The sequence below is a fragment of the Paenibacillus macerans genome (assembly GCF_900454495.1).
Taxonomy (GTDB): Bacteria; Bacillota; Bacilli; order Paenibacillales; family Paenibacillaceae; genus Fontibacillus; species Fontibacillus macerans.
The window spans coordinates 3690522-3748192 of record NZ_UGSI01000001.1 but is presented as its reverse complement, the minus strand read 5'-3'; the positions used below and the strand labels follow the sequence as shown (position 1 = coordinate 3748192).

General features: G+C 54.8%; 37 protein-coding genes and 1 pseudogene. 27 read left to right on the top strand and 11 right to left on the bottom strand.

The window, feature by feature from the left end; translation table 11 throughout:
- Positions 1-467 precede the first annotated feature (467 nt).
- A complete protein-coding gene (locus DYE26_RS16825) occupies positions 468-1664 on the top strand; it encodes an exonuclease SbcCD subunit D (RefSeq protein WP_036625638.1) in 1197 nt (398 codons plus the stop codon).
- Positions 1621-4713 carry an AAA family ATPase gene (locus DYE26_RS16820; protein ID WP_036625637.1) on the top strand — a complete coding sequence of 1031 codons (3093 nt, stop codon included), beginning with the start codon at positions 1621-1623 and terminating at the stop codon, positions 4711-4713. The genes DYE26_RS16825 and DYE26_RS16820 overlap by 44 nt, the downstream gene beginning before the upstream one ends.
- 162 nt (positions 4714-4875) lie before the next feature.
- On the opposite strand, the gene DYE26_RS16815 is transcribed toward DYE26_RS16820, so the two are convergent.
- The gene (locus DYE26_RS16815) at positions 4876-5124 is read right to left on the bottom strand and encodes a spore coat protein (RefSeq protein WP_036625634.1); all 249 of its coding nucleotides are present in this window, start codon (positions 5122-5124) and stop codon (positions 4876-4878) included.
- A 17-nt stretch (positions 5125-5141) separates the two neighbouring features.
- Positions 5142-5327, bottom strand: a complete 186-nt coding sequence (locus DYE26_RS16810) for a hypothetical protein (RefSeq protein ID WP_036625631.1) — start codon at positions 5325-5327, stop codon at positions 5142-5144.
- Between the two features lie 1009 nt (positions 5328-6336).
- On the opposite strand from DYE26_RS16810, the gene DYE26_RS16805 reads away from it, so the two are divergent.
- A complete protein-coding gene (locus DYE26_RS16805; RefSeq protein WP_240534180.1) occupies positions 6337-7914 on the top strand; it encodes a methyl-accepting chemotaxis protein in 1578 nt (525 codons plus the stop codon).
- A gap of 87 nt (positions 7915-8001) precedes the next feature.
- Entirely contained in the window at positions 8002-8421 is a 420-nt protein-coding gene (locus tag DYE26_RS16800) for an NUDIX domain-containing protein (RefSeq protein WP_036625627.1), read from the top strand.
- 112 nt (positions 8422-8533) lie between these two features.
- Here the strand turns inward: DYE26_RS16800 and DYE26_RS16795 are convergent, their stop codons facing one another.
- The gene (locus DYE26_RS16795) at positions 8534-9451 is read right to left on the bottom strand and encodes an aldo/keto reductase (protein ID WP_036625626.1); all 918 of its coding nucleotides are present in this window, start codon (positions 9449-9451) and stop codon (positions 8534-8536) included.
- A gap of 257 nt (positions 9452-9708) precedes the next feature.
- On the opposite strand from DYE26_RS16795, the gene DYE26_RS16790 reads away from it, so the two are divergent.
- On the top strand, positions 9709-10023 hold the full coding sequence (locus DYE26_RS16790; RefSeq protein ID WP_227872708.1) for a DUF1806 family protein: 315 nt from the start codon (positions 9709-9711) through the stop codon (positions 10021-10023).
- A complete protein-coding gene (locus tag DYE26_RS16785) occupies positions 10020-10760 on the top strand; it encodes a PIG-L family deacetylase (RefSeq protein ID WP_036625625.1) in 741 nt (246 codons plus the stop codon). The genes DYE26_RS16790 and DYE26_RS16785 overlap by 4 nt, the downstream gene beginning before the upstream one ends.
- A 385-nt stretch (positions 10761-11145) precedes the next feature.
- Here DYE26_RS16785 and DYE26_RS34555 read toward each other — a convergent pair whose 3' ends face one another.
- The gene (locus DYE26_RS34555; protein ID WP_036625624.1) at positions 11146-11967 is read right to left on the bottom strand and encodes a methyl-accepting chemotaxis protein; all 822 of its coding nucleotides are present in this window, start codon (positions 11965-11967) and stop codon (positions 11146-11148) included.
- Positions 11968-12547: 580 nt separating this feature from the next.
- Between DYE26_RS34555 and DYE26_RS16775 the strand changes: the two genes are divergently transcribed.
- The 7 genes from DYE26_RS16775 to DYE26_RS16745 all read left to right on the top strand — a co-directional run bounded on the left by DYE26_RS16775 (position 12548) and on the right by DYE26_RS16745 (position 21152).
- Positions 12548-17407 carry a S8 family serine peptidase gene (locus tag DYE26_RS16775; RefSeq protein ID WP_036625623.1) on the top strand — a complete coding sequence of 1620 codons (4860 nt, stop codon included), beginning with the start codon at positions 12548-12550 and terminating at the stop codon, positions 17405-17407.
- 55 nt (positions 17408-17462) lie between these two features.
- Positions 17463-17810: a hypothetical protein gene (locus DYE26_RS16770; RefSeq protein WP_036625621.1), complete on the top strand. Its 348-nt coding sequence runs from the start codon at positions 17463-17465 to the stop codon at positions 17808-17810.
- Between the two features lie 164 nt (positions 17811-17974).
- Positions 17975-18574 (top strand): TetR/AcrR family transcriptional regulator, encoded by a 600-nt coding sequence (locus DYE26_RS16765; RefSeq protein WP_036625620.1) that lies wholly within the window; start codon positions 17975-17977, stop codon positions 18572-18574.
- Positions 18575-18617: 43 nt separating this feature from the next.
- Positions 18618-18869, top strand: coding sequence for a zinc ribbon domain-containing protein (locus DYE26_RS16760; RefSeq protein ID WP_036625618.1), 252 nt, complete (start codon positions 18618-18620; stop codon positions 18867-18869).
- Positions 18870-18909: 40 nt separating this feature from the next.
- The gene (locus tag DYE26_RS16755; protein ID WP_036625617.1) at positions 18910-19263 is read left to right on the top strand and encodes a VOC family protein; all 354 of its coding nucleotides are present in this window, start codon (positions 18910-18912) and stop codon (positions 19261-19263) included.
- Positions 19264-19276: 13 nt separating this feature from the next.
- Positions 19277-20125, top strand: a complete 849-nt coding sequence (locus DYE26_RS16750; RefSeq protein WP_036625616.1) for a GNAT family N-acetyltransferase — start codon at positions 19277-19279, stop codon at positions 20123-20125.
- A gap of 91 nt (positions 20126-20216) precedes the next feature.
- The gene (locus tag DYE26_RS16745) at positions 20217-21152 is read left to right on the top strand and encodes a bifunctional helix-turn-helix transcriptional regulator/GNAT family N-acetyltransferase (protein WP_036625615.1); all 936 of its coding nucleotides are present in this window, start codon (positions 20217-20219) and stop codon (positions 21150-21152) included.
- 97 nt (positions 21153-21249) lie between these two features.
- Here the strand turns inward: DYE26_RS16745 and DYE26_RS16740 are convergent, their stop codons facing one another.
- From DYE26_RS16740 to DYE26_RS16730, 3 genes are all read right to left on the bottom strand, one after another.
- Positions 21250-22074 (bottom strand): methyltransferase domain-containing protein, encoded by an 825-nt coding sequence (locus DYE26_RS16740; protein WP_036625614.1) that lies wholly within the window; start codon positions 22072-22074, stop codon positions 21250-21252.
- Positions 22075-22657: 583 nt separating this feature from the next.
- Positions 22658-24385, bottom strand: coding sequence for a cellulase family glycosylhydrolase (locus DYE26_RS16735; RefSeq protein WP_036625612.1), 1728 nt, complete (start codon positions 24383-24385; stop codon positions 22658-22660).
- Between the two features lie 166 nt (positions 24386-24551).
- The gene (locus tag DYE26_RS16730) at positions 24552-25205 is read right to left on the bottom strand and encodes a YitT family protein (protein WP_240534179.1); all 654 of its coding nucleotides are present in this window, start codon (positions 25203-25205) and stop codon (positions 24552-24554) included.
- 208 nt (positions 25206-25413) lie between these two features.
- On the opposite strand from DYE26_RS16730, the gene DYE26_RS16725 reads away from it, so the two are divergent.
- The 6 genes and pseudogenes from DYE26_RS16725 to DYE26_RS16700 all read left to right on the top strand — a co-directional run bounded on the left by DYE26_RS16725 (position 25414) and on the right by DYE26_RS16700 (position 34418).
- Positions 25414-26700, top strand: a complete 1287-nt coding sequence (locus DYE26_RS16725) for a sensor histidine kinase (protein ID WP_036628733.1) — start codon at positions 25414-25416, stop codon at positions 26698-26700.
- 296 nt (positions 26701-26996) lie between these two features.
- The gene (locus DYE26_RS16720; RefSeq protein ID WP_036625610.1) at positions 26997-28202 is read left to right on the top strand and encodes a PstS family phosphate ABC transporter substrate-binding protein; all 1206 of its coding nucleotides are present in this window, start codon (positions 26997-26999) and stop codon (positions 28200-28202) included.
- Between the two features lie 85 nt (positions 28203-28287).
- Entirely contained in the window at positions 28288-30168 is a 1881-nt protein-coding gene (gene htpG, locus DYE26_RS16715) for a molecular chaperone HtpG (RefSeq protein WP_036625609.1), read from the top strand.
- A 110-nt stretch (positions 30169-30278) separates the two neighbouring features.
- Positions 30279-31751: an aminotransferase-like domain-containing protein gene (locus DYE26_RS16710; protein ID WP_036625607.1), complete on the top strand. Its 1473-nt coding sequence runs from the start codon at positions 30279-30281 to the stop codon at positions 31749-31751.
- 295 nt (positions 31752-32046) lie between these two features.
- Positions 32047-32979: pseudogene (locus DYE26_RS16705) on the top strand (D-alanine--D-alanine ligase); the annotation flags it as partial.
- Positions 32980-33233: 254 nt separating this feature from the next.
- On the top strand, positions 33234-34418 hold the full coding sequence (locus DYE26_RS16700) for a pyridoxal phosphate-dependent aminotransferase (RefSeq protein WP_371861050.1): 1185 nt from the start codon (positions 33234-33236) through the stop codon (positions 34416-34418).
- A gap of 1038 nt (positions 34419-35456) precedes the next feature.
- Here the strand turns inward: DYE26_RS16700 and ald are convergent.
- On the bottom strand, positions 35457-36590 hold the full coding sequence (gene ald / locus DYE26_RS16695) for an alanine dehydrogenase (RefSeq protein ID WP_036625604.1): 1134 nt from the start codon (positions 36588-36590) through the stop codon (positions 35457-35459).
- A gap of 172 nt (positions 36591-36762) precedes the next feature.
- Positions 36763-38007, bottom strand: a complete 1245-nt coding sequence (locus DYE26_RS16690) for a PucR family transcriptional regulator (RefSeq protein ID WP_051985677.1) — start codon at positions 38005-38007, stop codon at positions 36763-36765.
- Positions 38008-38114: 107 nt separating this feature from the next.
- On the opposite strand from DYE26_RS16690, the gene alr reads away from it, so the two are divergent.
- On the top strand, positions 38115-39266 hold the full coding sequence (gene alr, locus DYE26_RS16685) for an alanine racemase (RefSeq protein ID WP_036625602.1): 1152 nt from the start codon (positions 38115-38117) through the stop codon (positions 39264-39266).
- Positions 39267-39527: 261 nt separating this feature from the next.
- Here the strand turns inward: alr and DYE26_RS16680 are convergent, their stop codons facing one another.
- Complete coding sequence (locus tag DYE26_RS16680; protein WP_036625601.1) at positions 39528-40460, bottom strand: ArsR/SmtB family transcription factor; 933 nt, start codon at positions 40458-40460, stop codon at positions 39528-39530.
- A 176-nt stretch (positions 40461-40636) separates the two neighbouring features.
- Between DYE26_RS16680 and DYE26_RS16675 the strand changes: the two genes are divergently transcribed.
- The 7 genes from DYE26_RS16675 to DYE26_RS16645 all read left to right on the top strand — a co-directional run bounded on the left by DYE26_RS16675 (position 40637) and on the right by DYE26_RS16645 (position 56391).
- Complete coding sequence (locus DYE26_RS16675) at positions 40637-43396, top strand: glycoside hydrolase family 2 protein (RefSeq protein ID WP_240534178.1); 2760 nt, start codon at positions 40637-40639, stop codon at positions 43394-43396.
- 495 nt (positions 43397-43891) lie between these two features.
- On the top strand, positions 43892-44275 hold the full coding sequence (locus DYE26_RS16670; protein ID WP_063836327.1) for a BlaI/MecI/CopY family transcriptional regulator: 384 nt from the start codon (positions 43892-43894) through the stop codon (positions 44273-44275).
- The gene (locus DYE26_RS16665) at positions 44272-46698 is read left to right on the top strand and encodes a M56 family metallopeptidase (RefSeq protein WP_036625598.1); all 2427 of its coding nucleotides are present in this window, start codon (positions 44272-44274) and stop codon (positions 46696-46698) included. Before DYE26_RS16670 ends, DYE26_RS16665 begins: the two co-directional genes overlap by 4 nt.
- A gap of 136 nt (positions 46699-46834) precedes the next feature.
- On the top strand, positions 46835-48019 hold the full coding sequence (locus tag DYE26_RS16660; RefSeq protein WP_036628730.1) for an acyltransferase family protein: 1185 nt from the start codon (positions 46835-46837) through the stop codon (positions 48017-48019).
- A gap of 1095 nt (positions 48020-49114) precedes the next feature.
- Positions 49115-51265, top strand: coding sequence for a glycoside hydrolase family 6 protein (locus DYE26_RS16655; protein WP_036625597.1), 2151 nt, complete (start codon positions 49115-49117; stop codon positions 51263-51265).
- A gap of 284 nt (positions 51266-51549) precedes the next feature.
- A complete protein-coding gene (locus DYE26_RS16650; protein WP_082207917.1) occupies positions 51550-54447 on the top strand; it encodes a glycoside hydrolase family 9 protein in 2898 nt (965 codons plus the stop codon).
- Between the two features lie 66 nt (positions 54448-54513).
- Positions 54514-56391 carry a cellulase family glycosylhydrolase gene (locus DYE26_RS16645; protein WP_082207916.1) on the top strand — a complete coding sequence of 626 codons (1878 nt, stop codon included), beginning with the start codon at positions 54514-54516 and terminating at the stop codon, positions 56389-56391.
- Positions 56392-56531: 140 nt separating this feature from the next.
- Here the strand turns inward: DYE26_RS16645 and DYE26_RS16640 are convergent, their stop codons facing one another.
- A complete protein-coding gene (locus DYE26_RS16640) occupies positions 56532-57464 on the bottom strand; it encodes an S-layer homology domain-containing protein (protein ID WP_036625596.1) in 933 nt (310 codons plus the stop codon).
- Between the last annotated feature and the right edge of the window lie 207 nt (positions 57465-57671).

Genomic DNA, 57671 nt, shown 5'->3' with positions numbered 1-57671 from the left:
AGTCCATGGGAAATCCTTAGAAAGTCCGTGCTTAGCCGTAATTATATAACTAGTCTGAAGTATCCATTTCCTCACGTTACCCCGCAAGCGAACGAAGTGCAAAAGTGCAGTTCATTCGGCCCCAATCAAGCCATTTATACGGGTTCAAATGCAAAAGTGCAGGCGATTTTTGCCATTTTGATCAAACTTGTCTCCAAACCTCATTTTCAACTGCACTTTTGCATTTCACTGGGCAAATTTACCGATTTTAGCTTATTTCAACTGCACATTTGCATTTGGAGCGGCCGTGGCGTGGGAACCACTGGTATTTGGGGCGGCCGGGGAGCTGGAATCACGGGGCATTTGGAGCTTTTTGAGCTGAATCTTCTGATATAATAGAGTTGCTTAGACGAAAATAGAAACCGGCGAGGTATAAATACACTAGAATCGTGTTTTGGTCATAGAAGAGAAAGGATGGTCGGAAGCTGATGAAAATTTTTCACACGGCGGACTGGCATCTGGGGAAGCTGGTGCAGGGCGTATATATGACGGAGGATCAGCGGCACGTATTGCAGCAGTTTGTAAATGAGATTGAAGCGGAGCGGCCGGATGCGGTAATCATTGCGGGCGACTTGTACGACCGGGCGGTTCCGCCGACGGAGGCCGTGCAATTGCTGGACGATGTGCTGGAGAGCATCGTGCTGCGGCTCAAGGTGCCGGTGCTGGCAGTGGCCGGGAATCACGACAGCCCGACGCGGCTGGATTTCGGCCATCGCATCATGAGGGCGTCGGGATTACATATTGCGGGGGTGCTGTCCTCCCCGCTTGAACCGGTGGTGCTACGCGACGAGCATGGGGAGGTTCATTTCCATCTCGTCCCTTATACCGAACCCGGCAAAGTGCGGCAGACGTTCGGCGAGCAGGAGGTCCGCACCCATGATGACGCGATGCGGGTCATTACGGACGCGATCAAACGGACGATGGATCCGGGCGCGAGACATGTGTTGGTCGGACATGCCTTCGTGACGCCGCACGGGGAGCCGGAAGCGAACACCAGCGATTCGGAGCGGCCGCTGGCGATCGGTGGAGCCGAGCATGTGAGCGCCCGGCATTTTGCCGGATTTCATTATACGGCGCTGGGGCATTTGCATCAGGCGCATCATGTCGCTAATGAAACGGTCCGTTATGCCGGTTCGCCGCTAAAATATTCGATTTCCGAGGAGCATCACCGGAAAGGATATTTGATCGTCGAGCTGGACGGCGCGGGGCTGGCGCGGGTGGAGCGGCGGCCGCTTGTCCCAAGGCGCGATATGCGCACGGTGGAAGGGCTGATCGCCGATATCGAGCGCCATCCCGTCAACGAAGATTACGTGTTTGTGCGCCTGCTGGACGAGGCGCTGGTGCTGTCCCCGATGGAACGGGTGCGCTCGGTGTATCCGAACGCCATGCATGTGGAGCGGAAACAGGCGATCCGCGGCCTGACGGGAGATCTGCAGGAAACCCAGGGCCGCGCGCAAATGGACGGGTATTCTTTGTTCAGGGCTTTTTATCAGGAAGTTACGGGCGACGAGCCGTCCGCGGAAACGGAACGGCTGTTTGCCGAGACGCTGCAGGAAATCGTCTTGAAGGAAGGGGAACGGGATGAAGCCATTGAAGCTGACGATGACGGCGTTCGGGCCGTATAAAGATACGGAAGTCATCGATTTCTCCGAGCTGGAGGAACATCGCCTGTTTGTGGTTTCCGGGAATACCGGAGCGGGTAAAACCTCGATTTTCGACGCGATCTGTTTTGCCTTGTACGGCAGCGCCAGCGGCGAAGACCGGAATGACAGCAAGATGCTGCGCAGCCACTTCGCGGACGATCAGGTATACACCTCGGTGGACTTCGAATTCGAGCTAAAAGGGCACGTATACCGGGTGTTCCGGCAGCTTGCCCACGTTAAAGCGGGCAACAAGGTGGCGACGGGCGACCGGTACGAGCTGTATGAATTGGCGAATGGAGAAGAGATCCCTCTGACCGACCGTCAGATCGTTTCGCAAATCGACCAAAAAATCCGCGAGCTCATCGGCTTGACCAAAGAGCAGTTCATCCAGATCGTTATGCTGCCGCAGGGCGAATTCCGCAAGCTGCTGACGTCGGAGACGGAGAATAAAGAGGAGATTTTGCGGCGGATTTTCAAGACCGGACTGTACAAGCACGTCGCCGACCACCTCAACGAAAAGCGCAAGGAAATGCAGCAAATTTGCCACAGTCTGCAAAAGACGCGGGATTTGTACATAGAGCAGGCCAAAAGCGCTTTGGGCGGGCGCGAAGGCTCCGCGCTGCACACCGTTTTTCGGCAGGAATATTACAATACCCATCAGGTGCTCGAGGCGCTGGATCAGGAGATCGCCTATTTCGCCGGACAGACCAACGAGAAAAAGCAACAGCTCGAGCGGGAAGCGGCCGAGCATCAGCGGCAAACGGCGTTATATCATCAGGCCAAAAGCGTCAACGAGCAGTTTGATCTCCTCGAGCAGAAAGCTGCAGCCTGGCAGCAGCTGGCCGAGCAGGAGCCGGAATACCGGGAAAAAGCGGCGCGCCTTAAGCGGGCGGAGCAGGCCGTGCATTTGCAGGTGTATGAACGGCATGATGCGGAAGCGGCGGACGATTTGGCGCGAAAAGAAAAGCTGCTGGAAGCGGCCCAGGCCCAAAACGAGACGGCCAAGCGGCTGTTGGAGACGGCAGCGGCCCGGTATGCCGAGGAAGAAGGCAGGAAGGAAGATAGGGAGCAGGCTTTGCGCGAGCTTGACCGGCTGCAGGGCTTTCTGCCGACGGTCAAAGAGCTTGACGCCAAGCGGCAGCTTGTCGCCGCGCTCGCCGCGGCAGCCGAGAAGCTGTCCAAGCAGGCGGAGCAAGTTCAGCGCGAGTTAGAGCTGCTAAGGACGGAGCGGTCCGCCAAGGGGGGCCGGGTCAAAGAAATCGAAGAGCGGGTGGCCTTGTTGCCGGATAAATCCGCGAGATTGGCCGTTCTTAGGCAGCAGGCCCAGATCGTGCAGGAGTATTTGAAGCTGTCCGAAAAAGCGAAAAAAGAGCGGGAAACCGAGCAGGGGGCGAAGGCGGCTTACGAACATGCCAACGAGCTGTATACGGCGCTGGAGGAGCGTTGGATGGAAGGGCAGGCGGGTTTACTCGCCGCTCTTCTGCAGGACGGCGAAGCCTGCCCGGTGTGCGGCAGCGTTCATCATCCCCAGAAGGCGGCGGCTTCGGGAGATGCGCCGGACAAAGCAGCGCTCGACCGGCTGCGCCGCGACAAAGCGGATGCCGAAAAAGCCTACCTGCAAGCGCAGGCGGAACTCGCCGCAACGCGGCGGCAAATGGACGAGCGGCTGCAGGAGGTGCGGGAGCATGGATTTGATCCCGCCGACATCCGCCATGTTTATGACGAACTGGTGAAGGAAGGGAAAGCGCTGGCCGCCGAGGAAAAAGCGCTCAAGGAACAGCACGCCGGGCTGTTGGAGCTGCGCAAGGAACTGGAAGCTCTGGAGCAGCGGTTGGAGGAGCTGCGGTTGCGAAAAGAGCGGGCCGACCATGCCAGCCAGGAGCAGAAGACAAGTTATGCGCGGGAGAAGGCGCTGTTCGATCGGGAGCTGGCGGCCTTGCCCGAGGATGCTCGCAGCTTGAATCAGCTGGAAGAGCGGATTCGGCAGGCGGAGCAGCGGAAGACTTTACTGGAGGCGGCTTGGCATGAAGCGCAGCAGCGCTACCAGGAAGCGAACGGGCAGAGCATCAAAGCCGGGGAAAACCTGAGCCATGCGGAGAGCCAGCTTGCGGACGCCCGGGCTCAGCGGGAGAAGGCCCGGCAAAGTTATGCCCAAGCTTTAACCCAGGCCGGCTTCGCCGCGGAGGAAGAGTATAAAGCCGTGAAAATGGCGGATGCCGAACGCCAGGCGCTGAAGGAGCAAATCGAAGCCTACAACGCCGCCGTGGCCGCCAACCGGGCCCAGCTTGAGGAAATGAGGGCGCAATTGGCCGACAAGAAGCGGCAGGACCTGGCCTCCATGGAACTGCGGCTGCAAGAGCTGGAGCGGCAAGTGGAGACGTTGCGGAAGGAGTGTCTGCTGGCCGAAACCCAATGCAAAAAAGCGGAGGAAAGCAAGCAGGACATTGTGCGCGCGGAGCAAACGTGGCAGGAAGCCGAACGGGAGCATGGGCTGGTCAAAGGACTGTATGACGTCGTGCGCGGGGAAAACAGCAAAAAAATCTCGTTCGAGCGTTATTTGCAAATTGAATTTTTGGTCAAAATCATCCACCATGCCAACGAGCGGCTGGCCCGGATGTCCGGCGGCCAATTTTACCTCGTCCGCAGCGAACGGATGGAGAAACGCGGGAAACAAAGCGGCCTCGGACTCGACGTGTACGACAATTATACGGGCCAGCTTCGCGACGTCAAGACGTTGTCCGGCGGGGAAAAATTCAACGCCTCGCTGTGCCTCGCGCTCGGCTTGGCCGACGTGATTCAGGCCTACGAAGGCGGGATTTCGCTGGAAACGATGTTCATCGATGAAGGCTTCGGCTCGTTGGACGAAGAATCGCTCAACAAGGCGATCGAAACGCTGATCGACCTGCAGCAATCCGGGCGCATCATCGGCGTCATCTCGCATGTGCAGGAACTGAAGCAGGCGATCCCGGCCATTCTCGAGGTCAAGAAAACGAAAGAAGGCCACAGCCACACGCGTTTTGTGCTGACCTGATTTGCGGTTGACGGCCGCCTGTTTTTTTCGCTAATTTTGCATTATTGATCATAAGACATCATAAGTTGAGTCCCGATTCGTAATTTGATGAAAGACGTAAAGAAAAAGATGACTTCGGCGGTTACCGAGGCCATCTTCTTTGCGTTCGTAAATTCCCTGATATCAACTGCCCAACTGCGACTTCACCTGTTGAATTTCCTGGTTGTCGGCCATCATGGCCGGTTGGTAAAAGCCTTTGGATTGGGCGAGCTGAAACAGCTCGTATTGCGATGCTTCACAATTGTTTCTGATCTGCTGAATCGTGGCTCTCAGCTGGGGATTGGCGCATTCCGAGATCACGTTGGTATAGGTCGTCAAGCTGCTTTTGACCATGGAAAGCGCATCGTTGACCATTTCTTTGTCCTGCATCATGTTGACCTGCCTCCTCCCTATTTCAAAAATGACATCAGCTGCTGTTTGGTGTTTAACGCGGCCTGGGCCGATTTCTCAAAATAAGCTTTCACCTGCGGATCGGTGCATTGCTGCGCGTAGGTCAGCATCTTTTGGTTTTCCGTCTCGTGGGCGCCGATCAGATGCCGCAGGTTTTGCAGCTCCACTTGATTGATTTGGGCCATCCTCTCGCTCCTTTCATTGGAATTCACTGGTTATTGTCTTCCGATTGCGGACAAATATGCGGGCAGCCGCGTTTTCCCGCTCCAGGAAAGGGCGAATGATGAATGAATTGTGACGGCTCGCGTTCGAAACTATGGCATTGCCTATAAATTTCCGCGTCAGTTCCCGGTCAGTTCCCGGACTTGCCATCCCCAAATGCTGCTGTTCTAATCTCCAACATTTTGCTAACCCGTGTCCTAAGTCATAGATATTATGAAAATAGTCACTGTAATTTTAGAAGTAATTGTTAAAATTTAGTAGTCTCGCTTATAACTTTGGACTCAACTTTATAATCAATGCTTGACAGTCAAGCCGGCAACCAATCGTGGCAAGAAGTGCCGGAAGGGCGTTGAAGGCTTGAGGACAGGGAAGGCTGGTGGGGTGGTCGGCAGATCAACATCCGCTGTCCGGACGCTTTGCACGATTATCCCATTTGGTCAGGAAGCAGAGAAGAAGATAAATTCAAGAGAAGGAGGTATATTCGGGAGAAGAAGATCACCTGAACCGCCTCATTTTTTCCTTTTCTCATTTTTCTTTATCCCGTACACAAGCCCCCCTTGCCCCTGAACGAAAGGGATAATCGTGCAAGGCAACATGCAGGGACACCAGGACACGAACGCTATATAGACATATAGACAGCCACCTCAGTCCGGCATCCTGGAATCCATGGAGCCAAAGTCACAATATTCGTCAAGCACTGATCTCGGTTTTGAGCCTAACTTTGTTGTGTAAATCATCATAAAAAAGGTGGCGAACTTTATGATCGGGCCAGTCAAGCCAAGCGAAACAGCTAGGCCAAACAACCCAGACAATCCAAACAACCCAGACAACTTAAACAAGCCGTTGCGTTCCTCCGGACGGATCGGATTTTTTAGATCGTTAACCGGAAAAATACTTGCCGTCCTGCTATCGTTGATAGCGGTTTGCGCCGTGTCCTTTGCGCTGGTCTCGCACACGGAGATTCAAAGATCGATGACCAGCCAAATGAAAAGCGACGGGACGACTCTTGTGGCCAACATCAAGCGGGAAATCGTCAAGGATGAGCTGCTGAATTTGCAGGAATTGCAGCAGGTGTTCCAGACGATCCAACAGGACAGCGGCGGCAATATCGTCTACATTTCGCTTGCCGATGCCAAGGGGCAGGTGATCGTTTCGGACAGCAGCCTGCGCAAGGAGGGGGAAGGCGCTGTAGCGGATGCTGTCTCTTCGGCTTCGGCGGCCAACACCGGCAGCGATCTGTCGGCGGTCGTTGAGCGGCAGGAAACGCAGGGCCGCATTTTAGAAACGGCCGGCGGGGAGAAAGTGTACAATATTTCCACGGATTTTACGTACAGCCCGGAGCTTTCGGGAGCATTAAACGTGGGGATATCGCTGAAAAGCATGTACGGCCAAATCCGCGAGGCACAGCTTGAAACACTTGTGCTTTCGCTGCTCATATTCGTTTTGGCGGCGGGCATCGGGCTGGTCCTGGCGCGGAAAATGATCCGGCCGATCGCCATGATGTCGGAGCGGATCAAAAGCTTTGCCGAAGGGGATTTCACCGCCGAATTGACCCATCGCGGCAAAGATGAGATCGGGGCGATGGCCGGCGATCTGGCTCATATGCGGCAAACGCTGGGCGGAATGGTCGAAACGATTCAGAAGAACGCGGATCAGGTGTTCGCAAGTTCCCGGGAACTTGCCTCCATGATCGATGAAACCTCCCAAGCGAGCGGGGAAATCTCCAGAGCCGCGGATGAGCTGGCGGCCGGTTCCGGCGGCTTGGCGGCGAATTCACAGGCCGGGCTGGACCGGCTTAACCGGCTGGCGGCGGAAATCATGGCGCTGACCGAACGTGCGGGCCGGATGAAAGCGAGCATTGAACAGACGCGGGAAGCCAACCAGGCCAGCATGAACAGCATGGAGCAGCTGCAGCGGGCCATCCGCGAAAATGCGGAGGTCACCTTGAAAATCGAAGAACAGGTGAACGCGCTCAGCGTCAAATCGGAAGCGATTACGGAGGTTGCGGCGGTGATCAAAGCGGTGGCCGGACAAACGAATTTGCTCGCCTTGAACGCCATGATTGAAAGCGCCAGAGCGGGCGAACAAGGGCGCGGCTTTGCCGTCGTCGCCGAGCAGATCCGGGGTTTGTCGGAGCAGACGAGAGGGTCGGTTCAAGGGATCGAGGACATGGTCCGGGAAGTCGGCGCGGCCGTGGCCGACGCCAAAAGCTACATGCGGCAGGGAGCCGAAGCTATCAACCGGACGAACGCCGCGTCCTTGGAAACCGGGGAAGCTTTCAACATGATAGATCGCACGGTACAGCTGGTTACCGAGGAAATCGAAGTATTAATCAGCGGCATTGCCCAGGTTAACGAAGATAAAAACGAAGTGATCGGAACGATCGAAAGCATGGCGTCGATTGCCCAGGAGGCCACGGCGTCCACAGAGGAGATTTCCGCCTCCACGCAGCAGCAGCTCGCCAATATGGAGCAGGTATCGGCCTCCGCCAAAGGGCTGGAGTCCATCGCGGATCAACTCGGCAAATCGGTGGAACGATTCAAATTTTAATTGGAGCGTCCGTTCCCTAAGCTTTATAATTATGGACAAGTGTGTTTCATGTGTGTTTATTGAAAGGTGGGGAATAGGTTGAGTGTTATGCCGGAAGTTCCGAGATTGGGTGTGGGGGCCGTTATTTTAAACGAGCAGGGCGAAATTTTGCTGGTGCGGCGAAACCGGGAGCCGGAAAAAGATACATGGAGCATTCCCGGCGGAAAAGTGGACCTGTATGAGACGATGGAATCTTGCGTCGTCCGGGAAATTAAAGAGGAAGTCGACCTCGACGTGGAAGTGAAGGGCCTGCTTTGCACGGCGGAACTGATCGAACCGGAGAAGGGGAATCATTGGGTTTCGGCGTTGTATGAAGCGGCCGTGACGGGCGGAGAGCCGCGCAATATGGAGGAGGGCGGCGCCATCGGGGAAGTGCGCTGGTTTTCGCTGGACCGGCTTCCCGGCAATTTGGCCCGGTTTACCGTGCCGGCGATCGCTCAATTGCAAAAGCGGAGCGAGAAGCTCTGACCTTGCTTTGGCGGAAAAAACAAAAACGGATGCTTCCCTCTGCGGGGGCATCCGTTTTGCCGATTTGCTCTCAATATATCACCGGATCAGCCCTTGCCTATGGCGGCAAGTTTTACGGCAGCACGTTGCCCGCCGCGCGGTAAATTTCGTACCATTCCTCACGGGTCAGGCGAATGTCGGCCGCTTTGCAGCAGTCTTTGAGCCGTTCGATGTTCATCGTGCCGGTCACCGGCTGCATCCGCGCCGGATGGCGAAGCAGCCAGGCGATCGCGATGGTCGTGTTGGTTACGCCGTATTTGCCGGCGATTTCGTCGATTTTTTGATTGAGCTCGGGGAATTTATCGCTTCCCAGGAACACGCCTTCGAAAAATCCGTATTGGAACGGCGACCACGGCTGAATCGTAATGTCGTGCAGCCGGCAGAAATCCAGCACGCTGCCGTCGCGGTTCACGGCCGCATCGTTTTCCATGTTGACGTTGATGCCGCTAGAAATCATCGTGGCGTTGGTGATGCTGAGCTGCAGCTGGTTGGCCACGAGCGGTTGTTTGACGTGTTTTTTCAGCAGCTGGATCTGCATCGGGTTCTGGTTGGAAACGCCGAAATGGCGCACCTTGCCGGAGCTTTCGAGCAGATCGAACGCCGCGGCGACATCTTCGGGTTCAACCAGCGCATCGGGGCGGTGCAGCAGCAGCACGTCGAGATAATCGGTTTTCAGCCGCTTCAGGCTGCCGTCGACGGAGGCCAAAATATGCTCCTTGGAAAAGTCGAAGCTTCCTTGGCGAATGCCGCATTTCGACTGCAGGATGATCTTTTCCCGGACATCGCTCGTCATATGGATGGCTTCGGCGAAAATTTCTTCGCAGGCTCCGCCGCCGTAAATATCGGCGTGGTCGAAAAAGTTGGCCCCTTCCTCCAGCGCGGTTTGCACAAAACGTTCTGCCGCGGGTTTGTCCAAAGAATTTATGCGCATGCAGCCGACGGCCACGACCGGCACTTCCAGCGAGCTTGTTCCAAGCTTGATCGTTCTCATTCGTTCGTGATTCCTCCTTAAGCGGATTAGGTGCTGGGCTGCCCGGTTTTGATTATATGTAAGCGATACCATGATATCGTGCCAAACAAGCCCGGCCCTCCATTATTTTGGCACAGGGAACCTGCGGTTTTCAAGGCCGGCCGCAAATTTAACTTATTGTGAATCCGGACAAGGCTAGTATAATGGTACTGTGAAAAAGAAAGCAGGGTTGGTTGTGCAGGCGCACGAAAAAAATACGCAGTAAAGGAATGCAAGTGATGATGAAACCAATCGACAGGGAGAAAGTGGCGAAGGAACTCCGGGCTTTTGCGGGCGCGGAAGCGTATGTGCATAGCGAGGCGACTTCCTATATGTTCGCACGCAATTTCAAAGTGAGCGTCACGGAAGCTTTTATCGCCGGGGAAGGTCCTTACCGGGCCGCACTGCGGTTTGACGGGCACGGCTGGCTGCGCATGGAGGAGCTCACCCATTATGAAGCGGACGAGCAGGGGCGCCTTTTGCTGGCGGGCTATGACGAGCGGGGGCGGATGAACGTAGCCCTGCATCTTGGAAAGGAGCCGTTTCCGGAATGAACAAAACGAATGTGACAGAACAGCGGACGCGCAAACTGTTGGCCGTCTTCGCCCACCCGGACGACGAGAGCTTTATTTGCGGAGCGACCTTGGCCAAATACGCCCATGAGGGCGTGGAGATCACATTGGTCAGCGCCACGCGGGGCGAAATGGGACGGCGCATGGGCAATCCTCCGTATTTGAACCGGGAGACGATGGGGGCGGCCCGGGAGCAAGAGCTGCGGAACGCGTGCGCCAGCCTTGGTATCCGCGATTTGCGGTTTTTGGATATTCGCGACAAAACGGTCGAGTTTATCGACGAGGAGCTGTTGATCGGCCGCATCGCCGGATTGATGGAGGAGATTGAGCCGGACGTCGTGCTTACTTTTCACGAGCGCCTCGGCGGCCATCCCGACCACTGCGCCATCGGCAAGGCAACGACGGCGGCCTTCCGGCGGTTCGGCGAGCGGGGGGCGCTGTATTTCATTTCTTTCGGCGACGCCATGGAGCGGCCGGAGGTTTTTGGCTACACCCGCGGCGATATCGTAAAAGTCGACGTGCAAAACCATCTGCCGGCCAAGCTGGCCGCGTTCCGGGACCATCGGTGCCAGTCGGAAATCGAGGCTTGGGTTTGGCAGCCGGACAAAGAGGCGCTTAAACGGTTGGGGCGGTATGAATATTTTATCAGAGGGAACCGCCGGGGGGCGTCCGGGAGCGCGGCGGAAACGGCGAAGGCGGACGATTTGTTCGTTTCCTGATCTGATCGGACACACAAAAACGCATTGTCCAGGGCCGCGACAGTGCGTTTTTTGTGTTTTTTTAGTCCTATTTTAGTGGCTGGTCAAGGCCGGAAACATAAGGGCAAAAAATGTCTTTATGCCAGCGGTATCCGTCCATTTGAGAGAAATAGAGGCCATTTATGCCGCTATTTTGCCCCGTCGCCAGGAAATGCCGGCGTTCCGGGGCATACATCGGAAAACAAGTGCAAAAAATGCCGTTAATGGGAACGGACAGGCTCGGCTCCGGATAATAAGTACATAAAGTGCCGCTATTTTGACGGCAGACGGTTCCTCATTCCGGCAACTGGCCGTCAAGCGCTGATTTTTTACGTCCGGGTGGCCCCGTTTTCGCTTCCCGTCAAAACTACCTCGTGAACGACTGGATAAACACGGCCATTTCCTTGCTGGCCTGGTTCAGGCGGTCGATCACTTCGCTGAATTCATTGACGAGCTCCGCCTGAACATTGGAGGAAGCGGCGATCGCTTGAATTTCCCTTTCCATCTGTTCGATGGAGCGCTGTACGGTGACCAGCGATTTCTCGATGTTCTGCGTCGCTTCTTTGGAATGAACGGACAGCTTGCGGACTTCGTTTGCCACCACGCCGAAGCCGGCTCCGAGCTCTCCCACGCGAGCGGCCTCGATGGCGGCGTTCAGGCCCAGCAGATTCGTTTGGTCGGAGATTTCGCGGATAAAACCGGCCACCTTGCCTACCTGTTCCGAATCTTCTACCGTCTTGCGGGTGTTCTCGAGAATTTGCTCGGTCGTCGCGGACAGTTCCTCCGAATGGGCCGCCACGTTCTGAACCATATCGACCAAGTGGCCGGTGATCCCGTTCACTTCCTCCATCAACGCCTCCAGCTTTTGTTCGTTTTCCAGCGTGTATGCGATGGCAAAGGCCCCGACGACTTCTTGATCCGGACCGTAAACGGGCACGCCCGCCGAAATGACCGGGTTGCCGTAAATTTCCGCGGGAAGCCGGTTGATCGTTCTTTGCCCGGCCAAGGCATTCTTCAAAGTGGGATCTTCGGGAGGAACGGGGCTTCCTTTAACCAAACCGAAATCCAGCGTCCGGCTGGGAGCGTAATAGTGAAAAATCTCCCGGTCCGTAATGCCGATCATAATATCCTGGGAATGAATTTGCTTGAAATAGGGTGCAGCTTGTACCAGTGCAGTAATAATATCCATGTATGTCCTCGTCCTCCCCTTAATAAATGCGTATAAGAAAATATCGGCAGTTGATGATTTTTTTTAAGATGATAGAATTTAAAATTTTATGATAGTAAGAATCGTAGGTGCCGATGTATATAAACCGTGCGGAAAGTCTGGAATTTACGCAATAACAGCGAGTTCCAGGCTTTTTTAGGGGCTCAACCCAGAAATCGGCGCTTGCAGCCGGCGACTGGAACGACGAAGAACCGTAGGCCTTCAAAATAGCGGAACTTAGTGTTCTTATTTTCCGAAGCCAAGCATGTTTATCCCCATTAGCGGATTTTTTTGTTCTTATTTTCCATTGAAGGGTTAGAATACGGGCATTTCCTTGTGATTCGAGAAAATAGCGACATATCTGGCCTCTATTTCTCGCAAACGGATGGGTATCGCCGGAATAGCGACATTTTTTGCCCTTATGTTTTTCGCGGGGCTGTTATTGCAAATGACTTTTTTCCCTGAAATAAAATGGGAATTTATTATAATTTCCAAAATAAATATTATATGTCAACTTGTTTCAGCTTCTAGAAAACTACATATAGAGAGGGAGAGTGAGAGTTTGAGCAAGAGAGTTGCCGCAGGGCTATTAAGCTTCCTGCTGGCGTTTTCGCTGCTGCCGCCGCTGGCGGGGGCTGAAGGAGACGCCCGGCAGGGGGCGGAAGAAGGGAGGGCCGCTGTTTCCAAGCTGAATCCTGCCGCCCCCGCAGCGCTCGATGCGGTCAAGGCGAAGGAGCTTCGGCTGCAGAGCAAGAAAGGGCCGGCCGGCGCGAAGCCGGCAAAAACCCCGCTGCTCGGCGCTGGATTGCAGTTGGAGCGGCAGGACGCCGCCCCGGATTCCGCCGCGGTGGAACCGCAAAGCTTTGTGCCTCTATCGGATGGCACGGAGCGGATTTCCGTGATCGTAGAATTGCGGGAAGCTCCGGTCAAAGTGTTCGAAGCGGCCGGAAGCAAGCTGCGCAGCAGCAAGTCGTTGTCCACGCATAAGCAAACGGTGAATTTGGAGCAGCAAACGTTCAAAAAGCAGGCGATCAGCAAATTGAACGCAAAATTCAAGCGCTCTTATTCAGGAATTTTCAACGGTTTTTCTTTAACGATCGCCGCCAATCAGGTGGAAAATTTGCTTAAGCTTCCCGGGGTCAAAGCGGTGTACCCGAACAACGAGGTGTACGCCACCGCCGAAGAAGAGACCCCGTCCGCTCCTTTGGGCAGCGTTCCGTTTATCGGCAGCGAAGTTTTTTGGGAGCAAGGGATCAAAGGCCAGGGGATCAAGGTTGGGGTCATCGACACCGGCGTGGCCAAGGATCATCCCGATCTGGCGGCCGCCGTCCCGGACGGCGATTGGGGATATGACTTCGTAAACGAGGATAACGAGCCGTACGAAACGACCAAGGAAGATTACGAGAAAGCGCGGGAAAATGATCCGGCGCTTCCGGAGGTAAACGAGGACGGCAAACCGTATTGGACCTCGCACGGAACCCACGTGTCCGGGATCGTGGCCGGGCGCGGCGCGGGCGCGGATGGCCAAGCGGGGATCGAAGGCGTCGCGCCGGAAGCGGAAATCCATGCGTACAAGGTGCTGGGGCCGTATGGAAGCGGTACGACGGAGAACGTGATCGCCGGGATCGAGCGGGCGGTGGCGGATGGGATGGACGTCATCAACCTGTCGCTCGGCTCGGATTCCAACAACGAGCAGTCGGCGGATTCCGTAGCCGTCAACAATGCGATGAAGGCGGGCGTCATCGCGGTCGTATCCAGCGGCAACTCCGGTCCCGAAGAGGCCACGGTAGGGGACCCGGGCAGCGCGGAACTGGCGATTACGGTCGGCGCTTCCAAACCCCCGCTGGATACGCCGGTTATGGAAATTGCCGGGCTGGAAGGCGATCCGTTTTATATGGACACGTTCGATAAATCGGCAGGCCTGGAAAACCTGACCGAGTCCTATCCGCTCGGCGATGCCGGGTTAGGCAAACCAGGCGATTTCGAGGGCAAGGATTGGAGCGGAAAAGTCGCTTTTATTAAACGCGGGGAGATTCCTTTTGCGGAAAAAGCGTTGAACGCTCAAGCCTCTGGAGCCCTTGCCGCGATTATCTACAACAACCTGCCGGAAGCGCTGGAAAGCGGCACTCTGGGTGACGCCAACGTGACGATCCCGGTATACGCGTTGTCCGGGGCGGACGGTGAGCGAATCAAAGCTGCGCTGGATCGGCAGGAGCTTGCGGCTAAATTTGGCTCAACGGTCGAACAGGACATTATGGCCGCTTTCAGCTCGCGGGGGCCGTCCAAACCTTCTTATGACATCAAGCCGGATATTTCCGCGCCGGGGATCGGCATCCGTTCCAGCGTGCCGGATTATGAAGGCTGGTATGAGGCGCAAAACGGCACGAGCATGGCCGCCCCGCATATCGCGGGAGCCGCGGCGCTGCTTAAGCAGCATTATCCCAAGCTTGGGCCTTATGAAATCAAAGCGCTGCTGATGAATAATGCGCTTAAGTTGTCCGACCGCAGTGGCAGCCGCTACTCGCATATGGATCAGGGGGCCGGGCGTGTCAGCCTGGATCAAGTTGTCGAAGCGAAGGCGGTGGCGCTGGTCGGGGACACGACCGATTCCGTCGACGGCAACGAGCCTACGCCGTATTTTACGGGCAGCCTTTCGTTCGGTTATGTCGGATACGGATCAGCGGTGCAGCGTGAGGTCATCGTTAAAGATATCGCCGGGGAAGCGTCGGACTATTCTATTGAATCCGTTTGGTATGGCGGCGATTCTCCCGTAACTTTGACCTTGTCCGAAACCCGGGCCAAGGTTGCGGCGGGCGGGGAAACCTCGTTCACCGTAGCGGTGGAAGCGCCGGAGGAAGCCGCTAGCCAGCGTTATGAAGGCGAGCTGATCCTGACGGAATCTTCGAGCGGCCACGTTATCCATATACCGGTTTCGGTTTATGTCGGTGAAGCCCCGCAAGCGGATGCCGTCACGGATCTCGCATTAACTCCGAATCCGTTCTCGCCGAACGGGGACGGCAGGTTCGATACGACGGACATCACGTTTACGGTCAATGAATATACCGAGTATTTTTCCCTGGATGTTTTCGCCTTGGACGGCAGTTGGCTCGGTTCGTTGATTGAAGTTGAAGACGGTGTTTCTCCGGACAGCTACGCTCTTCGCGGCTGGGACGGCGTGGATCTCCCGGATGGCGGTTACCTGTTGGAGCCTTGGGTCGGCACCAGCCTGGCGGATGCCGTGCCTTTAGAGAATCAGTTCGAGGTGTTTATCGTGGACAGAAAGGCTCCGGTATCGCAGTTAAGCGACCCTGCCATTAAGGTAGACGCGGCCAGCCTTCGAGGGACGATCTCCGGTCAGGTCACGGAAGATCTGCTGATCGATTTGCTGGTTTCCGAGGCCGGGGCGGCGGTAAGCGATGTGATTGGCGTGGCCGCCTTGTTTGACGGCAACGGGGACGGCGAGCGGGAACAGATGGATGGGACCATTGACGACACGGGCCATTTCACCATTGAGGTCCCGATTGCACCAGGGGACAATACGTATGAAATTTACGTATACGACTTGGCGGGTAACGGTTTGGTAACTCCGGCCCACGTGGTTAATTATACGCTTTCGGGTTACGTCACTCCTTTTGTCGAGCCTTCCCGGGTACAGCGGAATGACCCGTTTAAGCTGGATGTGCTGTTTTCGGTTACGGAGGCCGTATACGCCGCCAAATTCGATTTGTTGTACAGCAGTGAGTTGGAACAGGTCAGCGTTGCGCCAAGCCCTGAGCTTAGCGCGCGCCAGGCGGCGCAAAACCCGGATCGCCCGCTGACGGTGTCTAAGGCGGTTTATGAACTGGATGATGGCCAGACCAGGTTTGAATTTATGGAAAGCTTGCATGACGCACAAGGGTATGCCGGCGATGGCTCTTTGGCTACTTTTACGTTTCAGGGGGCTCCTGCCGGGCAATATACTTTCCAGGTAGCTAACCTGGCATTGTACGATCAGAACGGGAACGAAATTCCGGCGGGATTGGTCTCCGACACTCAAGTGACGGTTGAAGAGCGGGCCGAACTGCATGCAACGCCGCAAAGCTTATCCCTTGAAGAAGGGAAAACCGGCCGATTGACCGTCGCTTACAAGGACACCGCCGGAACGGTCACAGACGTGACTTATGCGGTTTACTATGGGCCGGAGGAGCCGCAAATTATAACCGTGTCGAAAGGGACGGTGACCGCGCATAAACCCGGCAAAACCAAGATCAAGATTACTTATGAAGGTTTGACGGCGACCGTAGGCGTTACTGTTACCGAAGCATCCTCGGGTGGCACGGGTGGCGGCGGCGGAAAGAACGGCGACGGAAAGAACAATGGCGGAATAATAATGCAAAACCAGCAAGAACAGCAAAAGCAATCGCCTCCCAACCAAGCGGTAAAAGAAGCGATCAAAGCGAATGAGCCAACGGTTATCACTTTGCCGAACGGCTTTACGCTTACGATTCCGGCCGGGGCCATCCCATCGCCGGAGGCGGCTTTTGTGCAGGTGGCGCCCGCTTCCGAATCCGACGCGACCATGTTGATCAAGGGGCTGAAGCTTGGCGCGGAGCTGAAACCGTTTGGGGTTTATTACGACTTAGCCCTTTTGGATAAAGACGGGAAGCCGATCGAGAACGTGGTTTTCCGCAAGCCTGCCGAGGCTTCGATTCCTCTAAGCGCCCTGAACGCGGGAGACGTGAACGGAGAAAAGCTCGGCCTGTTTAAGCTCGGCGGCCAAGGCGTACTTGAACAGCATGCAGGGCGGCTTGCTAATGATAGAGTGGTGGCTCATTTGAACGGCTTTGGCCGTTACATGTTTATGGCCAGAGAAATTTCGTTCGCCGACGTAACCGAAGCGGGTTATCCGTGGGCGGTGAACGAAATTGAGGTTTTGGCGGCCCAAAACATTGCAACCGGGATGAGCGCCAACGCGTTTGCTCCGGGTTCCAAAGTCACCCGCGCCGAATTCGTCTCGCTGCTGGTTCGGGCGCTAGAGCTGGAAGCGGATGAGGGCGCGGCCGGAAAAGCCAAATTCAGCGACGTCCCGGCGGACAGCTGGTTTGCGGAAACGGTGGGCATCGCCGCCGCCAAAGGGCTTATTGCCGGCTATGAAAACGGCGCCTTTGGGCCAAACCGGCAGATTACCCGCGCCGAAATGGCCGTTATTTTGTCCAAGGCGCTGGCTCACCTGGACCTGGGGACGGGAGGAACGGCTGCGGCACCTTCCGGCTTCACCGACCAGGCGCAAATTCCGGGCTGGGCGAAGGAGTCGGTTGGCCTCGTCGCCAAGCTTGGCGTGATGAAGGGCAAACCGGCCGGCAAGTTTGACGCGCAGCAAGGGGCCACCCGCGCTGAAGCGGCTGTCGTGATCTACCGCATTTTCACTCAGTATAGGAAGTAAAGTTTTATTCCACCTTGTCCGTTCATATACATGCCTTAGAAGGAGCGTGAGCAGGTTGGATAAAAAAGTGAAGCGGTACTATCAATTAAAGCAGCAGCAAAAAGAGGCGGAGCTGGAAATGGCCGAACTGCGCAGCGAAATTTTGAAGCATTGTCTTGAACAGGGAGCTGCCGAACTTGAAATCGGGAACTACCGGGTGAAGACGGTTATTCAGGAACGGAAGGAATATGACGACCAAAAGCTGTACGAAGCGCTCCCCGACCCTGAGGTATGGCGGTTGATTTCCAAAGCGGATGCGCAAAAGGTGGCGGGATTGATTAAGCTGAACGTCATTCCCGAGGAGCGGCTCAAAGACACTTACGCGACGAAACGCATCACTTTGCTGCAGGTGGAGAAGAAGTAATTGATGCTCGTTTTGAGCTTAAGCTCTCGAGGGAGTGCAGCAAAAAACGCCAGAACAAAATGTTCTGGCGTTTTTTTACTTGGAAAATTGGAAATCCATATCTTGACATTACAAACGAAGAAACTTATTATGAGTATAAAGTCATTGAGTAAGGAGTCATCGGAGTGACTGAACATAAAACCCAACGTCAATTACAAAAAGAACAAACAAGAAAACGCCTGGTCGAAACCGCATTGGTGCAGTTTGCTCAAAACGGCTTGACGGTTACTCGTACTTCCGATATTGCCAAAGCGGCAAAAGTTTCTCACGGGACAGTGTTTGCCCATTTTTCCACGCAGGAAGCGCTGATGGATGCCGTTATCGAGGAATTTGGCTCGCGGGTATCCCGGCGGTTGCATGAACTGGCTGCGGAAGGCGGCGGCTTGCGGGACGTGCTGAAGGCACATCTCACCGGCCTGGCGGAGTTTGAAGCCTTTTATACCCGTTTGGTGATCGAAAGCAGACTGTTGCCGGAAAGCTCCCGAAACGTGCTGGTTGCGATCCAATCAACGGTGTCTTTACATGTAAGCCAAGCGGCCGAGCGGGAAATGAATGCCGGTGCTATAGATGCGTACCCGCTGCATTTGTTATTCAACACCTGGACTGGCTTGATTCATTATTATTTGGCCAATAATGACCTTTTTGCCCCGGGCGGATCCGTGCTGGAGCGTTACGGTCAAGAACTGCTGGAGCATTATTGGCGCATGATCGCTGTCAAAAGATAACTGTCTTTTGCCATAAAATAATGTTAAGGAGATGCGATGGGCAATGAAAACATGTATTGCTTGCGGAATGCCGATGAACGAACCGTCCGAATTTGCCGCGGGGGATACCGCGAAAGACTACTGCGTGCATTGCGCGCGTCCTGACGGCACGATGCAGTCTTACGACGAGAAGCTGGAATCCTGGGCCGCTTTTATCGTGCGGACCCAAGGGTTGGACCGGCAAGCTGCGGAAGCCGCCGCGCGAAATATGATGTCCCGGCTGCCGGCTTGGCAAAATCAGGTTAACGGTAAATGACCGATCGTCGGGTAATCCAAGTCCTAAAGGAGGAGTATATGTGAAAGGCTACGATAATTTTTTTCTGCCCGTTGGCGATCTAAAGCAGGCAGGATACTATTATGGGCAGATGCTGGGTTTGGATGTGAAATTCGATTTTTCGGCAAAAGGAATGCTGGCTTATCGGATCGGCCGGGAGGAGCCCGCCGTTATCCTTAAAGATACTTCCCATTTTCCCATTGCCCAACCGGCAATATGGTTTCTGGTTGACGACGCCCGGCGAAAATATAATGAGTTAAGAGAAAAGGGCGTTGCATTCAATTCCGAGCCCTTTGCGATAGCTACGGGGACGGCGGTCGAATTTGAAGATCCCTTCGGAAACAGGTTGGGAATTACGGATTATATCAAGAGATAGTGGAGGGAAACCGATGATTCTGCTTGACGTCCGGGATTACAAGAAAGCCGAGAAGCCTTTGCGGGAAGTGGGTTTTAACACATTATTTGCGGAGTCCGTGATTCACGGGAAAACGCCGGGGCAAGTTTACGCAGACGACGAGGCAAACCCAAGCGTGTTTTATGTCGTCCACCCTTACGGGATGTCCTTGTTGTTTGGCGCTGCGGACAAGCCCGGCTTTAACCAGTGGCTGCAGCAATATTTACTGGACAAAGCCCGGGCGCGCAGCGGCCACGAATGGCTGCAGGCCTACCCGGCCGACTGGAACGGGCGGATTCGCCAAATGCTCGGCTCGGAGTTGGTGGTGAAGAGTACGGAGCTGCAGGAAGAAATCGCAGCTGCATCCCCTAAGGCAGTCGAGTATACACGGGTTAACTTTCGTTTTGAGCGGGATAAATACCGGATTGCCGCGAAACCGGCAAATTTGGCGGGCTGCGAGATCGTCAGAACGACGAAGGAGATGTTCCTTGCCGCTCCGGGGGCGGTTGTGCCGCGTTTTTTCTGGAAGGATGAAGTTGAGTTTGAGCGGATGGGGGTTGGATTCAGCCTAATTTACGAGGGGAAAATCGCCGCTACGGCGTTCTCTGCGTTCATCACCGAAAAAGAGCTGGAAATCGGCATAGAGACTGCTGAAAAATACCGCGGAAGAGGTTTTGCGGCCGCCGTATGCTCGGCGCTGATCGATTACTGCCTGCGGCAAGGCCTGGAGCCGGTCTGGTCCTGCCGCCGGGAAAATGAAGGCTCGTACAGGCTGGCCCAGAAGCTGGGATTCGTGCCTTCGCTGATGATCCCTTATTATCGTTTGCCGGCCGGCGCCATGTAGTTGCTGATGCTAAACGCAAATTAGTTGACTAAGTCAAATTAAATGCTTTATGATGGGATTACTATTCTTTGGCTTTTTTAGGAGGTAACCCATGAATTCCGTCCATCACCCTATCATTCAGGCCGTCCGCAGGTTTAACCGGTTTTATACGAATATCCTCGGGCTGTTGGATCAGCATATGCTGAATAGCGATTTTTCGTTGTCGGAGGCCCGGGTGCTTTACGAAATCGGCAACACCCCAAACTGTACGGCTAAAATGCTGATCGAGCTGCTGAGTATTGACCCCGGTTATTTAAGCCGGATCATCAAACGCTTCGAAAAAATGGGCCTCGCTTACAGGGAGCAGTCCAAGGAGGACGGGCGGCTGTATTATCTTTTCCTGACCGATCAGGGGAAGGAGACATTGGCCCGGCTCAACGGGTTGTCCGACGGCCAAATCTATCAAATGATCAGCCGTCTGCCGGAGCAGGAGCAGCTGCAACTCGCCCGGGGGATGCAATCGATTGAAGCGGCGCTGTCGGAGAAACCGGCGCTGACGGGGGAGGAAATCGTCATCCGCAGCGAGCTGCGGCCCGGGGACGCCGGCTACCTGGTCCATCTGCACGGTTGGATTTACCAGGAGCGCGGCTACAACCACCGGTTTGAAGGGTACGTGTGCAAAACGTTTTACGAGTTTTTTGAAAACTACAGCCCGGGCAAGGACCGGTTTTGGTTTGCGGAAGCGAACGGCAATATGGTGGGCGCGATCGCCATCGTCGAGCATTCGCCGGACAAAGCCCAGCTCCGCTGGTTTGTCGTGCATCCGCAGTACCGCGGGATCGGACTTGGGCGCAGGCTGTTGGACGAAGCGATGAACTATTGCCGGGAAAAAGGCTACCCGAAAGTCTTCCTGGAAACGACGGAGGATCAGCAGCAGGCGATCCGGATGTACACGCGGGCGGGCTTCGTCAAAGTTGCGGAGCATCCCAGCAACGACTGTGGCAAGCCTTTGGTTGAACTGACGTATGAGCTGACTCAGGATAAATGAAAATGTGAAAGCCCCTGCCTTATTATAAGGCGGGGGCTTCTTGTATGGGGCAAGGCGGGAGGTTCACGGTAGATAAGGCAGGGGGCTCCCATACAAGTCAACCGGAGAGTTTCTCCGCGATCATTTTCGTCATGGCGTGTTGATGAGGGATGCCCGAAGAGTTACAGTCGAACACTATCTCCGCGCTGTCCCGGATCAGCCAGTCGTGGTAAAGGCCCAGCAGTTCGCCCGAACGCCAAAGGTAGGAGTGGGGTTCTTTTTCCGGGGGCGGCGCGATGAATGGCTTATGGACGAACACGTTAAATACGTGCAGCCCGTTCGGATTCGTGAACCGTTTATAGTTGGCGAAAATGTCCTCCCGTTCCTCCGGCGGGATATAGTGCAATACGCCGCTGGAATGGAGAATGTCGAACCCGCTGTCCAGGCGGAAATCCCGGACGTCCGCCTTAAAGACGTTGACGTGTACCCTTGCCTGCTCGGCGAGCCGCTTCGTTTTCTCCACGCCGGCGTCCGTCACGTCAAAGGCGGTGACGTCGAAGCCGTTTCTGGCGAGGAACACGGCGTCCTTGCCTTCGCCGCAGCCGATATCCAGCAGCTTCAGCGGGCGAACCGGCGGCATGAGCTGCAATATCCGGTAACAGGAGGAATTCGGCTGAGTACCCCAATAATACCCGGGTTTTTCGTATTGTTCCTCGTAAATGGTTACCGGCTCCAACCGCGATTCGTAGCCCAGCAATTTATCGATCGTGACGCCTAAAATGGCGGATAACTGCGGCAGCAGGGTGATGTCGGGCATCGTTTGGGCGTTTTCCCATTTGGATACCGCTTGGAAAGAGAGGCCCAGCTTTTGGGCAAGCTCTTCCTGGGTCAAGCCTTTTTCCTTCCGATAACGGCTGATCGTTCTGGCAAGCTGTTCTTTCAATCCTCTCACGCTCCTTGGTTATCCCTATTGTAGGGGCGGCGAGAGTGGAGAACAATAACTTCGTGATTGAAAATAGCGGCGGTTTCAACCGGCAGTTGAGAAAAAGACGCTCCCCCGGGACAGATCTCGGAGGAACGCCTTAATTAAAATCGGCGCCAACCAGCAGCTATCGGAGCGAACCAACTGCAAAAGTGCATCTCATTTTTCGTGAATCGCCGTTATGAGGCGTCTGAAATGCAAAAGTGCATTTGATTCAGGTTATTTTTACAAATTATGGTTAATTTCGCGAGTATGAACTGCACTTATGCATTTGATCGGCCATTTCGGGGCCATTTGGGTGAAAATCGCCTGCACTTTTGCATTTCGCGTTAAATTTTGCACTTCGCGTGAAATTCGCGGAATTTGATCATCCACAATTGCGTCGGGAATTCAGAACTATAGGAGCTTTCATGGACTTTCCGGATTTATGGGACTCGCTAACTTGCGGTAACTTATTTTGCCCCCCCTCAAGTCTCCCTTACCCGCCATTCACGCTCGTTTCCGTCACTCCACGCTACTCCCCGTCACTCCACGCTTGCTCCCGTTACTTCGCGCTCGTCCCCGTCACGCTCGTGCCGCTCTTGACGACTTTGTACGCCACGATTTCGCCGCTCCAGAAATGGAACTTCAGCGTCACCTCGCCGTCGTTCACTTCGCGCCAAAATTCCGGCTGCAGCTTGATGACGCCTGTTTCATAGTCGGGCACAAACGTATAGCCGAATTCCTTGAAAGAGGTCCAGTTTTGCGGACCGGCATTGCTGCCGTCGGCGTAAACCGCCTCCATCGTCGCCAGAAGATTGCCGTTAAACGCGGCCGGGACCGCAAACGCTCCGGTCGTTCCTGACGCGCCGCTCAGTACCGGCGTATCGTACACATACACTTTCAGCCGCCAATCCGGGCCGTAGCTGAAGCGGGCGGACAAAACCGCGTTCAGCCCCGGAGTCCCGCCGTCCGTCAGGCGGTCGAGCAGGCCGGATTTCAGCGTCAGTTCCTGGCCGCTTACCTCGTAATCCATCCCCTTTTTTAACTTTTGACTGTCCGCAAACAAAGCGGTGAGCTGGTTTCCGTTCAGATTAAGCGGGATTTTGGCGTCCTGAATTTTCCCGCCTTTTCTTAAGTACACCAGATCGGTTTCCGCCGTGGCGGGACGTTTTTTCCAGCTTGCTTTCATCATTTGGAACAACTCGTCATCGGACCATTTATACGTGAGCCGGTTGAAATGCTGGCCGTTGTCCCACAGCATATGGGTGATCCCTTTCTGCTGGACATCATGGGTCAAAGCTTCGAAAAACTTCAATTTTTCGCCTTGCTCGATCACATCGGTGCCCTTGTCGAAGCCCAGCAGCCCGTACTCCCCAAGAATGACGGGAATGCCTTTGGCGACCAGGGTGTTGTGGACGTTGTCGAACGTCGTGACGATATCCTGCTGCGCATCCTTTTCGAACTTGTAGTACCCGGCGACATTCACGCTGAACGGCCAGAAGCCGTAATAATGAACGGTCGCGATCAGGTTCGGATCGTTTAACGTTTGAATCGTTTTGTACAGCTCATCCAAATCGTCCTGCGCCGGAGAAGATTCCCTCGTCGGCAGCACCAGCGGGCGCGTAGCGTTCAAGCCGCCGGAATCCCTGACGATCCGGTGAAAAGATACAAGCAGCTCCTTAAGCATCTCGTATTGCTTGGCCCGGTCGGTCGTTCCGCCGTCGGTAAAACGGGGCTCATTGATGCCTTCGAACATCAGCTTGGCGGAATGATTTTTGAAGCGCTCCGCGACCTGCGTCCACACCGCTTCGTAGCGGGCCAGCACTTCATCGTGGTTTTTCTCCATGTGGCTAATCCACATCCAGGAATCGTGATGGACGTTGATCATGACGTACAGCTTGGCCTCAAGCGCCCAATTCACCACTTCCTCCACCCGATCCAGATAGGCCGGTTCAATCGCATAGTCCGGCGCCTTCCCGATATGGCTGTCCCAGGTAACCGGAATCCGGATGCTTTTGTAGCCTTGCGCGGCGATCTGCTGAATCAGCTCGCGGGTGATGCGGGGGTTGCCCCAGGACGTTTCGTCGGAACCCGTGGAATCCAGGGTGTTGCCCAGGTTCCATCCCGGCTGCATGGCTTCGACGTAGGCCTGCATGCTCTTTTTGGCTGAGCTCTGCGCCTTGCTTTCCGGCACATCTTCGGCTGCGGACACCACCGTGGAAAACAGGGTGATCAACAGGGCGGCGGCCATCGTGAGCGCCAAACCGGATTTCAATTTCTTTTTTCGCATAGTAATATCGGAACCTCCTTTAAGTTTGAAATACGATGAACGCGAATACACCGTATCCGGTAATTTGAAAGCGCTTTCTAATTATTAAATTACCACACAAACCGAACTGGAAAATACCCTAAAAATTGGATGTAAAATCATATAATAATATTACATGTACTTCGGATTATTTTTTGCGCCAGGCCAAATGGAAAAACGCTCTTCCCAACAAAGAGGGACGGTGCAGCCACTTGATGACGCGTGTCGATATCCACTGGCATACAAGGGCTTGGATAATAATCTTCCAATCGATCACGATCGCAGTCAGCGAAAAAATGAGAACGTTTATGATAAACAAAGAGGTCCCGGGATTGATTCTCCGCGATTTCGCGATGGCCAGCGCAACAAAACCGATTCCTCCGTTCGTCACCCGCTCCCTGAACAGGATGGTAATTCCGGTGCCCAAAACGACGGAGCCAACCAGCAGATCGATCCACAGATTGCCGAAAGACGTTTTGACATAGACTTCAAAAAAATTGACGGAAACCGAGGTTATCGTGATAACCATAATCGTCCCGAATGCGCTGACCCGTCCCAGGTAATGCACCGCAAACAAAAGGAAGGAGATGTTAACCAGCCACAATCCGATGCTCACCGGCAGATGAAACCAGTAATTCAGCAGCATCGCAAGGCCTGCGCCGCTGCCGGAGGGAATGGAGTGCGGAAACAAAAAAACGCCCATGGCGCAGCCCTGGATCAGGGAGCCCGCGATGATGTGGGATATTTTATTCCACAGGCGGCGTAGGAGAAAAGCCCGGTAAGCTTGGCGATTGCGGTTCACGGGAATCATCCTTTTGCAGGTAATGGAGTTGCAGGCTAGTCCTGCTTATACAACCTATGCATCGGGACAATCGGCCATGCCTTCTTTCGAACCAAGAAACTTGAGAGAACCCTTCGAAGGAAAGAGGATTTACCGGAGGGATATGGAATAATTTAGGGTGAATCCGGGTGGGCCGACCATGTCTTTTGACGAAGGGTGAATGCGCATGATGTTGTATGTTAAGGAAATAATCCTCCAGCTCTTTTTTGCCCATATGCCTTTAGTCATGTTTAACTTGTTTTATCGCGACCGCACGCAAAATTATTCGCCGAAATTCATCATTGCCACGAGCATGATTTGCCTTTTCTTATCGATGACCTTTGGGATCAGCACCGTTCCCGGATATACTTACGACATTAGATATATCATCATATTTTTCGGCTTGATTTTCGGCGGGCTGCAGATCGGTTTGATCCTGCTGGCGGAATTTATATTGTACCGCTTATATCTCGGGGGTGACGGTACGTTCATTGCGCTGCTCATCACGCTGGTTACCTTCCCGGTTTCGCTCGTCCTGTACCGGATTTACCAGCGGACCAGCCGCAAGCTGCCCGTCATTATAGCGGCAGGTTTGTTTTTTTCGGCGATTCCCATCGCTATGGTGTATTTGTACAACCCGCAGTCGGTTTTGAACCATTTGTTTTTTCATCTCTTCGTCATCCCTGCGCAAAATTCGATCGGCTGCTGGCTGCTGATTACGTTTTTCAAAAAAGCGGTCGCCGACAAGGAGTTGTATATCAACTACGCGCAGCAGCAGCGGGTACGGGCGATTAGCCATGTCGCGGCCTCGCTGGTTCACGAGGTGCGCAATCCGTTAACGGCGGTCAAAGGCTTCTTGACCTTGATCAAGGAAGGCGCGGCGGACCGGGAAAAGACAGCCCGTTATATCGACATTTGCATGAGCGAAATCGGACGTACGGAATACATATTGTCGGAGTATCTTGCGATCTCGAAGCCGATTGCCGATAGAGAGATGCCTACCAACCTGCAGGAGCTGCTGGAAATTACAAGGGATGTCATGAATCCGTTCGCCAATATGCACAATGTGGAGATGGAAATCGAGTATCCCGCGGATACGGAGCCTTTATGGATCATGGCCAATCCCGATAAAATGAAGCAGGTGCTCGTCAATTTCATCAAAAACGCGGTGGAGGCCTGCGCCGAAGCGCCCCTGCGGCAGGGCAAAGTCATCCTCAAGCTGCAGACGGCTGCGGAGAAGGTGGTCCTGTCCATCAAGGATAACGGCATCGGGATGACGGAGGAGCAGACCCGGCGCCTGGGCTCCGTTTATTTCTCGACCAAATCGGGCGGCACCGGGCTCGGGCTGACGTTTTCGTACCAAGCGATCTTGTCGTTGGGCGGAACGGTATCGGTAAGCAGCGAGCCGGGCGAAGGCACGGAATTTACGATCAGCCTGCCGCTGTATGCGATGCGGGATTTGGAGGCTGCACAATAAGGGGCTTTTAGAGGTAGTTCAAAAAGTCATCTTTTGATCACGAAGCAGGTCAGGAAGCGGATTCGACGTCGAATCTTGAATTCAGCCGGGCCTAAGCATATGCTTCCGAAGTATGTTTCCTGCGGAAACATTTCAGGTGCTCACGTACCCAAAACGTACGCTCCGCTCCTGACGTCCCTAGCTTCATCCGACCTACAGCGTTTTGAAAAAACGCACATCGGAAGCATACGCTTCGGTGCTGAAAACCTGACTTTTTGAACTCGTACTATTATGTTTAATAAAGGGGAGGCAACATAATGAAACAAAGCGGGAGGATTTTGCTGAAAGTTCTAGGCTGTTTGGCAGCGGCGTTCGTCATTTTGTTTGCGGGCGCGGTGACGGCGTTCATAACCGCATTTATGGGGGGACAGAAATTTTACGCGCCGCTCGCGCTGGCGGTGGCCGGGATTCTTGTTTTGTTTGTGATTGCCCGCACGTTTCTGCCCGGGCGCGCGCGTACGGTCAATTACGTGCTGCTGGGCTGTTTTGCGGCATGCGGAGTGGCCGTGGCGGCGTACGAAATCAACCAGGCTTACCACAACAGCTTTGCCGTTGTCAGCGATCAGGACGTGGACCTGGAGCAGTACCGGCCTTTTCAAAATAACGGGGAAGTCGCAGTGTTGGCGAAGCCTTCGTCGCTGACGCTGCTTGATGATCTGCCGAGGATGGACGGGGCCACCGCGCTTTACCCGCTATATTCGGCTTTTGCGCAGGCGGTGTACCCCCGCAAGGAATACGACCTTTACGACAGCGAAGTGATGGCGAATACGACGCCGGGAGCCTACAAAAATTTGCTGGATGGGCGGGCCGACGTCATTTTTGCCGCTGCTCCTTCCAGCCTCCAGCTGGCGCAGGCGAAAAGACAGGGGCTTGAGCTGAAGCTGACGCCGATCGGGCGCGAGGCTTTCGTGTTTTTCGTCCATGCGGACAACCCGGTGCAGGGACTGTCCGCACAGCAGATCCAGGCCATTTACGCCGGGGAGATTACCGACTGGAGCGAGGTCGGCGGCAGAAGCGGCAAAATCCGCGCTTTCCAGCGGCCGGAGGGCAGCGGCAGCCAAACGATGCTGCAGAGGCTGATGGAAGGAAAAGAGCTGATGGCGCCCCCGCAAAAAGATGTGGTATCGGGGATGGGCGGGATTATCGCGCAAACGGCCGATTACCGCAACTACCCGAACGCCCTCGGGTACTCCTTTTTGTTCTTTGCGACGGAAATGGCGCACAACGGGCAAATCCGGCTGCTGGAGATCGATGGAGTGAAGCCGGACAAAACGACGATCCAAAGCGGGGAATACCCGCTGGCCGCGGAGTTTTACGCGGTGACGGCAGGCAGCGACAATCCGAACGTAAGCCGGCTGATCGCGTGGATTTTATCCCCGCAAGGCCAAGCCTTGGTCGAGCAAACGGGGTACACGCCGATCGCGGCGGCATCCGATATTGACACGGAAAATGAGGATCGATAATATAAAAATAGGAATTAGCACTCTGGTGGTTGGAGTGCTAATATTTTGAGATCAGGCTGTTTCAACGAAAGGAGACCTGTTTTTCATGGCCAAAAAACAATTCCAGGCAGAGTCCAAACGCTTGCTGGAGATGATGATCAACTCCATCTACACGCAGAAGGAGATTTTCCTGCGGGAGCTGATTTCCAACGCCAGCGACGCCATCGATAAAATTTATTACCGGGCGCTGACGGATGACAAGCTGGTGTTCAACAAGGACGACTATTTTATTAAAGTGAAGCCGGACAAGGCTTCCCGCACCCTGACGATCACCGACACGGGGATCGGCATGACCAAAGACGAGTTGGAAAACAACCTCGGCGTCATCGCCAAAAGCGGCTCGTACGCGTTCAAGAACGAAAACGAAATCAAGGACGGGCACAACATTATCGGCCAGTTCGGGGTCGGCTTTTATTCGGCGTTTATGGTGGCGGACGTGGTCACCGTAATCAGCCGGGCGCTGGGCAGTGATGAGGCTTATAAGTGGGAGTCCCAGGGGGCGGACGGTTATACTGTTGAGCCGTGCGAAAAGGATACGGTCGGTACGGAAATTATTTTGAAAATCAAAGCGAACACCGAGGACGAGCAATACGACGAATACCTCGAAGAATACCGCCTGAAATCGATCATCAAGAAATATTCGGACTTTATCCGCTATCCGATCAAGATGGACATTACGGGCAGCCGGCCGAAGAAAGGCAGCGAAGGCGAATTCGAGGAGTACACGGAAGAGCAAACCGTCAACAGCATGGTGCCGATCTGGCGCAAGAACAAATCCGAACTGACGGACGAAGATTACGAAAACTTTTATATGGAGAAACGTTACGGGTTCGACAAGCCGGTATCGCATATCCATATTAAAGCGGACGGGGCGGTCGTGTATAACGCGATTTTGTACATTCCGGAAAAAACACCCTTCGACTACTACACCAAGGAGTACGAAAAAGGCCTGGAGCTGTATTCCAACGGCGTGCTGATCATGAACAAATGCGCCGATCTGCTGCCGGACTATTTCAGCTTCGTCAAAGGGATGGTCGACTCGGAGGACCTGTCGCTGAACATTTCGCGGGAACTGCTGCAGCATGACCGGCAGCTGAAAATGATTGCGAAAAACATCCAAAGCAAGATCAAAAGCCAACTGCAAAGCCTGCTCAAGGACGAACGCGAGAAATACGAGAAGTTCTACGAGTCGTTTGGCCGTCAGTTGAAATTTGGCGTATACAACGATTACGGCATGAACAAGGAGGTGCTGCAGGATCTGCTGCTGTTCACCTCCTCCAAAGAAAAGAAGCTCGTTACGCTGGACGAATACGTGTCGCGGATGCCGGAGGATCAGAAGTATATCTATTACGCCGCCGGCGAATCGGTGGAACGGCTGGAGAAGCTGCCGCAAACCGAACTGGTGTTGGACAAAGGCTACGAAATCCTGTATTTTACCGACGATATCGACGAATTTGCGATCAAAATGATCATGAGCTACAAGGACAAAGAGTTCAAATCGGTATCGAGCGGCGACCTGGGGATCGAAGCCGACGCCGCCGAAGAGAAAGCGGAAGCGGACGACAACAAAGAGCTGTTTGCCGCGATGAAAGAGCTGCTCGCGGGCAAAGTGAAGGAAGTTAAAGCTTCAAAACGGCTGAAATCGCATCCGGTGTGCCTGTCGACGGAGGGCGAATTGTCCATTGAAATGGAAAAGGTGCTCAGCGCCATGCCGGGCGCAAACGGACAAAATGTCAAAGCCGACAAGGTGCTGGAAATCAACGTCGGCCACGATGTGTTCAAGTCGCTGAAAAAGGCGTACGAAAGCGACAAAGAGAAGCTCGGCCTGTACACGAACCTGCTGTACAATCAGGCGCTGCTGATCGAAGGCTTGCCGATCGCCGATCCGGTCGAATTCACGAACGATATTTGCAAAGTGATGGTGTAAGAACGGCCAATTGGATAGGAAAGGAACCACCTCCCGAACAAAATCGCGGGACGGTGGTTCTTTTATTTTTCGGATAAGGATGTCATCATGAGGTTGGGGGCGATGAACCGATGTTTAACGAGTTGAAGCTGACCGCGGACCGTCCGGTCTACGTTCAGGTGAAGGATTATATCAAAGGGCTGATTGCCAAAGGAGCGCTGCAGCCGGATCAGCGCCTGCCGTCGACGCGGGAGCTGGCGGGGCTGCTTGCGGTCAGCCGCAACAGCGTCATCTCCGCCTATGAAGCCCTGGAGGAAGAAGGCTACATCTACGCTGTGTCGGGCCAGGGCAGTTTCGTGGCCCCGGATGCCGCCGCTTTGGCTTCGGCCGCGGATACCGTGCCGCCGTGGAAGGTGGACTGGTTGGAACGCTTGAACGGCGGGGCGCGGCTGGCGGTGGAGCTCGATCATATGAAACGCCGAAAACGCGGCATCCGGGCGGAGAAAGGAACGATTTCGTTCACCAGCATTGCCCCTGATGAGAAGCTGTTTGATTTGGATCATGTGAAGCGCGCTTTTTTGGACCGGATGGCGATTGAAGGCAACGTGCTGCTTAATTACGGTTATGCCAAGGGTTATAAGCCGCTGATCGACGTTTTGCTGCAGTATATGGAGCGTAAGGGCGTCGGCCTGGCGGGTAAAGATATGCTGATCACCAGCGGTTTTACCGAGGGGCTCGACATCGTGTTGTCCTCGATCGGCGGGAAGCCTGGGGGAGCGGTGATATGCGAAAATCCGACGCACCATACGGCGATCAAAAATTTGCGGATGCACGGCTTCGAGATTACGGGCATTCCGATGGAGCAGGACGGGATGGACCTGAAGGGCTTGGAAAAAGCTTTGGCGCAGCGGCCCTACGATTGCGCTTATTTGGTCCCTTCTTACCATAATCCGACCGGGATCGTCACTTCGGCGGAGAAAAGGCTGGCCATGCTGGAGATGTTCGCGCGATACCGGGTGCCGGTGATCGAAGACGGCTTCAACGAGGAGCTGCGTTATTCCGGCTCGCATGTGGCGCCGCTGATCGCCATGGCGGGTCAAGGGAACAGCGTGGTGTACCTGGGCAGCTTCTCCAAGGTGCTGTTCCCGGGGATGCGCGTCGGCTGGGTGCTGGCGGACCGGGAGCTGGTCGATGTGCTGGAAAGCGTGAAGCGGGCGCGCAGCATCCATACCTCGACCCTGGACCAGTCGGTGCTTTATCAGTATTTGCAAAACGGCCATCTGGATAAATATTTGAAAAAAGCGCGGGCGGAATATAAACGGAAATACGAATGGACGAAGGCATGCTGCGAGCGGTTTATCCCGTACTCCCGGCTCTCCGGCAGCGGCGGGCTGCACCTGTTCGTCGAATTCGCGGAAGGGTTTGACGTGTGGGAGCTGCTTGAGGCGTGTTCCCGTCAAGGCGTGATTTTTACGCCCGGGGATATGTTTTATGCCGACGGCGGGGGCAGGAATACGATGCGGATCGGCTTCTCGCGGGTGAGCGATGAAGATATCGGGAAGGGCATCCGCATCATCGGGGAAACCGCGGCCGGAATGATGTAGCCAGCGACAGGTGCGCGGCGGGTACACGGGCAAGCGCGCGGGGGGTACACGGGCAAGTGCGCGTGGGTACACGGCAAGTGCGCGGGGGTACACGGCAAGTGCGCGGCGGGTACACGGCAAGTGCGCGGCGGGTACACGGCAAATGCGCGAAGGGACACGGCAGGTGCATCGTAGGAACATTTCGCACGGCTGCCCTGTCACGTAAAATCAATAGTTCGACTTAAGTTCGACTTATAGAGTTGCGAAGCGGCGCCGGATGGCGTGAAATCAACGAGGGTTAAAGGAGCGATGAGGGATGAGGGTAGGCGTTATTATGGGCGGCGTCTCCTCGGAACGTGAAGTTTCACGGATGACCGGCAAGGAAATGGCGGTTCATTTGGACCGCCGTAAATATGAGGTGCTGCCGATCGAGATTTCCCGCCGGGAAGAGTTGATCGATAAAGTGAGGGAGATTGATTTTGCGCTTCTCGCTTTGCATGGTGCTTTTGGCGAGGACGGGACGGTGCAGGGCGTGTTGGAGACGCTGGGCATTCCTTACTCCGGCAGCGGCGTTTTGGCCAGCAGCCTGTGTATGGATAAGGATTTGTCGAAGCGGCTGCTGCGGGCCGAAGGGATCGCTACGCCGGATTGGGTCTGCCTTGAGCGCTCGTCATGGAGCGAAGCGTCGGCTGCGTCCGGCGGCAGCCGTGGGAACGGGAGTCCGGATTCGGCTCTGGCCTATCCCTTATTCGTAAAACCCAACGGCGGCGGCTCCAGCATCGGGGTGCGGCGGGTTGATGATGAAGGAGAGCTGCGCGCCGCGCTTGAGGAGGCTTTTCGCTGGGATCGGTCGGTGGTGGTGGAATCCATGGTTCACGGCCAGGAGATCACCTGCTCCGTTTTAGGGGGAGAGCTGCTGCCGATTTTAGGAATCCGGGCGAATGGAGCGGCATGGTTCGATTATCGCGCTAAATACAGTGTGGGCGGGGCGGAGGAGCAGCCGATCGTTTTGCCTTCCGAGGTGGAGGCGCGCGTGCGTGATATGGCGCTCGCCTGTTATCGGATGCTGAAGTGCGGCGTTTATGCGCGAATCGACATGATCCTGAAGGACGGCGTGCCGTATGTGCTGGAAGTGAACACTTTGCCGGGGATGACGGCAACCAGCCTGCTGCCCAAAAGCGCGTTGGCAGCCGGGATAACCTATGCGGAACTGCTGGACCGCATCATCGGGCTGTCGCTGCTGGAACGAAGAGGCGGGGCGGCGTCGTTTTTGGCGGAACCCCCCATACAGGCGGCACCAGCTACGAAAGAAGCGGTAAGGCAAGCGATACCAACGTTGGAAGAAGTGGTAAAGAAGGCGGCACCAGCGTTGAAAAAAGCGGTAAGGCAGGCGATACCAGCTTCGGAAGAAGCGGAAAAGCAGGCGATACCAGCGTTGAAAGAAGCAAGTTGGCCAAAGCCGTTCCCCGAGGACGGAAAAATTCGGTTGGAGGTGCTGTCATGATGTCCCGGGATTGGATCGCCCCGCAGGTACGGCAGGTGCCGCCGTCCGGCATCCGGAAATATTTTGATTTGAGCGGGGAAAGGGCCGATACGATTCGGCTTGGCGTAGGAGAACCTGATTTCACCGTGCCGGAGCCGGTGCGTGAAGCTTGCGTTCGGGCGTTGAACGAAGGGCGGACGGGGTATACGGCGAACAGCGGTATGGCGGAGTTGAGAGAAGCGCTTGCCGGTTATTTGAAGGAGAGCTTTGGCTTGGGATACGAACCGGAAAGCGAAATAATGATAACCGTGGGCAGCAGCGAAGCCGTTGATCTGGCGCTTCGGGCCTGCACGGTCCCCGGGGATGAAATTCTTATTCCGGCCCCGGGCTATGTAGCTTATCCGTCAATCGCGCAATTTTGCGGCGGAAACGTGGTCGAGGTGGAAACGATGGCCGCGCAGAGGTTTAAACTGACTGCAGCCGCTTTAGCCAAGCGGATCACGCCTCGTTCCAAAGTATTGATCGTCAATTTCCCGGGAAATCCGACAGGTGCCATCATGACGGAAGAGGATTGGCGTCCGGTGGCGGAGCTGGCGATCAAACACGACCTGATCGTCATCTCGGACGAAGTCTACGCCGAATTGACTTACGGCCGGAAGCACTTCAGCATCGCTTCGCTGCCCGGGATGAAGGAACGCACGGTGGTGGTCAGCGGTTTTTCCAAAGCGTTTGCCATGACGGGCTGGCGTGTCGGTTACGTTGCTTGCGGCAACCGTGACCTGATGGCCGGCATGCTCAAAATCCACCAGTATACGGCGATGTGTGCGCCGACGCTCGGCCAGGTAGCCGCGCTCGCCTCGCTGCGCCACGGCCTCGAGGCGAAGGAGCGGATGAAGGAAACGTTCGACCGGCGCCGGCGCAGCTTCGTCCAAGGGCTGCGGGAGCTCGGCCTCCCTTGCCATGAGCCGCGGGGCGCCTTCTACGCGTTTCCTTCCATCGTGCACACGGGACTCGGCTCCGCTGAGTTCGCCGAGCTGCTGCTCCGGGAAGCGGGCGTTGCCGCCGTCCCCGGCCATGTGTTTGGCGCGGGCGGCGAAGGGCATATCCGCTTCTCCTACGCGGCGGGAACGCAAAGCCTGTACATGGCGCTGGAGCGGATGGAGCCCCTGATGCGCCGTCTAGGCATTGGCGCCGGCGTGATCTGATCGCTGCGGGGCGGCAAGGCAACCACTCCGCCAAGCGTGTGGCAGAGCGGGCAGTGCGATTAGTCCGTCGAGCGTGCAGCAAAGTAGACCACCACTTCATCAGGCTGTGGTAGAGGGATCACTCCCTCAAACGTGTAGCAAAGTAGATTACTCCATCGAACGTGTGGCAGTGCGATTCCCCCAACAAGCGTGTAGCAGAGTGATTACCCGTTGAGCGAATGGCAAAGTAGATTACTCCATCGAACGTGTGGTAAAGCGATCACCCGATCAAGTGCGCCCGCTTCTCGCTTCAGGTCGCTATGGTTGAAGAACTAGTTGAAAAACAACATACCGCTACCTATCCGGAAATGCTGCCACGTTGTCCGATTAAGTGCAAATTTGTGCAATTAGTCCGCTTGTTTTCGAAGGAAAGGCAAAAAGAGGAGGGTAGCAGTAAATTTACGGGCCCGGTTTAGAAATTAGTTTAGAAATTAGTTTAGAAATCGGTGCTTGATAGTCGGCTACCGACACGACCGGCTGTCAGCCATCAAAATAGCGGCACTTTATGTACTTATTATCCGGTGCTCTGGCATGTTCGTTCCATTAGCGGAATTTTATGTACTTATTTTTCCTGTGAATGGTCCAGAACGGGCACATTTCCTTGCGATGGGGGAAAATAGCGACACAAATTGCCTCTATTTCCCTCAAATGAACTAATATCGTCGGAATAGCGACATTTTTTGCCGTTATTTTTGGGGTCAACCTAGAAATCTGTGCTTGATAGAGCTAGAGTAACCTCGCAGCGGGGCTCCAACGCCCCACGGCGGAAGCCCCGCGCGTCACCGCTCGAGACTCCAACGCCCCACGGCGGAAGTCCCGCGCGTCACCGCGCGAGACTCCAACGCCCCACGGCGGAAGTCCCGCGCGTCACCGCGCGAGACTCCAACGCCCCACGGCGGAAGTCCCGCACGTCACCGCTCGAGACTCCAGCACCCAAGGGCGGAAGCCCCGTACGTCACCGCGTGAGGCTCCAGCACCCAAGGGCGGAAGCCCCGTACGTCACCGCGCGAGGCTTCCGCTTAACTCCAGCGCTTGCTCCACAGGCACGTAGTCATAGTGCAGGTCCCTCGCCACGGAGTCGTAGGTGATCGCGCCGCCCGCCACGTTCACGCCGCGGCGCAGCGCGGGGCGGTCGTTAAGCGCGGCGTGGAGCCCCTTGGAGGCGAGCTCCAGCGCGTAGGGCAGGGTGGCGTTGGTCAGAGCGTACGTCGATGTCCGCGGCACGGCGCCGGGCATGTTGGCGACGGCGTAGTGAACGACGCCATGCTTGACGTAGGTCGGATCGGAGTGCGTCGTGATCCGGTCGACCGTCTCGAAGATGCCGCCCTGGTCGATGGCCACGTCGACGATCACCGATCCCGGGCGCATCGCCTTGACCATATTTTCCCGCACCAGCTTTGGCGCCTTCGCGCCCGGAATCAGCACCGCGCCGATCACCAGGTCCGATTCTTCCACGGCCTCGGCGATATGCTGCGGGTTGGACATCAACGTTTGCAGGCGGGCGCCGAAAATATCGTCCAACTGGCGGAGCCGTTCGGGGTTCACATCGATGATCGTCACCTCAGCGCCAAGTCCGACGGCGATTTTGGCCGCGTTCGTCCCGACGACGCCACCGCCGATGATCGTTACTTTGCCGCGCTTCACGCCGGGAACTCCGCCGAGCAAGATTCCTTTGCCGCCGTAAGGCTTCTCCAGAAACTGCGCCCCGATCTGCACGGCCATCCGACCGGCAACTTCGCTCATCGGCGTCAGCAGCGGCAGCGTTTTGTTCACCTCGACGGTTTCGTAGGCGATGGCGGTTACCCCTTTGTCACGAAGCGCCGCCGTCAGTTCGGGCTCAGGCGCCAAATGCAAATAAGTGAACAGGATCAGACCCTTACGGAAATAAGCGTATTCCGAAGGTTGCGGCTCCTTCACTTTAATGACCAGCTCCGCCGACCAGGCATCGGCGGCTTGCCCGACCAGCCGGGCTCCCGCGGCGGTGTATTCGGCGTCCGTAAAGCCGCTGCCGGCGCCGGCGTTTTTTTCAATAAACACTTGATGGCCTGCGCTAACGAGCGAATACGCGCCCGAAGGCGTCAACGCCACCCGGTTTTCGTTGTTTTTGATTTCTTTGGGGACCCCGATGATCATCTTGTCTTCCTCCTCGTCAGTTCGTCACTTTAGTTAACACAAACATGCCGGTTTGTCATAAGTTGTTCCCTTAACGGCATAGCTGTAAACTAATCTGACACCAGTATAGGACAGGTGAAATTCTTTGTGTTTATGGAGATCCAACAAAAAAAGGGGCCGGATTTGTGCAATTTCACAAATCGCGGCCGCCGCCGAATTTCTCCGTTTTGAAGTCCAGGTAGAGCGTCACTTTTTGCTCCATATCGGTCAAGTCGATGCCTCCGATCTCGCCGATTCGTTTCAGTCTGTAATTTAACGTATTGGCGTGAACGTGCAGCGCGTCCGCGGCGGCTTTGACATTGCTGTCATAGGCTAGAAATACCTCGAGCGTATGAACCAGCTCGCCGTGATGCTCCCGGTCATAAGCGCGCAGCCTGGCCAGGCTTTCGTTTTCGAAGCTGTGCTTGCCGGCTTCTTCCCAGATCAGCGGCAAGTAGCGGTAAAAACCCAGATCGGAATAATAATGGAGGCGGGACGTTTCCTCCGGCAAACGCCGCTTCACTTGAAGCAGCAGCAGCGCTTCCCGGTAGCTCGTCTCCAGTCTTCCGTATTCTTCGTAAAGATTTCCGCTGGCCAGTCCGGCATAACGCGCTCCGAACCGGGCCCGCAAATTTCCGTCGGCGAGCTCGAGCTGGCGGCCGATCGCGGCTTTGGTTTTGTGCACGGTGGGAGCGGACAGCAGGATCAGTTGGTTTTTATCGCTTACGCAAAGTACGATGCGGCAATGGGCCGCGAACGAAGCGAAGCTTTCGAGGGCTTGCTGCTGTTGCCGTTCTTCGATGGTATGGGTAAATTCCAGGACGGCAATGTAAAAAAGAGCCGGCAGGACGATGCCGATGCTTTGGGCTTTCTCGCGAATATGGGCCTCGGTCCGGATATGTCCGGTCAGCAGCTGCCAGAAAAAATCTTTGTGCGCCGCTTCTTCCTTGTGCCGCTGCAGGGGCCATTGCACCAGCTTGTTCCGTGCGGCGGACGCCGCGGCCTCCAGCAAGGACATCTCTTCATCGGTGAAAGGCTTGCCCGCCTGAAGCACCCAGATGAAGCCAATCACCGCGGCGTTGGAGCGGATGGCGACCGCCACCCGCTCGCTGAGCCCGACGTCGGGAATGGCGGCGATGCGCACCGGTTTATTGCTTTCCAGCAAACAGCGGATGACGCCGCCATGCCAAAGGCTGCTGATGACCTGATCGGGCACGCGCCGCCCGACGATGGTCGCCAGCCTGGCGGGGTCCGTATCCGGGGCATGCGAGCTATACGCGACCAGCCGGTGATTCGCGTCCTCGATCGTCACGGGACGGCCAAGCGTCTCGCCGATCGTTTCGGCCAGCATCTCCAGATTGTCGGCGTAAAAGTCAAATAAAGTTGGTTCTCGGCCCATAGGCATCACCTTCGTGTTTCCCAGATTAGCGGATTATTGCGTATTTCAAATTTCTAATTGCGGAATATTATATGATTCCAAATCCCAAAACGGAAAGAGGCCATTCCATGATATCGGTAAAAGAAAACACAAATACCGTCGGTTATCGCGATACTTGGGCGGAAGTTTCCCTGGCGGCCGTCGCCCATAACACGAAGCTGTTCCGCCGGCAGGCGGCTGAAAGCTGCCGGGTCATGGCCGTGGTCAAGGCGAACGGTTACGGACATGGGGCCGTGCAAACCGCGCAAGCCGCAATCGCGGCAGGCGCTGAGTATTTGGGCGTGGCGCTGGTGGATGAGGCGTTGCAATTAAGAGCGGCGGGCATCCGGGAGCCGGTTCTCGTGCTGGGGTACACGCCGCCTCATGCCGTCGAAACCGCGATCCGGCATGATATTACGATGACCGTGTATACGAAGGAAGTGCTGGACGAAATTATGGACAGCGCCCAGCGGCAGCAGCGGCGGGCCTGTATTCATCTCAAGCTGGAGACGGGGATGACCCGCATCGGGCTAACCTCGATCGAGGCGGCCGTTGATTTGGCCCGCCAAGCGCAGTCTTGCCCCTGGATCACGCTCGAGGGACTGTTTACCCATTTCGCCGATGCGGACGGACCGGATGCCCATTTTACCGAGCGGCAATTTGAGCGGTTCCGCCGCTGCATCGAGGCGCTGGACGCCGCCGGCGTGCCGGTTCCGCTCAAGCATTGCTGCAACAGCGCCGCCGCCATGCGTTTTCCGCATATGCATCTCGACATGATCCGGGTCGGCATCGCTCTTTACGGCTTGTATCCCGCACAGCGGCTGCGCACCTCGGCTTACCCGCTGCGTCAGGCGATGCAGCTTAAAACGAAAATAACCGCCATCCAGCCGATCGAGCCGGGCCGGACCGTCAGTTACGGCCGCACTTATCAAGCTCCTGCGAACCGCGTGGTCGCCACCGTGCCGGTCGGATACGCGGACGGATTGTCGCGCGCGCTTTCCAACCGGGGATCGGCGCTGGTTCGCGGGAAGCGAGTCCCGATCATCGGGCGCGTGTGCATGGACCAGACGATGCTCGACATCACTGCGGTGGGCGGCGCGCAAATCGGCGATGTCGTAACCCTGTTCGGCGGTGAAGGGGAGACGTTTATCGCCATCGACGAAGTGGCCGGACTGATGGATACAATCAATTATGAAGTCGTGTGCCTGATCGGGCAAAGAGTTCCCCGCATTTACGGATAACTGTTTTGTATGTGAGAAAAAGTGCCATTTCACTCACATGATAATTGAAAAATCCAGTTTAGTAAAGGGATTATTAGTTTGATTTATCCGAAAAAGATGATTTTCCGCACTTTAAATAGTCATTCATATTGAAAAAAGTATGCATCCAATTAAAGTATGTTACATTTTGTTACGTATATATCCCCGGCCGCGAACAAAAAGCAAGCAGCCCGCCCTGAAAAATGAAGGGGTGCGGCTGCTTGCTTTTTAATTGACGTATGATTAATTGCTGCTGCGTTTAAACGATAACACGATATCCTGCGGATAATCGCCGAAGCCCATGCCGAACAAATTAAGGCCCCGCTTGTTCACGGCATCCTCCCGGACTTCGAAGCGGACGCGGATCGGCTTGTTGAAGGCAAGATCAAGCGCGCCAAGCGTGGTGGCGGAGGCCAGGGCGCTGCCTACAAAGCTGCCGCTCCGGGTAACGCGCCATTCGATAAGCTGGCCGTATTCGGTGCCGCCTTTCCATTTTTCGGGCGTCAGTTTGCCCTTGCGGTCGCCGAAATCGGCGGGGCTCGTCCAGGTTCCGGCCGGGTGGCCGTTGATGCTTACGCTGATGTCCGACGGCCAGGCATCCCGGAACCCCGGGGCTTCCGAGCAGACTTCAGCCCGCACGCTTAATTCTTCAAGCTCCACGCCCGGCGGCAGCGGGTTGGCGAAATAATACTCCACGTATCCCGACTCGGCGAACCACAGCAGCGCCGCATCCGTCCGTTCCGGCATATAAAATACCCGCGGATCGTCCTGGGAGCCGATCAAACTGCCGTCGCGCCCGACCATGCCGCAAGGGGGCTGCACCGAACTGAGCGAATACATGCCGATCGGCATATGGATCTCCTCAATGTGATGCAGGCCTTCGCCCGGCTGGGTCGGCAGCTCCAGCAGGATGGAGCGGCAGGTGACCGAGCAGATTTTTTCCCGGTTCGCGCCTTGCGCCGATACGATCAGGCCGGCTTGCTCCAGCGTCTGCACGTTGATGGAAATCGTCGGCTGGGCGACGCCCAGCGCTTCGGCCAACTGATTGATGCTCATCGGCTGTTTGCCGAGCGCCTCCAATATCCGCAGACGCACGTCGCCGGACAGCGCTTTGGCCACATCGAGAATCCGCGAAGCGGGGTAATGGATCGTTTCTTGGCGGTGGGGATCGCTCATCAACAAAAAATCCTTTCTGCATAAGGATGAAACCTGTGTCCAGTGTACTATAAAAGATGTATATTGTAAATTTATAATGTACATTGCAATTAAGTAATACACATGCTATGATGTGGGCAAATGGAATCATCCATATAAGTTGGACTAATAGCGATTTTAGGAGAGAGGTGTGGCTAATGACGATGTTTAATCAAGCGATGACCGCGGATGCAGCTGCAATTCCCCGTCCGGAATTTCCCCGGCCCGATTGGGAGCGGAAAGACTGGTTCAATCTGAATGGGGCGTGGGCGTTTCGTTTTGATCCAAGCGACGAGGGGATCGGCCAGTCTTGGCAAAACGAGGGAGTGCCGGCTTTTCGCGAGCAAATCCAGGTTCCTTTTTCCTGGTCGAGCCCTTTGTCCGGCATCGGCGTCAATGAGCCCGGGATCGGCTGGTACCGGCGGACTGTGGCTTGGCAGCCGGAGTTTGGGCCGGCGCGGATTTTTTTGCGGTTTGGGGCGGTGGATTACCGCTGCGATGTTTGGGTCAATGGCGTTCATGCCGGATCGCATCGGGGCGGGTATGGCGCATTCGAATTCGAAGTGACGGACACGTGGAAAAAGGATAAAGAAAACACGATCGTCGTGCGCGTGGAGGACCGGGACGAAGATTACCAGGCCCGCGGCAAACAAGGGTACGGGGAAATCCGCGGCATTTGGCAGCCCGTTTGGCTGGAGGCGCGCCCGGAAAGCTTTGTCCGGGAAGCCAGGTTCCGGACGTTCATGGACGGACGGATCGAAGTGGAGTGTTTCATTATCTCCGGCGGGGTTACCGAAGCGGAATTGTCCTTCCAATTTGCGCAAGGCGCGGTGAACCACAAGGAGCAGGTCCGGCTGACGGCCGGCGAAAATACGGTCCGCACCTCGTTTACGGTGGCAAATCCCCGTTTGTGGAGCCCGGAAACCCCTTTTTTGTATGAAGGGGAGATCGTTTTGTCCGGTTCGTTTGGCCGCGACCGCGTCAGCACTTATTTCGGAATCCGCGAAATCGCCACCGCCCGGTTTGGGGACCGCGATTACCGCTGGATCACGCTGAACGGAAAACCGGTTTATTTGAACGGCACGCTCGACCAGTCTTATCACAAAACCGGCTATTTTACGTATCCGAGCGACGAGGAAATGAGAAACGAGATTTACCTTATGAAAAGGCTCGGGCTGAACTTCGTGCGGATTCATATCAAACCCGAGGAGCCGCGCAAGCTGTATTGGGCCGACAAGCTGGGGATTCTCGTGATGGAGGATATGCCCTGCTTCTGGGGCGCGCCGGATGAGCGGGCGCGAACTGCCTACGAAAGCGAAGCCCGTGAAGTGCTCGCCCGGGATTACAATCATCCCGCGATTTTTTCCTGGGTGATGTTCAATGAGACGTGGGGGCTGAAATCGGGGAAAGCGGCCGGCAGTTTGACCGGGGATGAATCGGGCAACATGAATTATTTGCCGGAGACCCAGGAATGGGTGCGGCGGATGTACCGTTGGGCCAAGGAAGCCGACCCGACGCGGCTGGTGGAGGACAATTCGGCCTGCAACTGGGACCACGTCGAAACGGATCTCAATACCTGGCATTTTTATATCAATGGGTATGAACAGGTCCGGCAGCACGTGAGCGATGTGGTCGAAAAAACCTATCCCGGGTCCGAGCTCAACTTTATCGGCGGGAACGTACAGACGGATGCGCCGCTGATGAACAGCGAATGCGGCAACGTTTGGGGCATCGAACACGGTGCGGGCGACAGCGACCTGGCGTGGCATTACCGGTACATGCTGAACGAATTCCGCCGCCATGACAAAATGTGCGGGTTCGTATTTACGGAATTCCGCGACGTGACGAATGAATTCAATGGCTACTACCGGCTCGACGGCACGGACAAAGACTTCGGCTACGGCGATTTTGTGCCCGGCATGACGATTGCCGATCTGCATTCGCCCGACTTTATCGTCATCGACGCGCCTCCGTGCCGAACGGTGGAAGGCGGCGAGCGGGTTGCCGTCGCCCTGCTGCGCTCCAGTTACTCCGACCGTTACCACGGCCGGACGCTGAAGCTGGACTGGGAGCTGTGGTACGACCAGCTTGGCGAGCGCCAAGCGGCCGACCGCGGTGAAGCTTCCATCGAATGGAACGGCTACGGCGTAGCCCCGATTGCGCCGCTGAACCTGACGATGCCAAACCGGGATGCCGTGGCCGTGCTGGCGGTTCGTTTATTGGATGAAGCGGGGGGAGCGATTACCCGGAACTTCATTACGTTTGACGTGCGGAGCGGTGAGGCGGACGGAACATATGACTCCGGCTTCGGCCACATCAGTTTGCCGGTAGGCGGTTTTGCCGGCCAATCGTTTACGCATCATTGGGATGCGATTCAGGGGGCCAAGGTGAGCGGCGCGGGGGCCGGGGCGTTCACTTATGAGGTGAGGCTTCCCGAGCGCGAGCGGCTTGAGTTGATCGGCGACATCGAAATCGTGTTTGAAGCAAGCGCCAAAAGAGTGCTGGCCCGCAACATCGAAGGCGCCAAAGCCCGCGAGACGGGCATCCACTTTATGCATGGCGCCGCCGCCGATGTGGAGTACAATCCGAATACGTACTACATGACGGACGAAGAGCGGCATGAGTCAGAGGTCACTGTGTGCATCGACGGAGAGCCGGCCGGAACCGTTCACTTGCCCGACGATCCGGCGGACAGCCGCGGCGTATTGTCCTGGCACTATCAGCCGGTGGCGAACCGTTTGGATGAAGCGGGATCATACGGTTATTTGTGCAAGGTGAAGGTGCCGGGGCGAATCGCCGCCAAGCTGGACCGCAGCCGCAGCTTCCGCCTGGAGCTTCGGGCGGGCGAAGGCGGGCTGGCGCTGTACGGGCGGAACGCCGGGCGTTATCCGCTGGATATTCTCGTTTGTTATCGTTAAGCGGTTCGGGAGATCGGCCGGGTAATCTGCCGGGTAGCCGGCGAATAATCTAGCGAGTAATGTGGCAGGTAATCCGGCGAGTAATCTGCCGGGTAATCCGGCGGGTAGCTCCCCGAGTAGCCCCTGGTCGGAAATCTAACGGTTGCAGCCGCCGCTATTTTCCGAAAAAAGACCTTTTCCAAACTCTAACGGTTGTAATCGACCCTATTTGCCTGAATTCAGGTAATTGCAGCCGGTTTTCGGCGAAATAAGCGCCATGGCAACCGTTAAAATAGTTTTGTGGTCAGAAGCGCGCATCTTTATAGAGATACAGCGGCAGACGAGACCTTGTTTTTGGGTCTTTTCTGCCGCCGTTTCTTTTTTTTGGGCCTTTCGCTATAAATTGGAGGACGCGCCGTTGGAAAATACACTTCTTGACATATTCCGTTTACAAGTGTAAACTTTGAGTCGACCGATCTATCGATTACATATGTAAACTTTAAATAGGAGGAGTTTATGATGTCGCAAATTCCGCGGATTTCCGAAGCCGAATGGGAAGTGATGAAGGTGTTTTGGCAAAGCTCGCCGGCTTCAGCGAACGATGTAATAGAAGCGCTCAGCGACGACAAAGACTGGAAACCGGCGACCGTCAAAACTTTGATCAACCGGCTGTTGAAGAAGAAGGCACTCGGCTTCCATAAGGAAGGGAAAACTTACCTGTACTCGCCATTGGTGACCGAAGAGGAATGTATTAGGGCGGAGAGCAAGTCGTTTCTGAAAAGGCTGTACGGAGGAGCGCTGAAGCCGATGTTCGTGCAGTTTCTAAAGGAAGAACGGCTTACCGAGGAAGAAATCAAGGAACTCAAACAAATTCTCGATGAAAAGACAGATCGGCAATGACCATGGTATGGAACGCGGTAATGCCCCTGCTGAGGTGGTTGCCCGGCTTTTTGGGCTGGCTGTTTCAAACCTCGGTCATGGTCTCCATTTTGGTCGGATTGGTACTGCTGCTCAAATGGGTACTTAAGGACCGGCTCCCGATCAAATGGCAGTACGCGCTTTGGCTGATTGTCCTCCTTCGGGCCTTGCTTCCGTGGGCACCAGAAAGCTCCATCAGCATGTATAACCTGTTTTCCCTCTCCGAGCCAAGCGGCAGGATCGACGCATTAATTACGCAGGTAGCGGAGCAGCGGCAGCCCAGCCCGGACGCGGCTGAACCGGCGGCGGAGGAGACCTTGCCGAACGGTGTGGCCGAGGTTGGCGGCGAAGCGGCCAAGACGAAGACCGCGGCGGCCCCGGCCGAGCCGGCGGATTCGTCCCGGCAGCCCGCTGGATTAACCCCCAAAGATGGGGCTTACGCAGGTTTGTTCGGATTATGGCTTGCCGGCGTCATCGCTCTGTCCGTTTATTTGTTCCGCATCAACCGCAGGTTTGCCAAGAGCATTGTCTTCGGCTCCAATGGAATGGTAAATCCGGAACTGGAGGAACTGCTGCAGTCCTGCCAACACAAGCTTGGTGTCCGCCGCAAAATTTCACTGCGGATGACGGACCAAGGAAGCGGCCCGGCGCTGCACGGACTAAGGTCGCCCAAAATTTTGCTGCCCGCGACCATCGTAGACCAATTCTCCGCAAATGAGATCAAGTATATATTCCTCCATGAACTGGTTCATCACAAACGGAAGGATATCGCCGTCAACTGGGTGATGACGGCGCTGCTGATCCTGCACTGGTTCAATCCGGTACTGTGGTACGCCTATCGCAAAATGAGGGAAGATCAAGAGTTATCCTGCGATGCGCAGGCCGTCTCTTACATCGGCCCGGATGAAGCGAAGCAGTACGGACATACGGTTATTAAGCTGCTTGAAACGTTATCGGGAAAGCCGTCGAGGCTGCTTGCCGCCGCCTATTTTTCCAAGAACCGCCTGGAAATCAAAAGGAGAATTACGATGATTGCCTTATTTAAGAAAACATCATTTAAGCGAACGGCTTTAGGACTTATTCTTGTTGCGGTTATCGTCGGCATTGCCCTGACCAATGCCAAGGGGAAGGTGGAAGGCCAGTCTTCGCCAATTGTAGTCCCTTCCGAGTATAGCTTTGAGGATTGGTTATGGTATGACGACTACATGACCTCCCAGGAGCTTGGTCTGGTATCCAAACCGGACATTCGGGTAGAGGACAAGGGGTACGCGTTTGAAATCGAAAGCGTAATGGTCGACAACTCGCGTGTGGTGCTTACGGCTAAGCATTTTGGACCGGACGGCCATTTTCTGCAAAGTCCTTTGGAGGATGGCGGTATTTTTATAAAGGATCGAGACGGCAAGGTAGTTGCTACTCTAGCGGGATCGCCGGGTGGAACCCGTCCTAATGTGGAGGAATATATATTCCTGTTTACAGAGACACCGCCGGATCAAATCGTGATTCAAGGCAAGACGGATCATATTTGGGACTGGGCCGATAAAAAAGACGACATCAAACGCGAAAAAATCGAAGTGAATTGGAAATTCGAGTTCACCTTGGATATGACCAAAGCAAAGCGGCTAGGGACAAGTGAGGCGCTGAATGCAAACTATACCACGCCGGCAGGACTGCAAATGGAGATGAAGCAGTTTTTTCGTACCCCGAACGGACTGCGCCTGGATATGGACCTCGATTTGAACGAAAAATTGGCAAAACAGGCCATTCCCGAATGGAGGCAAGATGTTGAGCTTTGGTACCATCTCGAAACGGACGACCCCGAAGCAAAGGCAAAGTACTTTGGCGGTCAAAGCGGTCCTTTTGGCGGCAAAATTGAAGAGGTATACAAAGCTAACGCCAGTACAAGTTGGTCCAGAACATGGCTTACATCAATGGTATCTCTTGAGCTGAAAAACATCCGGTTTGTACTTGATGGGTACAGCCTACCGATTAAAAAAGAAGCTTCGGTAGAGATTGACCTGAACCAGTTGGCCAAGAAGCCCGTCGTATTTGAAGACGAAGGAGACAAGATCACTCTGGAGAAATACGGCTTTGAAACCGACCCTGATACAGAAAAAAGAAACCTTCGCTTAAGCGGAAGCGGAATTTATATAAACCAGCAAAATAGAGACAAGTGGATCGCCATGGATGCGAATGAGACGACGTATTCCGTAATTAGAGAGGGGATTGGAAGAATTAATGAGGATGGGGGAAGCGTCTGGGATGAACTCGACTTCATCGTTAACGATGTTCCGAACGACATTTCCAAGCTGACGTTGAAACGGATCGTCGTGGACAAAGTATTCACCGATGTAAATTGGTCCGTCGATCTGCCGTCATATACGACGCTACCATGGAAAAATAAATAGCTGCTTAAGCCCGGCCATGAACAGGGGCCGGGTTTTATGTACGAAACATTTTCTAAGCTAACGGTTATCACCCGCGCTTATTCGAGCGAACACATGTTATAGTAGTTCTATTCGTGAAAGTAGGGGAATATAAAAAATGAATGAAGAGACATCCGAGAAAAAGCTATTCTATTTGGAAGGCATCAGGGGACTCGCGGCATTTGCCGTGGTTATTTCGCACTACATACAAGTATTTTATCCAGCTGCGTTAAACGGAAGGCCGCAACAAACTCATTTTAAATGGGATATCTGGTACGGACATTCTCCAATTAATTTATTTTATAATGGACAATTTGCCGTTAGTTTGTTTTTTGTGCTAAGCGGTTATGTGCTCAGTGTCAAAATGTTTGAAAAAGAGTTCGATAGCACGACCTTTCAAAAATTGTTGCATTCCAGCGCTATACGAAGGTACATTCGGCTTGCCGTGCCGGCAGCGGTATCCGTATTGCTTGCGTATCTAGCAATTATTACGAAGGCCTTTTATCTCCAAGAAATATGGGGAACTACATGGACGGATATGAAAAAGGACTACTACGCTTTAGATACAAATATATATACCGTTATCAAGGCTGCTATTTTTGATCCATTTTTCCGGTTTGATGCCCATCCTTACAATCCGGTCCTTTGGACAATGGGCTATGAGCTATTAGGTTCTTTTTTAATTTTCGGTTTTCTTGCATTATTCGGACGAGTGAAAAAAAGATGGATGGTGTATGCGGTCTTATCCATTGCTTTGATTCAAACCTATTTTGTCGCTTTTTTGTGGGGAATGCTGCTGGCCGATTTGCTTAAGCACAAATGGGTCCAAAGTAAAATAACGGCAGTACTTGTGCTTTTAATAGGGATTTACTTAGGTTCAGCGCCGTATACTTCATTAATGGGGACTATGTACGAACCAATAGAAGTGTGGACAAAAAATATCAATGCATGGATTCAATTTAACATCGATCCGCGGCTTCTTGCCCGAACCCTAGGTTCTGCTATGATTTTGTTTGCTCTGCTTCGTTTAAAAGTGCTGCAGCATGTGTTTGGATGGAAGCCGTTTGCTTATTTAGGACAGATTTCATTTTCCCTTTACCTCATTCATTTCACTTTCCTAAATACGTTCTCCGCGTTCCTGTTTAGTAAAGTGATTCATTTTTTTAGTTATAATCTTGCTTATGCAATTACGTTTATGGTTTCTATGGTGCCGTTATTTATTTTGTCGCATTATTATATGAAATATATCGATCAAGGGGCATTAAAATTAGCTCGAAAAGTCGAAATAAAGATGACCGCATAATCCCAAAAGCGCGGAGTTGAAATCAACAACTCTGGGCTTTTTTTGTGTAGATTACTATTTTTGTACGACACCACGATCCTGTTGAACGATTCGAGATCAGTGCTCGACAAAATAAATTATAGCGTTAGTGTCTTGGTGTCCCTGCATGCTGCTTTGCACGATTATCCCTCTTGTTCAGGGGGGAGAGGGGGGCTAATCACGGTCCTTTCATTTTTCCCGGTGTCCTTGCCCCATTCCTCCCGTCGGGTCTGCTTTCACTTTTCCTAAACCTCCTTCTCCCAAACCTGTCTAGCGATCTCGAACATGTCTGCTTCTCCCAAACCTATTTTTTCTCCTGAACTTCTCCTCCTCTCTGCTTCCGGATCAAATGGGATAATCGTGCAAAGCGTCCGGACAGCGGATATTGATCTGCCGATATTTCTTGCCACGATCGGTTACCGGCCCTCCCTGTCAAGCAACCGATTATTAGGTTGAGCCGAAAAAATATGACATTAAATCAATTTTCCGAACGTACGCATCAACTGGATGCGCTTAATGAATTAATCAATGTGTTTGCTTCATTTCGCCGTTGGGATTTTTGTTTTTTATTGGCGGCTGATTCCCCTACCCGTCAATAGTTCGTGGCGCCCGTTAGGGCCGGCCAGAAGATTTTCAACTCAATAACGGAAAAATTTAAACTATACAAAAGCAGAACAGAAAAATTAAGATGAAAGTGCCAAGATTTTACTATTCTGCTACTTATTCTTCTTTTGTTCATTAACCCTCCATTTCATTTCATTTTTGAAAGCGCATACTTTTCCAGTGAATTCAACTTAAAGCGGACAAGCCCAGCAGCTGACAGGGCAAGCGTTAGATCGCAGCGGGATGTTATGAACTTTTACCAGGTATTCCTTCGGCCCGATAAAACGTCGGTTCGGATTGGAATAATGCCATGCAAAAAAGGAGGTGAGGGCTAAATTTACGTTTCGGGAAGGCGGATGAGGTGTTTCAAAGGATGGTGACCTCTTATACCGATTGGGACAAGGTGACGGCGTACCGGAATGCTGTGCTGGTATGAAGAACTGAAGTAAACAATCCATGATGAGGAGTGATTCCATGTTATCCAAACTTTTCAAACGAACGGTGGCGATGACTGCGGTTGCTGCTTTGGCGCTGACGCTGCTGCAGCCTTTTGGAATACAAAGGAGCTATGCCGCCGAAGCTCATGTCGACAATCCTTTTTTGGGCGCGACGATGTATGTGAATTCCGATTATGCGGAGCTCGTAGATACCTCCATTGCCAAAGTTAGCGATAATACGCTGAAGGCGAAGATGCAAACCGTCAAGTCGTACCCGACGGCTGTTTGGCTGGACCGCATTGCGGCCATTGCCGGAGGTGAGGCCAACGGCGGCCGGAAAAGCCTGGTGGAAACCATGGACGAGGTGCTTGCCCAGAAGCAGGGGGATACGCCGATTGTAGCCACCTTCGTAATCTACAACCTGCCGGGCCGGGATTGTCACGCTTTGGCTTCCAACGGGGAGCTGCCCTTGACTGCGGAAGGTCTGCAGACTTATAAAACGAGCTATATTGATCCCATCGTCGAAGTATTCTCCAATCCGAAATACGCCGACATTCGGATTGTCGCGATTATCGAACCCGATTCGCTGCCGAACCTGGTGACGAACCTGAGCGACCCGAAATGCGCGCAGGCCAATTCGACCAACATTTACCGCGACGCAACGCGGTATGCCCTCGAAAAGCTGCATGCTATTCCTAACGTTTACAACTACATGGACATCGGCCACTCCGGCTGGTTAGGCTGGGACAACAATCGGCAGCCGGCCATCGACCTCTTTACGTCGGTCGTCGCCGGGACTCCTGCCGGACTTGCCAGCGTGGACGGCTTCATCACCAATACAGCCAACACGACTCCCTTGGAGGAACCGTATCTGACCGACCCGAATTTGACGATTAACGGGATGCAGCTGAAATCCGCCAAGTATTATGAGTGGAATCCCTATTTTGACGAAGTGGATTTCACCGCGGCTCTGTATTCCGGATTCGTAGCCAAGGGCTGGCCGTCCAGCATCGGCTTCCTGATCGATACATCACGCAACGGGTGGGGCGGCCCGGATCGTCCGACCGGAGCCAGCGGAACAACGGTGGATGCGTATGCCAATTCCGGACGCATCGACAAGCGTCTCCATCGCGGGAATTGGTGCAATGCCAGCGGCGCCGGGATGGGTCAGCCTCCGCAAGCCGCTCCGGCGGGTTATCCGGCCTCTCATCTGGACGCTTTCGTATGGGTGAAGCCTCCGGGTGAATCGGACGGCTCCAGCACCGAAATTCCCAACAATGAAGGCAAAGGGTTCGACAGAATGTGCGACCCGACTTATACCAGTGCCAACGGCACGCTGACCGGCGCGCTGCCGGGTGCTCCGATTTCCGGACACTGGTTCCATGACCAATTCGTTCAACTGGTTCAGAATGCATATCCGGCTATTCCGACCAGCGGCGGCGAGACGCCTGACGTTCCGGCGGCGCCAGCCGGCCTGACCGCGACAGCGGGCAATGCAAAGGTTGAGCTTAGCTGGACGGCGTCAAGCGGCGCCACAAGCTATAACGTGAAGCGCGCCACGACCAGCGGCGGGCCGTACACGACCGTGGCGGCGGGCGTTACCGCCACAAGCTACACGAACACCGGCCTTGCAAACGGCACGACGTACTATTATGTCGTCAGCGCGGTGAACAGCGCCGGGGAAAGCGCGAATTCGGCCCAGGTTGCCGCCACCCCGAGCGGCGGAGGAACCGGCACCGGGGATCTGGTGGTGCAATACCGTGCCGGGGACACGAACGCTGCCGACAATCAAATCAAACCCCAGTTCAATATCAAAAACAACGGTACGACGGCTGTTGATTTGAGCACGTTGAAGATACGCTATTACTTTACGAAGGACGGCAGCCAGGACTTGAACGCTTGGATCGATTGGGCCCAACTGGGCGCGTCGAACATTGAAAAAACGTTCGGCACCGTATCCGGGACGGACGCGGACACTTATATCGAGCTTAGCTTTACCGCCGCGGCCGGGACGCTTGCCCCAGGAGGGCAGTCCGGCGACATCCAGCTTCGGATATCCAAGACCGACTGGTCCAACTTTGACGAAAGCAACGATTATTCGTATGATCCCGCCAAAACGGCTTACGCCGATTGGGATCATATCACCCTTTACCAAAACGATACCCTCGTTTGGGGCGTAGAACCGTAATAACGAAGCGGCATGCGCCTTGACGGCGAACAAAGCGGGGAAGGCTTGTCTGTTCTTCTCCGCTTTGTTCTTCATCGTTCAGAAGAATTTCAACCTAACGGCGGAAGAATTTAAACTATACAAAAAAAGAACGGAAAAATAACATGAAGGTGCCAAGTTTTTACTTTTTATTACAAATTTCTTCCTTTATATATTAAAATATTTATCCTTGCGGAAAAGGGGGTGAGAGCCAAATTAATATTCGGCAAACCAGCGAAATAATTTGGGAAAGGTGGTTGTGAATGATGAACAAAACCAAAAAAGCACGTTGGCCGGCCTGGAAAAATTGGCTCGGAAAAACCGTGCTGTCCGGTCTGGTTGCCTGCGGCGGATTTCCGTTTCTGGCCTCTTCGGCCGCAATGGCTGCAGACGCGGAAGCTTACAATTATGCGGATGCCCTGCAAAAATCCCTCTGGTTTTACGACGCGGAGAAATCCGGTCCCGGGATTACAGGCGGCCGTTTGGAATGGCGGGGGGACTCGGAACTGTCCGACATGTACGTACCGCTCGGCGTGAACGGCACCGCGAAGAACATGACGAATTTGCGGGAGGATTTTATCGCGCAAAACCTGCCGAACTTGGACCCCGACGGCAACGGGTCCGTCGATCTGAGCGGAGGGTTTCACGACGCCGGCGACCATGTCAAATTCGGCCTGCCGCAATCCTATGCCGCATCGACACTGGGATGGAGCTTTTACGAGTTTAGGGAAGCTTTCCGGCAGAGCGGCCAGGAAGCGCATATGCTGGAAGAACTGAAATGGTTCAGCGACTATTTTCTGCGCTCTACTTTCCGTAACGACAAGGGTGAGGTTGTCGCCTTCAACTACATGGTTGGTCAAGGAACGGTCGATCACACCTATTGGGGCCCTCCCGAACTGCAGGATCCCGACAAATATCCGCGTCCGGCCACGTTCGCGACCGCGGATCAACCCGCCAGCGACCAGGCTGCCGGAGCTGCGGCCGCCCTTGCTCTGATGTATCTCAATACGAAGGATACCGATCCTGCCTATGCGGAGGAGTGCCTGGATACGGCCGCCGCGCTTTACCGCTTTGCCCAGCAGCACAGAGGACTCGGCAACAGCGACGGCTTTTATAATTCCAGTTATGACGAAGATGAATTGTCATGGGCGGCCGTCTGGTTGTATACCGCGACCGGCGACAACACGTATATACAGGATATCGTATCGGTTGACGCGTCGGGAAAATACACCGGATACCTCAAAAGAATCGTCCCTTCTCAAGCGGATAGCTGGCAAAATATCTGGACGCACAGCTGGGACACGGTATGGGGCGGCGTTTTTGTACGGCTTGCGGCCCTGTTCCCGGACAATGCCCAATATGATTATTACGCCCGCTGGAATCTTGAATATTGGTCGGGCGGCAAGGTTCCTCATCAGGAGGCGAACGACAATACGTATTTGACTACGTCGCCCGCCGGGTTCGGCGTTCTCACCACATGGGGTTCGGCGCGGTACAACGCGGCCGCCCAGCTTTGCGCGCTGGTGTATGACAAGTATAAAGACCGTCCCGATTTTGCGGCCTGGGCCAAGAGCCAAATGGATTATATCATGGGGGACAACCCCATGGGTTATTCGTACATCGTCGGCTTCCCGTCGCCGGACGAATCGGCCAAGCATCCTCACCATCGGGCCGCGCACGGCTCCATGACCAACAACATGGAAGTCCCGGCGGAACACCGCCATGTGCTCTGGGGAGCGCTTGTCGGCGGACCGGACGCGAAGGATTTCCACAATGATGTTACGACCGATTACGTCTATAACGAGGTGGCGATCGACTACAATGCCGGTTTGGTCGGCGCGCTTGCAGGCTTGTATCTGAAATACGGAAACGGCGAAACGGTTACGGCCGACAGTCCGCCCGCCGAACAAGGCGTAACGGAATACCGGGTGGAGGGAAAAATCGAGCAGGAAAACGACCAGCGGACCCAGGTTACGGTTACCATTCACAATGAATCCGTCCATCCGCCTCATACGGAGGGAACGATGAGCGCCCGTTATTATTTCAACATCAGCGAGCTGCTGGCGGCGGGCCAAAGCATTAACGACGTCACGCTGGAAACGTATTACGATGAGCAAAAAGCAAGCTACGGCGGCGCCGTCAAGGTCAACGGACCTTATGCGGTGGACGCGGCGGCGGGGATTTACTACTATGAGCTGGATTGGTCGGGCAACGAGGTTTACGGCAGCCGGGACTTCCAATTCGGCCTGATCGCGAAGCAGGATTCCCAATATAAGAGTCATTGGGACCCAACGAACGACTGGAGCCGTCAAGGGATTTCCGCCACAAAAGGGGAGACAACCCGAATCCCCCTTTATCTGAACGGAGTGAAGGTGGTCGGCGAGGAGCCTAGCGGCGGAACGCCGCAAGAGCCGCAACAGCCGCCGGGTGTACCGGCCGGTCTGGCCGCGAAGGCGGGGAATGCTCAAGTGGCGCTGAACTGGAACGCGGCCGCCGGAGCGATAAGCTATAACGTGAAAAGAGCGACCGTGGACGGCGGCCCTTACACGACGGTGAAGAGCGGGATCACGGCGACAAGCTTTACGGACGCGGGCCTGACGAACGGCACGGCCTACTATTATGTGGTCAGCGCCGTCAACGGCGCCGGGGAAAGCGCCGACTCCGCACAGATCAGCGCGGTTCCCCAAGCCGGGCAAGGAGGCCAGCCGGGAACTTTGGTGCTCCAGTACAAAGCCGGGGACACCAATGCGGACGACAATCAGATGAAGCCGTTATTCCGCATTGTAAACAACGGTACGGACGCTGTTCCGCTGTCGGAACTGACGATTCGCTATTGGTATACGGTGGATGGGGACAAGGAGCAAACGTTCCATTGCGATTGGGCGCAGATCGGGGGCGGCAATCTTAGCGGCAAAACGGTGAAGATGGCGGAAGCTAAGGAGAATGCCGATTCGTATGTGGAAATCTCCTTCAATGCCGGTGCGGGCAGCCTGGCTCCCGGCAGCGACAGCGGCGAAATTCAGACCCGCATCAACAAAAATGATTGGTCGGCTTATAACGAAGCGAACGACTATTCCTTTGACCCGGCCAAAACCGCCTACACCGATTGGGACCATGTTGCTTTGTATCAGAACGGTACGCTGGTTTGGGGAATTGAGCCTTGATGGATGAACGGATTGATTTTTTGTTTTCTTTAATATAAACCGCATTTTAGGAAAGAGGGTGAGCGTATGTTCAAAACGATCGTTAAAAGTATTCTGGCCGGTTCGCTCGTATTAGGCGCTATGGGAATCGGGATGGCCGGCTTGGCACCGGGCCATGCGGAAGCGGCTGCTAATTATTACCATACGTCAGGGAACCGGATCGTCGATTCGGCCGGAAATCCGGCGGTGTTCAACGGGATCAACTGGTTCGGATTCGAGACACCGAATTATTCGCCTCACGGCTTGTGGACACGGTCCATGGATGACGTCCTGGATCAGATCCAAGAGCGCGGCTACAATCTGATCCGTCTGCCGTACAGCAACCAGATGTTTGACCCCGGATCCGCCCCCAACAGCATCGACTACGACAAAAACCCGGATTTAAAAGGGCTGACTCCCATTCAGATCATGGATAAACTAATCGAAAAAGCAGGAGACCGCGGCATGAAGATTTTCCTCGACCGCCATCGTCCCGGGTCCGGCGGACAATCCGAGCTTTGGTATACCGCGGACTACTCCGAACAACGCTGGATCGACGACTGGAAGATGCTGGCGGAACGGTATAACGGCAACGACACGGTGATTGGCGCCGATTTGCACAACGAGCCCCACGGTCCGGCCAGTTGGGGAACGGGAGATCCGGCCACCGATTGGCAGCTGGCGGCGGAGCGGGCGGGCAACGCCATTTTGTCCGTAAACCCGCATTGGCTGATCATCGTCGAAGGAATCGAGAAAAATGTGCAAGGCTACAGCGACGGCTACTGGTGGGGCGGCAATCTTAAAGGAGTCGCCAATCACCCGGTTGAGTTGGACGTTCCGAACCAATTGGTTTATTCCGCCCATGATTACGGCCCTGGCGTCGCTTCCCAGCCCTGGTTCTCGGACCCTTCCTTCCCCGATAACATGCCGGCGATTTGGGACGCCTACTGGGGATATATCAGCAAGCAAAACATCGCCCCGGTCATCGTGGGCGAATTCGGCGGCCGGAGCGTGGACATGAGCAGCGTTGAAGGCATTTGGCAGAACCGCCTGGTCGATTATATCGGCGAGAACGAGCTTTATTGGACTTATTGGTGCGTAAACCCGAACTCCGGAGACACGGGCGGGCTGCTTTTGGACGATTGGGTCACCTGGAACGAGCCGAAGCAAGCCATGCTGGACCGGATTATGCAGCCGTTAGGCGAAACGTTGCCCGCCGCCCCGGGCAAATTGACGGCTACGGCGGGCAACGGACAGATCAGCTTGAACTGGTCGGCTTCCGCCGGGGCGGAAAGCTATAAGGTGAAGCGAGCGACGGTTAGCGGGGGACCGTACACGACCGTAGCCAGCGGGATCACGGGCACGGCCTTTACCGATCGCGGACTTGCCAACGGCACGGCCTACTATTATGTGGTCAGCGCGGTGAACAGCGCCGGAGAAAGCGGCAATTCCGCCGAGGCGGCCGCGACGCCGAAAGAAGGCTCAAACGCGCCTGATGTCAATCTGGTCGTGCAGTATAAGGCGGCCGACACCAATCCGACCGACAATCAGATCAAACCGCATTTTAATATTAAGAACAACGGTACAACCGCAGTTGACTTGAGCGGCCTGAAGCTCCGCTATTACTTCTCGAAAGACGGCACGCAAAGCATGAGCTCTTGGGTGGATTGGGCGCCGATCGGAGCCGAAAACATTCAAAGAGCCTTTACCGACGCTTATGTCGAACTCAGCTTTACCGCTGCGGCGGGCTCGATTTCGGCCGGCGGGGAAACCGGTGAAATTCAATTGCGGATGGCCAAATCCGATTGGTCCAATTTCAACGAAGCGGACGACTACTCCTTCGATCCGACCAAAACGGCTTATGCCGACTGGGATAAAGTAACGCTGTACCTGGATGATTCGCTGGTATGGGGAGTAGAGCCCTAATAAAGTGAAAATTCAATAACTATGCATGCAAAAGACGATTTCATTTCCGCTTGCGGGCGGATCTGGAATCGTCTTTGTCTTTGTATTTGGGCCTATCTCACTTACTCACTCACCGTTCCCGTTGGGGCGGACCGTCGGATTCACTTCGTTCCTTCGCCTAGCACCGGCTTGTAATTGTCCGGAATATACGTGACCGCTTTAACCTCGGTAATGACCTGTGGATACAATTTGCCTTTCTCCGGCCCAGTGATCCGGTAGTTGATCACGGCTTTGTCCCCGTCAAAAACGATGCTCGCGATTTCGATGCCGTATCCCGGATGGGGAGCCATGGCCGAAACCGTCACTTTGTAGATGCCTCCGTTCACTTTGTCTTTTGACAAGTTGAAGTCATACAAGTTTCCGGTCACCGTGCCGGTTGGCCTGCTGTCTTCGACGAACCCGAGCGCCCGCTCCAGCATGCCGGCGGCTTCACTGAACGTGATCGGTCCGGCGGGGTTGAACTTCTTGTTTTTGTCCAGCGTCACGATCCCTGCGTTCAGCAGCTTCTGGATGCTGCCCATCAAATCCGCATCGATCGATTTGCCGTCCTTGATTTCGGTATAAATCATCGGCCACGCGTATTCGCCTTGGGTGGCGATCGCCTGGAACAGCCAGTGGCTGAACTGCTCCTTCGTCACTTTCGCCGAAGGGTCGATGTCCTTCGGAATATCGAAGCCGCGGTAAAGCGCGATCACGAAAGCTCCGGCGTACCAGGCGTCGTTTTTTACTTTGCTGTAGTAGTCGCTGGCCTCGGGTTTTTTCACGAAACGCAGGTTATCGAGGTTTAGCTCGAACGCGCCGGCGATCAGCGAGATGGCCGAAGCGTTGTCTAGTTTTTGGTTCGGCTTGAAATATCCCGATTGGTCGCTTTTAAGGATGCCTCGTTTCTTCAAGGTTTCGATCGCTTTTTGCTCACGGCCTCCTTTGGCGTCTTGGAAGGCGGAGGCGGTGCCGCCAACCAGCAGGGTGAAGGCGATGACCATAAGCAGCGTCAGCTTCATCCATTTGAAAGTGAATTTGCTCGTGTTGTTCATAGGTTGCCTCCCGTAAAAGAGTAATTACTCAATCTTCGCAGCATGAAATCGGCGGATCATCAAGCACACTTTTTTCAGCCAGTCGAAACATATTGAAGGACGGCCTGGCGGGATCAAATGGATCAAATGCAAAAGTGCATTCCATTCTATATAAATTGCCGTCTTGGAGCAGTTGAAATGCAAAAGTTCATCTCATTTAGAACTATC

Bases quoted from the DNA above. Each gene is read 5' to 3' on its own strand.
- DYE26_RS16825 (WP_036625638.1), top strand. From the start codon at position 468: ATGAAAATTTTTCACACGGCGGACTGGCATCTGGGGAAGCTGGTGCAG.
- DYE26_RS16820 (WP_036625637.1), top strand. From the start codon at position 1,621: ATGAAGCCATTGAAGCTGACGATGACGGCGTTCGGGCCGTATAAAGAT.
- DYE26_RS16815 (WP_036625634.1), bottom strand. From the start codon at position 5,124: ATGATGCAGGACAAAGAAATGGTCAACGATGCGCTTTCCATGGTCAAA.
- DYE26_RS16810 (WP_036625631.1), bottom strand. From the start codon at position 5,327: ATGGCCCAAATCAATCAAGTGGAGCTGCAAAACCTGCGGCATCTGATC.
- DYE26_RS16805 (WP_240534180.1), top strand. From the start codon at position 6,337: ATGACCAGCCAAATGAAAAGCGACGGGACGACTCTTGTGGCCAACATC.
- DYE26_RS16800 (WP_036625627.1), top strand. From the start codon at position 8,002: ATGCCGGAAGTTCCGAGATTGGGTGTGGGGGCCGTTATTTTAAACGAG.
- DYE26_RS16795 (WP_036625626.1), bottom strand. From the start codon at position 9,451: ATGAGAACGATCAAGCTTGGAACAAGCTCGCTGGAAGTGCCGGTCGTG.
- DYE26_RS16790 (WP_227872708.1), top strand. From the start codon at position 9,709: ATGATGAAACCAATCGACAGGGAGAAAGTGGCGAAGGAACTCCGGGCT.
- DYE26_RS16785 (WP_036625625.1), top strand. From the start codon at position 10,020: ATGAACAAAACGAATGTGACAGAACAGCGGACGCGCAAACTGTTGGCC.
- DYE26_RS34555 (WP_036625624.1), bottom strand. From the start codon at position 11,967: ATGGATATTATTACTGCACTGGTACAAGCTGCACCCTATTTCAAGCAA.
- DYE26_RS16760 (WP_036625618.1), top strand. From the start codon at position 18,618: ATGAAAACATGTATTGCTTGCGGAATGCCGATGAACGAACCGTCCGAA.
- DYE26_RS16750 (WP_036625616.1), top strand. From the start codon at position 19,277: ATGATTCTGCTTGACGTCCGGGATTACAAGAAAGCCGAGAAGCCTTTG.
- DYE26_RS16745 (WP_036625615.1), top strand. From the start codon at position 20,217: ATGAATTCCGTCCATCACCCTATCATTCAGGCCGTCCGCAGGTTTAAC.
- DYE26_RS16735 (WP_036625612.1), bottom strand. From the start codon at position 24,385: ATGCGAAAAAAGAAATTGAAATCCGGTTTGGCGCTCACGATGGCCGCC.
- DYE26_RS16725 (WP_036628733.1), top strand. From the start codon at position 25,414: ATGTTGTATGTTAAGGAAATAATCCTCCAGCTCTTTTTTGCCCATATG.
- DYE26_RS16720 (WP_036625610.1), top strand. From the start codon at position 26,997: ATGAAACAAAGCGGGAGGATTTTGCTGAAAGTTCTAGGCTGTTTGGCA.
- htpG (WP_036625609.1), top strand. From the start codon at position 28,288: ATGGCCAAAAAACAATTCCAGGCAGAGTCCAAACGCTTGCTGGAGATG.
- DYE26_RS16710 (WP_036625607.1), top strand. From the start codon at position 30,279: ATGTTTAACGAGTTGAAGCTGACCGCGGACCGTCCGGTCTACGTTCAG.
- DYE26_RS16700 (WP_371861050.1), top strand. From the start codon at position 33,234: ATGTCCCGGGATTGGATCGCCCCGCAGGTACGGCAGGTGCCGCCGTCC.
- ald (WP_036625604.1), bottom strand. From the start codon at position 36,590: ATGATCATCGGGGTCCCCAAAGAAATCAAAAACAACGAAAACCGGGTG.
- DYE26_RS16690 (WP_051985677.1), bottom strand. From the start codon at position 38,007: ATGGGCCGAGAACCAACTTTATTTGACTTTTACGCCGACAATCTGGAG.
- alr (WP_036625602.1), top strand. From the start codon at position 38,115: ATGATATCGGTAAAAGAAAACACAAATACCGTCGGTTATCGCGATACT.
- DYE26_RS16680 (WP_036625601.1), bottom strand. From the start codon at position 40,460: ATGAGCGATCCCCACCGCCAAGAAACGATCCATTACCCCGCTTCGCGG.
- DYE26_RS16675 (WP_240534178.1), top strand. From the start codon at position 40,637: ATGACGATGTTTAATCAAGCGATGACCGCGGATGCAGCTGCAATTCCC.
- DYE26_RS16670 (WP_063836327.1), top strand. From the start codon at position 43,892: ATGATGTCGCAAATTCCGCGGATTTCCGAAGCCGAATGGGAAGTGATG.
- DYE26_RS16665 (WP_036625598.1), top strand. From the start codon at position 44,272: ATGACCATGGTATGGAACGCGGTAATGCCCCTGCTGAGGTGGTTGCCC.
- DYE26_RS16660 (WP_036628730.1), top strand. From the start codon at position 46,835: ATGAATGAAGAGACATCCGAGAAAAAGCTATTCTATTTGGAAGGCATC.
- DYE26_RS16655 (WP_036625597.1), top strand. From the start codon at position 49,115: ATGTTATCCAAACTTTTCAAACGAACGGTGGCGATGACTGCGGTTGCT.
- DYE26_RS16650 (WP_082207917.1), top strand. From the start codon at position 51,550: ATGAACAAAACCAAAAAAGCACGTTGGCCGGCCTGGAAAAATTGGCTC.
- DYE26_RS16645 (WP_082207916.1), top strand. From the start codon at position 54,514: ATGTTCAAAACGATCGTTAAAAGTATTCTGGCCGGTTCGCTCGTATTA.
- DYE26_RS16640 (WP_036625596.1), bottom strand. From the start codon at position 57,464: ATGAACAACACGAGCAAATTCACTTTCAAATGGATGAAGCTGACGCTG.